Annotated in this window: 36 protein-coding genes; 9 read left to right on the top strand and 27 right to left on the bottom strand. The window is 70.2% G+C overall.

Features of this window, described 5'->3' with window-relative positions:
* Positions 1–428: 428 nt before the first annotated feature.
* Positions 429–1,349, bottom strand: coding sequence for an SdrD B-like domain-containing protein (locus IEZ31_RS49865; protein WP_190257184.1), 921 nt, complete (start codon positions 1,347–1,349; stop codon positions 429–431).
* 298 nt (positions 1,350–1,647) lie between these two features.
* Positions 1,648–2,517 (bottom strand): AraC family transcriptional regulator, encoded by an 870-nt coding sequence (locus IEZ31_RS49860; protein ID WP_190257183.1) that lies wholly within the window; start codon positions 2,515–2,517, stop codon positions 1,648–1,650.
* 198 nt (positions 2,518–2,715) lie between these two features.
* Here IEZ31_RS49860 and IEZ31_RS49855 point away from each other — a divergent pair, with 198 nt between their 5' ends.
* On the top strand, positions 2,716–3,528 hold the full coding sequence (locus tag IEZ31_RS49855; RefSeq protein ID WP_190257182.1) for a phytanoyl-CoA dioxygenase family protein: 813 nt from the start codon (positions 2,716–2,718) through the stop codon (positions 3,526–3,528).
* Positions 3,529–3,611: 83 nt separating this feature from the next.
* Here IEZ31_RS49855 and IEZ31_RS49850 read toward each other — a convergent pair whose 3' ends face one another.
* Positions 3,612–4,070: a MarR family winged helix-turn-helix transcriptional regulator gene (locus IEZ31_RS49850; RefSeq protein WP_190257181.1), complete on the bottom strand. Its 459-nt coding sequence runs from the start codon at positions 4,068–4,070 to the stop codon at positions 3,612–3,614.
* 63 nt (positions 4,071–4,133) lie between these two features.
* On the opposite strand from IEZ31_RS49850, the gene IEZ31_RS49845 reads away from it, so the two are divergent.
* Together IEZ31_RS49845 and IEZ31_RS49840 are read left to right on the top strand one after the other, a co-directional pair.
* A complete protein-coding gene (locus tag IEZ31_RS49845; protein WP_190257180.1) occupies positions 4,134–4,502 on the top strand; it encodes a VOC family protein in 369 nt (122 codons plus the stop codon).
* 207 nt (positions 4,503–4,709) lie between these two features.
* Positions 4,710–7,325, top strand: coding sequence for a family 78 glycoside hydrolase catalytic domain (locus IEZ31_RS49840; protein WP_444542481.1), 2,616 nt, complete (start codon positions 4,710–4,712; stop codon positions 7,323–7,325).
* A gap of 48 nt (positions 7,326–7,373) precedes the next feature.
* Here IEZ31_RS49840 and IEZ31_RS49835 read toward each other — a convergent pair whose 3' ends face one another.
* Both IEZ31_RS49835 and IEZ31_RS49830 read right to left on the bottom strand, forming a co-directional pair.
* The gene (locus IEZ31_RS49835) at positions 7,374–8,288 is read right to left on the bottom strand and encodes a glycoside hydrolase family 3 C-terminal domain-containing protein (RefSeq protein ID WP_190257179.1); all 915 of its coding nucleotides are present in this window, start codon (positions 8,286–8,288) and stop codon (positions 7,374–7,376) included.
* The gene (locus tag IEZ31_RS49830; RefSeq protein WP_190257178.1) at positions 8,188–9,090 is read right to left on the bottom strand and encodes a glycoside hydrolase family 3 N-terminal domain-containing protein; all 903 of its coding nucleotides are present in this window, start codon (positions 9,088–9,090) and stop codon (positions 8,188–8,190) included. Before IEZ31_RS49830 ends, IEZ31_RS49835 begins: the two co-directional genes overlap by 101 nt.
* A gap of 159 nt (positions 9,091–9,249) precedes the next feature.
* Here IEZ31_RS49830 and IEZ31_RS49825 point away from each other — a divergent pair, with 159 nt between their 5' ends.
* Complete coding sequence (locus IEZ31_RS49825) at positions 9,250–11,883, top strand: family 78 glycoside hydrolase catalytic domain (protein WP_190257177.1); 2,634 nt, start codon at positions 9,250–9,252, stop codon at positions 11,881–11,883.
* Between the two features lie 81 nt (positions 11,884–11,964).
* Here the strand turns inward: IEZ31_RS49825 and IEZ31_RS49820 are convergent, their stop codons facing one another.
* From IEZ31_RS49820 to IEZ31_RS49745, 16 genes are all read right to left on the bottom strand, one after another.
* A complete protein-coding gene (locus tag IEZ31_RS49820) occupies positions 11,965–13,266 on the bottom strand; it encodes an MFS transporter (RefSeq protein WP_190257176.1) in 1,302 nt (433 codons plus the stop codon).
* A 174-nt stretch (positions 13,267–13,440) separates the two neighbouring features.
* Entirely contained in the window at positions 13,441–14,223 is a 783-nt protein-coding gene (locus IEZ31_RS49815) for an SDR family NAD(P)-dependent oxidoreductase (RefSeq protein ID WP_190257175.1), read from the bottom strand.
* 3 nt (positions 14,224–14,226) lie between these two features.
* A complete protein-coding gene (locus IEZ31_RS49810) occupies positions 14,227–15,366 on the bottom strand; it encodes an acyl-CoA dehydrogenase family protein (protein WP_190257174.1) in 1,140 nt (379 codons plus the stop codon).
* Positions 15,366–16,514 carry an acetyl-CoA C-acyltransferase gene (locus tag IEZ31_RS49805; RefSeq protein ID WP_190257173.1) on the bottom strand — a complete coding sequence of 383 codons (1,149 nt, stop codon included), beginning with the start codon at positions 16,512–16,514 and terminating at the stop codon, positions 15,366–15,368. The genes IEZ31_RS49810 and IEZ31_RS49805 overlap by 1 nt, the downstream gene beginning before the upstream one ends.
* Positions 16,507–17,439 carry an SDR family oxidoreductase gene (locus tag IEZ31_RS49800; RefSeq protein ID WP_190257172.1) on the bottom strand — a complete coding sequence of 311 codons (933 nt, stop codon included), beginning with the start codon at positions 17,437–17,439 and terminating at the stop codon, positions 16,507–16,509. Before IEZ31_RS49800 ends, IEZ31_RS49805 begins: the two co-directional genes overlap by 8 nt.
* On the bottom strand, positions 17,436–18,614 hold the full coding sequence (locus tag IEZ31_RS49795) for an acyl-CoA dehydrogenase family protein (protein WP_190257171.1): 1,179 nt from the start codon (positions 18,612–18,614) through the stop codon (positions 17,436–17,438). The genes IEZ31_RS49800 and IEZ31_RS49795 overlap by 4 nt, the downstream gene beginning before the upstream one ends.
* 17 nt (positions 18,615–18,631) lie before the next feature.
* Entirely contained in the window at positions 18,632–19,414 is a 783-nt protein-coding gene (locus IEZ31_RS49790) for an SDR family NAD(P)-dependent oxidoreductase (RefSeq protein ID WP_229837062.1), read from the bottom strand.
* A 66-nt stretch (positions 19,415–19,480) separates the two neighbouring features.
* Positions 19,481–20,512 carry an alcohol dehydrogenase catalytic domain-containing protein gene (locus IEZ31_RS49785; protein WP_190257170.1) on the bottom strand — a complete coding sequence of 344 codons (1,032 nt, stop codon included), beginning with the start codon at positions 20,510–20,512 and terminating at the stop codon, positions 19,481–19,483.
* Positions 20,513–20,701: 189 nt separating this feature from the next.
* Positions 20,702–21,331: a TetR/AcrR family transcriptional regulator gene (locus tag IEZ31_RS49780; protein ID WP_190257169.1), complete on the bottom strand. Its 630-nt coding sequence runs from the start codon at positions 21,329–21,331 to the stop codon at positions 20,702–20,704.
* A 45-nt stretch (positions 21,332–21,376) separates the two neighbouring features.
* Positions 21,377–22,132, bottom strand: coding sequence for an enoyl-CoA hydratase-related protein (locus IEZ31_RS49775; protein WP_190257168.1), 756 nt, complete (start codon positions 22,130–22,132; stop codon positions 21,377–21,379).
* Positions 22,129–23,892 carry an acyclic terpene utilization AtuA family protein gene (locus IEZ31_RS49770; protein WP_190257167.1) on the bottom strand — a complete coding sequence of 588 codons (1,764 nt, stop codon included), beginning with the start codon at positions 23,890–23,892 and terminating at the stop codon, positions 22,129–22,131. The genes IEZ31_RS49775 and IEZ31_RS49770 overlap by 4 nt, the downstream gene beginning before the upstream one ends.
* Positions 23,889–25,847, bottom strand: coding sequence for an acetyl/propionyl/methylcrotonyl-CoA carboxylase subunit alpha (locus IEZ31_RS49765; RefSeq protein ID WP_190257166.1), 1,959 nt, complete (start codon positions 25,845–25,847; stop codon positions 23,889–23,891). Before IEZ31_RS49765 ends, IEZ31_RS49770 begins: the two co-directional genes overlap by 4 nt.
* Entirely contained in the window at positions 25,844–27,478 is a 1,635-nt protein-coding gene (locus IEZ31_RS49760) for an acyl-CoA carboxylase subunit beta (RefSeq protein ID WP_190257165.1), read from the bottom strand. The genes IEZ31_RS49765 and IEZ31_RS49760 overlap by 4 nt, the downstream gene beginning before the upstream one ends.
* Positions 27,478–28,272 (bottom strand): TIGR03084 family metal-binding protein, encoded by a 795-nt coding sequence (locus IEZ31_RS49755; RefSeq protein WP_190257164.1) that lies wholly within the window; start codon positions 28,270–28,272, stop codon positions 27,478–27,480. Before IEZ31_RS49755 ends, IEZ31_RS49760 begins: the two co-directional genes overlap by 1 nt.
* Positions 28,269–29,990 carry an AMP-binding protein gene (locus tag IEZ31_RS49750; RefSeq protein WP_229837066.1) on the bottom strand — a complete coding sequence of 574 codons (1,722 nt, stop codon included), beginning with the start codon at positions 29,988–29,990 and terminating at the stop codon, positions 28,269–28,271. Before IEZ31_RS49750 ends, IEZ31_RS49755 begins: the two co-directional genes overlap by 4 nt.
* 110 nt (positions 29,991–30,100) lie before the next feature.
* Complete coding sequence (locus tag IEZ31_RS49745; RefSeq protein WP_190257162.1) at positions 30,101–31,624, bottom strand: carboxylesterase family protein; 1,524 nt, start codon at positions 31,622–31,624, stop codon at positions 30,101–30,103.
* Positions 31,625–32,055: 431 nt separating this feature from the next.
* On the opposite strand from IEZ31_RS49745, the gene IEZ31_RS49740 reads away from it, so the two are divergent.
* Both IEZ31_RS49740 and IEZ31_RS49735 read left to right on the top strand, forming a co-directional pair.
* Positions 32,056–32,265, top strand: a complete 210-nt coding sequence (locus IEZ31_RS49740; protein ID WP_229837064.1) for a beta/alpha barrel domain-containing protein — start codon at positions 32,056–32,058, stop codon at positions 32,263–32,265.
* A complete protein-coding gene (locus tag IEZ31_RS49735; protein WP_190257160.1) occupies positions 32,262–32,801 on the top strand; it encodes an SIS domain-containing protein in 540 nt (179 codons plus the stop codon). The genes IEZ31_RS49740 and IEZ31_RS49735 overlap by 4 nt, the downstream gene beginning before the upstream one ends.
* A gap of 193 nt (positions 32,802–32,994) precedes the next feature.
* Here IEZ31_RS49735 and IEZ31_RS49730 read toward each other — a convergent pair whose 3' ends face one another.
* Positions 32,995–34,227 carry a DUF418 domain-containing protein gene (locus IEZ31_RS49730; RefSeq protein WP_190257159.1) on the bottom strand — a complete coding sequence of 411 codons (1,233 nt, stop codon included), beginning with the start codon at positions 34,225–34,227 and terminating at the stop codon, positions 32,995–32,997.
* Between the two features lie 143 nt (positions 34,228–34,370).
* On the opposite strand from IEZ31_RS49730, the gene IEZ31_RS49725 reads away from it, so the two are divergent.
* From IEZ31_RS49725 to IEZ31_RS49715, 3 genes are all read left to right on the top strand, one after another.
* Positions 34,371–35,546: a sensor histidine kinase gene (locus tag IEZ31_RS49725; protein ID WP_190257158.1), complete on the top strand. Its 1,176-nt coding sequence runs from the start codon at positions 34,371–34,373 to the stop codon at positions 35,544–35,546.
* The gene (locus IEZ31_RS49720; protein ID WP_190257157.1) at positions 35,543–36,202 is read left to right on the top strand and encodes a response regulator; all 660 of its coding nucleotides are present in this window, start codon (positions 35,543–35,545) and stop codon (positions 36,200–36,202) included. The genes IEZ31_RS49725 and IEZ31_RS49720 overlap by 4 nt, the downstream gene beginning before the upstream one ends.
* 103 nt (positions 36,203–36,305) lie before the next feature.
* The gene (locus IEZ31_RS49715; RefSeq protein ID WP_190257156.1) at positions 36,306–36,755 is read left to right on the top strand and encodes an HIT family protein; all 450 of its coding nucleotides are present in this window, start codon (positions 36,306–36,308) and stop codon (positions 36,753–36,755) included.
* Between the two features lie 481 nt (positions 36,756–37,236).
* Here IEZ31_RS49715 and IEZ31_RS49710 read toward each other — a convergent pair whose 3' ends face one another.
* The 5 genes from IEZ31_RS49710 to IEZ31_RS49695 form a co-directional block, all read right to left on the bottom strand.
* Positions 37,237–37,857, bottom strand: coding sequence for a ferredoxin (locus tag IEZ31_RS49710; protein WP_190257155.1), 621 nt, complete (start codon positions 37,855–37,857; stop codon positions 37,237–37,239).
* Positions 37,858–38,260: 403 nt separating this feature from the next.
* Positions 38,261–38,737, bottom strand: a complete 477-nt coding sequence (locus IEZ31_RS49705; RefSeq protein WP_190257154.1) for a hypothetical protein — start codon at positions 38,735–38,737, stop codon at positions 38,261–38,263.
* Positions 38,738–38,774: 37 nt separating this feature from the next.
* Positions 38,775–38,909 (bottom strand): hypothetical protein, encoded by a 135-nt coding sequence (locus IEZ31_RS58745; protein ID WP_268241763.1) that lies wholly within the window; start codon positions 38,907–38,909, stop codon positions 38,775–38,777.
* A 425-nt stretch (positions 38,910–39,334) separates the two neighbouring features.
* On the bottom strand, positions 39,335–40,720 hold the full coding sequence (gene xylB, locus IEZ31_RS49700) for a xylulokinase (RefSeq protein ID WP_190257153.1): 1,386 nt from the start codon (positions 40,718–40,720) through the stop codon (positions 39,335–39,337).
* A gap of 192 nt (positions 40,721–40,912) precedes the next feature.
* The coding region (locus tag IEZ31_RS49695) for an RICIN domain-containing protein (RefSeq protein WP_190257152.1) at positions 40,913–41,440 on the bottom strand (528 nt) is incomplete at its 5' end.

The raw sequence follows: 41,440 nt of genomic DNA, 5'->3' as shown, positions 1-41,440 counted from the left end.
TCATGGCTGGAGGGATCGGGCACAGGCAGCCCGAAATGATGCCTCTCAAGACGCCACCCATCCCGCCGACCGTTGCCGTCCTCCGCGAGGGTTTTCGCCCCCGTCGCGTACCTGACACCGGTGGCTGGGAAATCGGCTAACTACGCACTCGGCGGTCGCGCACCGGGCGCTCAGCCAGTGGGACTTCTACCTCCCGGTCGCACCGGTCCGCTTCGCCGGTACGTCGGCCAGCCCGATCACCACATTCCCGGCGGCGGTCCACGAGGGGGTGCACCAGACGGAGCACGTCGAGGGCGTTGTCGCGGCCGGAGTACGCGGCGCCGAGGCTCCAGCGGGGTGCTGGGGCCTCGGCGCTCTTCGGCTCGCTCGACATGGCGGGGGATGCAACAGCCGGCGGGGTGCTCGGCGGCTGGGGCGATCCCCGTCGATCAGGCCTGCAGGCGTACGCGGCGGCGCCGCGCGACGAGCACCAGCGCGACGCCGATCGCGACCGCGGCCGCACCCGCGCCGACGAGGAGCATGGTGTTGTCGCCGGTGACCGGCAGGCCCGGGCCGGCGCTCGGCGAGACCGACGCCGACGGCGAGACGCTCGGCGAGCTCACGGCGACCTTCTTCGCCGGCACGTAGATGCGCGGCTCGTCGCTGTCGTCGGCGCTGACCTGCACCAGGGTGTGGTCGTCCTCGCCGTTCTCGCCGGCCAGGATCTTCCAGCCCGACGGGGCGGTGAAGGTCAGCAGGACGTCGCCGGCCGGGAGGTGGGCGAGACGGAACAGGCCCTTGGCGTCCGTGGCGGCCTCGGCGTACTTCGTTCTGCCGTCGGCGCTGGTGGCGACGACCTTGACACCCGGGACGCCGGGGGTCTGGGGCGTCCATGGGGCGTCATAGGACTCACCCTGGAAGACGTAGCCGCCGAGATCGTCGAAGGCGCCCGCCACCAGCAGCCGCACGCTGGTGATGTTGTCGGCATCGTTGGCCTCGCCGTTGTCGGCGGTGAGCTCGAAGGCGACGTATCCGCGGCCGTACCGCCACGCCTGGTGGTTGGTCTTGCCGGTGAGCTGGACGGTCTTGGTGGCGCCAGCGGCGAGGTCGAAGCCGGTCGACAGCACGCCGTAGACAACATCGTCGACGCCCTCGCTGTCGCCGCCGGTGTAGTGCACGTGCTTGGCGTCGACAGAGCTCTTGTTCTTCACCGTGACCGTGATGGTGAAGGTCTCACCCTCGGCGTAGTTGGCCTTGTCGGCGGCGGAGGTCACCGCGATGTCCGGCTTGGGGTCGGCGGCCAGGGCGGCCGTCACCGGGAGGACGGCCACGACCACGCCCGCGAGGGCGGCGGCGGCAAGTGCGCGCATGGGGGTCTCCGTAATGGGGGACGGGAGTCAGCGCGACGGTAGCGGCTGGGCGGGTCGCTCCGCTGTCCCGCGATCAAGAACCGAGATCGGAACGATATCCGACCACCTTCGCTTGATCTTCTCGTCGCTCGTCGTTCTAGTCACTTGCCCGCTCGCCGAGATGGTGACCGTCGGTGTCCGGCCTCAGGCACGTAGTCACGGCTCACGACTTGCGCGTTAGGCGGCCCCACCTCGACGGCTGGGGTTTGACAAGCCTTGAAGCGATCAAGCGCAACTGGATCGGCTACCTACCGGGTCGTCATGCCGGTTCGACGGGCAGCCAGAGCTCACAGGTCACGGTGCTGAAGTCGTCCGTATGCTCGAGCACCGCGACGATCTCCGGACCTGGCCGCAGACGCCACGGGTTGGAGGGGAACCACTCGGTTGCGGTCGTGGCCCAGGTCTTCTGCAGGGTCTGTGGATGCGGCCCCGCGGTTCGGATGACCACCCACCTGCCGGCCGGGACCTCGATGACGTCGAGGCCGCCGGGGACCGGCGTATCCGGGGACACGGCGACCCCGTGAAGGTAGGTCAGCTCGCTGCCCTCGGCGCGGTCGGGGTCGAGGTCGTCACTGACCGCGAGCAGGCCCGCCGGCTCGGAGTCGCCGAGGGTCTTCAAACGCAGGTGCTCCTCCGCCGGCAGGGCGGTGATGTGCTGCAGGATGTGCGGGTTGATGCCTTCATGGACCAGCGAAACGCGGGCAACGTGCCCCACGAGCCGGAACTCGGGGTGGTCGACGATCCGGGTGTCCATGCGTTCGCTCCCTTCCACGGTCAGGCGGAACCTGAGCTGTGGTTGGGTGCGAAGGGGGCCTCCGGCGCGGCGCACCTCACCGGGACCGACGCCGTGGACCGCCCGGAACGCCCGCCCGAACGCCTCGGTCGAACCGTACCCGTGCCGGACGGCGACGCTCAGCAAATCCTCCTCACCGCGGACGACATCGGCGGCGGCGACGGTCATGCGGCGGCGGCGCACGTACTCCGACAGCGGCATGCCGGCCAACGACGAGAACATCCGGCGGAGGTGATACTCGGTCGTGCCCAGCGTCCTGGCCACGTCCTTGACGTCGAAATCCCCGGTCAGGCTCTCCTCGACGAGGTCGACGAGCCGGTTGAGTGCCGAGATCATGAAGCCTCCTTCCGATATCCAACCTTGGCCGAAGACGCACCGGTCGCGCCTGATTGCTGTGGCCCGATCCGATCATGGCTGGCACTGTCACGGCTCCGACGCACGCTTGGCGGAGCAAGGAGGCGCTCGGTGACCACCCGACAAAGGCGGTGCAGCAAATGTCGGGCGATCGGGACAGTGTCGCCGCACGATCGTGGCATGGACGACACAACCCTGGTATCCCGCTTTCTTCGCGACGGCTTCGTGAAGTTGGCGGGCGCCGTCGCGCCGCGCGTGGCCGCGGACTGCGCGCGGCTGCTATGGCGCGAGACGGGCTGCGAACCGGACGATCCAGCGACGTGGACGCAGCCCGTGCACTGGGTGTCCAGCATGGCGCAGGGGCCGTTCGCCGCCGCACCCAACTCCCCGTTCCTCCAGCACGCGTACGACCTGCTCGTCGGCGCCGGACGCTGGGAGCCGCGCTACTCACTGGGCACGTTCCCGCTGCGCTTCCCGCACGAACAGGAGCCGGACGACGCGGGCTGGCACATCGAGGGAAGCTATCTGCCGGAGGGCGAGAGCTGGTACTTCACAAATCTGCGCTCCCGGGGCCGGGCGCTGCTGATGCTGTTCCTGTTCAGCGAGGTCGGTGAGCAGGACGCCCCGACCCGCATCCGCGTCGGCTCACACCTCGACGTGCCGAAGGTGCTGGAGAAATACGGGGAGGACGGGGCGAGCGGGCTGGCCCTGGCGCCCGATCTGGTGGCGGCGTCCGACCACCGGCCACTCGCCCTCGCCACCGGGTCCCCGGGCGACGTCTTCCTGTGCCATCCATTCCTGGTGCACGCGGCGCAACCGCACCATGGGGTGCGGCCGCGCTTCATGGCCCAACCGCCGCTGATGCCCGCCGCGCCGTACGAACTGGAGCGGGCCGACGGCGCGTACTCACCCGTAGAGATCGCGATCCGTCGGGGCCTCGGACAGGACACCGCCGGTCCGGACGGGGACGGCATTGACTATCGCGTCGGGTAGACATGCATAGGCCCAGCGACCCGCGCCAGATTGCGGTGGCACCCCGCCCGACCGCGGTCAGCGCGTAGGCCGGGGGGAACGAGCTATGTACCGTCGTTGCCATCGCGCAGGGAATGGATCATCCTCTTCAGGGCCCGGAACGCGTCTGACTGCTCGGTCTCGGTCAGGCCGGCCAGCATTCTCACCTCGACGGACCGGACCGCTACGGACGCCTTCTCGAGGCTCCGTCGGCCGCGAGGCGTGAGCCGCGTGGGAAGCACCTTCCCGATGGGCGCCTCCGCAGGCCTGGTCACGTAGCCGTCCCGCTCCAGGGCCTGGAGCAGCACGTTCATCGACTGCCGTGTCACGAACGCGCCCCGCGCGAGCTCGGAGTTCGACAAGCCCGGCCGTTGAGCCAGCAGCTCGAGGCAGGAATAGTGCGTCACGCTCATCCCGAGCGGCCGCAGCACCTCCTCCATGGCTACACGGAGGGCGCTCGACGCCTCTTTCAGCAGGTAGCCCAGTGACGTCTCCAGGTCGACGCCAACACCGTCTTGACTCATGTCAGCATTCTGACATAGGTTGAGTCGTGTCAGCAAACTGACACGAACAGAAGGAGCATCATCATGCCCGCCACCGGCCCCGACTTCATCTCGCTGCAAGTGCGCGACCGCAACACTTCGCAGGCGTTCTACGAGCAGTACCTCGGCCTCGTCCGCTCGCAGGCCGGACCTCCGCACGCCGTCGTCTTCGAGACGAAGCCGATCGCGTTCGCACTCCGCGACGTCGTTCCCGGCACCGACCTCGCATCCGTTGCTCAGCCCGGCATCGGTGCCGCGATCTGGCTCCACGCCACAGACGTCCAGGCCATTCACGATGCTCTCGTCGCCGACGGCCACACCATCGTCTCCGCACCGATCGACGGCCCTTTCGGTCGGACATTCACCTTCGCCGACCCCGACGGCTACCAGATCACCCTCCACGACCGCGCCTGACAGGCCAGACGCCACCGGACGATCATCAACCACGATGGGCAAGGAGGACGCACCGAGATTCGTCGCCCCCTACCGGCCTCGATGAAGCCCCGCGCCCGGGATAGAACCTTCGGAAACCAGTTCCGACCGCGCTCCCCGCCGGACCCGGATGGCCACCGGCCGTCCGTGTTATCGTTTTGCTAAATTCCGGGCTTTCGAGGAGGGCACGTGTCAGAACTGGTTGCGGGACGGCCATCCCGGCTGCGGGTGGAGGGGCTGCGCTGCCCGCATGGCCTGACGCTCCGCTCGCCACGGTTCTCATGGTGGTTGCCGGCCGGCACGACCAACCAGGTGGCCTACCGACTCCAGGTGGGCGAATGGGATTCCGGTCGCGTCGAGTCCGCGAGCAGCGTCCTGGTCGAGGCCACGGGTCTTCACCTGCAGAGCCTGCAGGACCTGAGCTGGCGTGTACGCGTCTGGACAGACCTGGGCCCGAGCGACTGGTCGGCGCCGGAACGCTTCTCCACGGGACTCCTCACCCTCACCGAGTGGGTCTCCACGTGGATCGGCCCCCGCGAAGCCACGCCCCTGCCGCCCGGCGGCCATCGACCCGCCTACTGGCTGAAGGGCGAGTTCGACCTCGGCGTCGCCGTGCGGCGGGCAACCCTGCTCGCCACCGCACACGGCCTGTACGAGGCGTTCGTCAACGGCGCCCGCGTGGGCGACCAGGAGCTGACCCCGGGCTCCACCGCATACGCGCACCGCACGCAGGTGCAGTCCTTCGACGTGACGTCGATGCTGCACGCGGGTCGCAATGACCTGTCGGCACTGCTCAGCGACGGCTGGTACCGGTCGGTGAGCCCGCACATGAAGATCGCTGACGGCTACGGCGCCCGAACCGCCTTCCTGGCGCAGCTGCACATCGAGCTCGAGGACGGTACCGGCACGGTCTTCGGCACGGGCCCGGGATGGGTGTTCACCCCGAGCTCGATCACCGCGGTCGAGCTGACGCGCGGGCAGCACCAGGACCAGCGCATCACATCGTCGGACTGGCAGCCGGCGCTCTGCGCGGACCTCGGCCACGGCACGCTCGTCGGTCCGGTCGCACCACCCGTCCGGCAGGTCGAGGAACTGCCCGCCGTCGCGGTGCGCAGGCTCCCAAACGGCGCCCAGGTCGTCGACGTCGGGCAGAACGTCAACGGCTGGGTGCGGCTGCGCGACGCGGGACCCGCCGGCTCCAGGGTCTCGCTGGTGCACGGGGAGGCGCTGGACGCCGACGGCGACGTCACGATCGAGCATCTGCACTTCGCGCACCTGGACGGCGTGGCGCAGACCGACTCGATCGTCTCCGCCGGGAACGACGAGCCGTACGAGCCGCGGCACACCACCAAGGGATTCCGGTACGTCTCGATCACCGGCCACCCGCGCGACCTGGCTCCGGCGGACCTGACGGCCAAGGTCGTGCACAGCGACCTCGAACGGACCGGGGACTTCGCGTGCAGCAACGCCGACCTGAACCGGTTGCACGAGATCAGCGACTGGAGCTTCCGGGGCAACGCCTGCGACGTGCCCACGGACTGCCCGACGCGGGAACGGGCCGGTTGGACCGGCGACTGGCAGCTCTTCATGCCGACCGCCGCCTTCCTCTACGACGTCGCCGGCTTCAACGCCAAGTGGCTGTACGACCTCGCCGCGCAACAGCTCCCGTCCGGGGGCATCCCCACGATCGTCCCGGACCGGCACGAATCACTGCGCGGCGAGTACCCGTTCGAAGCGGAGTTCTTCGCGACCGCGGCGGGATGGGCGGACGCCGCTGCGCACGTCCCGTGGCAGCACTGGCTCCACTACGAGGATCACCGGCTGCTCGATCAGCTCTACCCCACGATGCTTCGCTGGGTGGAGCTCCAGGAGCGCATCGCCCGCGAGGAGCGGCACTCCAGCCGAACCGGGGACCGGCAGCCACACGAGGCCTTCCTGCTCGATACCCGTTTCCAGTTCGGCGAGTGGCTCGAACCAGACGAGACGGACGACACGATCCATTCGCTGATGCGCCTGGAGGCCGACATGGGGGTCGTGGCCACCGGGTACTTCTTCCGCTCGGCGCAGCAGGTCGCGGCGGCCGCGGCCGTGCTCGGTCACGACGCCGACGCGCGGCGGTTGGCAGGCCTCGCCGAGCAGGTCCGGCGGGCCTGGCAGATCGAGTACCTGGCGCCCGACGGGACGATCGCGCCGGGAACGCAGGCGAACTACGCGCGGGCGTTGTCCTTCGACCTGGTGCCGGGCGCATTGCGAGCGGAGGTCGCGGCGAATCTCGTAGCCATCATCCGCAAGGCCGGCACGCACGTGGGAACAGGGTTCCTGACGACGCCGATGCTGCTGCCGGTGCTTGCCGACAACGGACACGTCGAGGTCGCGTACGAGCTGCTGCTCCAGCGGACCGAACCGTCCTGGATGACCATGCTCGATCGGGGAGCGACGACGGTCTGGGAGCGGTGGGACGGGCTCGACGAGCAGGGCGTACCGAGCGACTCGCTCAACCACTACAGCAAAGGCGCCGTCATCTCCTTCCTGCACACGCACGTGGCCGGCATTCGACTTCTCCCGGGTTTCCCGGCCTACCGGCGATTCCTGGTGCAGCCCCAGCCGGGCGGTGGCCTCACCTGGGCCAGGGCCCGGCTCGACACTCCCTACGGCCCGATCGAGTCGGCCTGGCGGCAGCAGGACGGGCGGCTTCACCTCAGCGTGACCGTGGCGCCCGGTACCACCGCCGAGGTGCGGCTGCCCGACGGAGCGCAGGCCGAGCTCCCGCCCGGCACGCACTCCCTCGTCAGCGACCTGCCGTAGGCAGCGGGCAGGACCAGGTCCATCGGTCGCTCAGCCGCTGACCGGCCGCTACGAGGCGCGACCGACCGAGTAGAAGGCGCGACGCCGGTCCAGGGAGAGCTCTGGGCCGGTCAGTGCCAGCCGGTGGCGCCAGACGACGTCGTCCGCGCTGCGCGCCAGCATCAGCTCCACCGGGCCGGGCTCGACGACCCACCGTCGAGGGGAGTCCCACCACGCGAACAGCGACGTGTCCACGTCGAAGGTGACGCGGACCGCTCCTCCCGCCGGCACCTCAACGCGCGAGAAGCCGAGCAACTGCCGGACCGGGCGCGTGACGCCCGCACAGTGATCGAAGCCGTACAGCTGCACGACCTCGGCACCGTCCCGTCGGCTCGTGTTCGTCACCCTGAGGCTGACGCTCACCGTTGCACCGCACTCCGCGGAGGCCGTGCTCGCCTCGAACTCGGACCACTCGAAGCTTGCGAAGGAAAGGCCGTGACCGAACGGGTAGCGGGGCGTGCTGTCCGAGTCGATGTACGGGTGCAGCGCCGGCCCCTCCGCGCAGCGGTAGCCGCTGCCGGAACTGTGGCCGGAGTACATCGGGACCTGGCCGACACCGCGCGGGAAGGTGATGGGGAGCCGGCCGCCCGGTTCGCCGACACCCCAGAGGGCCTCCCCCAGGGCCACGCCGCCGAACGGCCCCGGATGCCAGGCGACGATGACGGCCGCCGCCCGCTCCGATGCGGCCCCGAGCACCAGGGGACGTCCGGAGAACAGCACCACCACCATCGCGGTGCCGGTGTCCGCGACCGCGTTCAACAGCTCGGTCTGCCTGCCGAGAAGGCGAAGATCCGCCCGCGAGCGACCCTCCCCGCCCGTGGCATCACCGATCCAGCCCGACCGCTCCCCCACGGCAACCACGGCCACGTCGGCGTTGCGCGCCGCCTCGACCGCCGCCGGGATGTCGTCGACGGCCTCGTCCACGTAGTCGCACCCCCGGACCACCTCCACCTCGACCGGCGCCGGCGCCGCCGCGCAGCAGGGCCGTGAGGATCTCGCGGCTCGATGCGACGGGCTTGCCGTCGATCGCGCTGTAGGAGTTCATGACGGTGGCGAGATCCGCCCAGCGGATCGCGGCCTCGAACGGGAGCGCGTGGACTTCCCGGAGCTCGCGCGGGCCGGCGTGGACCTCCGCCATGTTCAGCGCGCCCTCGGAAGCCATGTAGGCAAGGAAGTGCTTCCCCGTGGCCAGGACGTCCCCGGACGCCTGCAGTCCCCGCACGAACGCGACCCCGCAGGCCGCCGCCAGCGTGGGGTCCTCGCCGTAGGTCTCGTGAACCCGCCCGAAGCGCGGGTCGCGACACACGTCCAGGACAGGGGACAGGCCGTGCTGTACTCCCAGGGCGGCGGCCTGCTCGGCCGCCACGGCCGCCATGCGTTCGATGGCGCCGAGGTCGAAGCTGGCGGCCAGGCCGATCGCCGTCGGCCAGCTGCTCGCGCCGTTCCACACGAGGCCGTTGAGGGCCTCGGCGTGCACCAGGGCGGGGATACCGCCCGGGGACTCGCGCACCAGGTAGTCCTGCACCGCGTCGATGCCGCGTCGCATCTCGCCGATGTCGCGGTTGGACATGTGCTGCACGAGCGAGAGCGAGCCGACGCCGTGCGGCACCATCTCCCGCAGCTCCGCCCGGTCCTTCTCCGGGTCGTGCCCCAACCCCGAGGGCAGCGTCAGGCCGGTGAGCTGAGCGCACCGCACCTCGAGCGGCAACGACCGTACGAAAGACATCAGCTCTTTGCTGTTCGCTCGCGACATGGGGCGATTTTATCATCTCGCTAACTACGGGAAGTCAAGGCCAGCGCCCGCGATCGACCCATGGGCCGTGCCCACCGAAGGGTCGGGTTCGGGGACTGGTCAACGTCATTAGCGTAAAGCTAAAGTGCTCGGATGTATGAGAGCCCGTCGCACCTGCGCTTCGAGCACCTGACCGCTCCGCTGGGCACCACCGAGTCGCAGCCTCGTCTGTCGTGGCGGCTGCCGGAGGGTGCCAGCGCCCAGCACGGCTACGAGCTCGAGGTGGGGGGCTGGAGCTCGGGCCGGCGGCTCTCGCCCGCTCACCTGCTCGTCCCCTACGACGGCCCGCGGATCCCGGCCCGCACCCGGGTCGACTGGCGGGTGCGGGTCCGCACCGACCTCGGCGAAAGCCCGTGGTCGGCGAGCTCGTGGTGGGAGACCGGGATGATCGGCCCGGCCGACTGGACCGCTTCCTGGGTCGCGCCGGCCGAGGACGAGCTTGCCCCGCCCGGCGCGCGGCGCGTGCACGTCGTCGGCAACAGCTTCCTCCTCCCGCGGGCGCCACGAGTCGCGCGCGCGTACGCGACCGCGCACGGGCTCTACGAGCTGTTCCTCAACGGGCGGCGCGTCGGCGACCAGGAGCTCACGCCGGGGTTCACCGCCTACCGCAAGAACCTGCAGGTGCAGACCTTCGACGTCACCGGCTACCTCAACGCCGGCCGCAACCACGTCACCGCCCGTCTCGCCGACGGCTGGTTCAGGGGCCAGCTCGGCTACACCCGGGACTTCGACTGCTTCGGTCAGCAGCTCGCCTTCCTGGCGGAGATCCATGCCGACGGCCAGGTGCTCGCACACACCGACGAAACGTGGCTGTCCCGGCCGACGAGCATCACGGCCGATCTCATCGAGGGACAGTTCGTCGACTTCCGCGACGACAACGGTGACGGATCCGAGCCCGCCGGGGCGTGCTGGCGACCCGTTCGACCGGCGCTGCACGACTACGGCCGGCTACGCAGCTCCGCCGCCCCCGACGTGCGGCGCATCGAGGCGCTCACGCCCACCGCCGTCACCCGGATCGGGCCGGCACGCCACGTCGTCGACCTGGGCCAGAACATCAACGGCTGGGTGCGGCTGCGGCAGCTCGGCGAGGCGGGAACGCGAATCACGCTGACCCACGGCGAGCGTCTCGGCCCGTCGGGCGACGTCGACCTCGAGCACCTCAGGCCGGTCATCCCCGGCCGGGGCCGCGTGTTCCGCGCCCTGGGGCAGGTGGACGAGGTCGTCTCGGCCGGCAGGGACGGCGACGTGTTCGAGCCGCGGCTGACGACGCACGGGTTCCGGTACGTCCGGGTGGACGGACTCGCGGGCGACCTGGCGGCCGAGGACGTCGACGGGATCGTCGTGCACTCGGACCTGCGACGCACCGGCTGGTTCTCGTGCAGCGACGATCGCCTCAACCGTCTGCACGAGGCCGCGGTCTGGAGCCTGCGCGGCAACATGTGCGACATCCCGACCGACTGCCCTCAGCGGGAGCGGTCCGGGTGGACCGGGGATTGGCAGCTGTACCTGCCGACCGCGGCCTTCCTGTTCGACGTCGCCGGGTTCACCGCCAAGTGGCTTCGGGACCTGCGGGCGGACCAGTGGCCCGACGGTCGCGTGCCCAACGTGGTGCCGAACGGGCACGGGTCCGACGGCGCGCACGACACGTCGCAGGCGTACCTCACCGGATCGGCCGGCTGGGGCGACGCCTCCGTCATCGTGCCCTGGCACATGTGGCGCATCTACGAGGATGTCCGCCTCCTCGAGGAGTCCTTCCCCTCGATGGTCGCCTGGGTCGGCTGGGCGGCGGCACAGGCACGCAACGCGCGGCACCCGCGCCGCACCGGACCCGCCGAGCCGCACGAGCGGTACCTGTGGGACACGGGATTCCAGTTCGGCGAGTGGACCGAGCCCGGCGAGGACCGGGTCGCCGTCTTCATGAAGCGCAACGACGCCTCCGCCGCGGCCACGGCGTACCTGCACCGCTCCGCGGCGCTCCTGTCGCAGATCGCCGATCGCCTCGGGCACGCCGCGGAGGCCGATCGCTGTCGCCAGATCGCCGACGGCGCGCTCGACGCCTGGCGCCGCGAGTTCATCGGCGACGACGGCCGCCTCCTTCCCGACACGCAGGCCAACCACGCACGTGCCCTCGCCTTCGGCCTCGTCCCGGAGGCGCTGCGCGACCAGACGGCCGGCAGGCTGGCGGCGCTGGTACGGGACGCGGGCAATCACGTCGGCACCGGGTTCCTGGCCACGCCGCTGCTGCTGGCGGTACTGGCCGACTCGGGTCACCTCGATGTCGCCTACGACCTGCTGCTGCAGGACGAAGCGCCGTCGTGGCTGTACATGCTGGCGCAGGGGGCGACGACGATCTGGGAGAACTGGGCGCCCGTGCGGGACGGCGACCCCGGCCAGGTGGGCGAGCCCATGTCGCTCAACCACTACAGCAAGGGCGCGGTCATCTCGTTCCTTCACGAGCACGTGGCAGGGATCCGCCGCCTGCCCGACTCCCCCGGCTACCGGCGCTTCCGGGTCCGTCCGCGACCCGGCGGAGGGCTGACCCGGGCGCGGGCGGAACACGACAGCCCGTACGGGCGCATCGTGAGCGCGTGGGAGATCCGGGACGGCCGGCTCCTGCTGGACGTCACCGTGCCACCGGGCACTACGGCCCAGGTTCAGCTGCCCGACGGGTCGGTACATGACCAGTTTCCGGGCTCACGCGGCTACGAGTGCCCCTGGGACCGCTGAGGCCGCCCCGGCGGCCTCGACGGCCGTCGCCGGGCAGGGCTCGTGCGGCGCGCGACCTGGAGCGCGCGCCGCACGACGCGGTCAGGAAGCGGGCTCCTGCTGCTGCTCGACCATGCGCTGCCCGGATCGCTCGAGCGTGGCCTGCTGCATCGCGGCCATGTCGGCCAGCACCGTCTTGGACCCTCGGTGGAAGATCACCGCACCGATCGCAAGCGGCACGATCATCGAAGCGAACGCGACCGCGAACCCCGCGGCGTCGGCGAGGGCTCCGATGCCGACGATGATGAAGAAGGCCGGCAGCTCGTAGAAGGTCGCAATGGCGAACCCGCTCGCTCGCAGCGCCGGCGGAGTCACCAGGGCGACCACGAGGACCGGGCCGATGAGCAGCGGCGCGACAAAGACCATGATGATGAGAACACCGACCAGGTTGATGCCGACGTTCGGCGCGAAACCCATCACGAGGTAGCCCAGCGCCAGCGGCGGAATCGCGAGCCGGAACGAGGTGTACACCCGGCGGGGGTCCTGCCCCACCCACTTGCCGATCAGCGCCAGCCCGAACACGTTGGCGACGCTCGCACCCGAGATCAGGAACCCCAGCTGCGCCTCGTTGAACCCGTACCTCTCGTTGTACTGGATCGACAGCAGCGTCAGCAGCCCGGCGAAGGACACCGTGACGAAGGGCACGCAGTGCAGGAGCGTCCGCAGCGTGGGGATCCGGCGCATCGTTCGCCACGCCTCGCGCAACGGAACCGGGCGTTCCTCGACATCGAGCACCTCGCCGCTGCCACCGGCGGCGATCCGCTCGAACCTTCCCCGGATCGGCTCGCGCAGCAGGCGGGCGGCGAGCACGACGCAGACGACGAGGGGGATCGCCATGATGACGAAGACGTTCCGCCAGCCAAACACGTAGCCCAGACCGCCCGCGAGCAGCGGCACGAGGATTCCGGCGACCGTCGCGGCGCTGAGGTACAGGCTCAGCACCTTCCCGCGGTCGTCCGGGGCGTAGTAGTCCGACAGCAGGGACCGGTGCGTGGGGTCGTTGACGGTCTTGCCGAGTCCCGCCCCGAGCCGCGCGACGGCAAGCAGGGCGATGCTGCTCGCGAGCCCGGTGAGGAGGGTGAATCCCGCGCAGAGCGCAGCGCCGGTCAGGGCTATCGCCAACCGCGACCTGCGGTCCGCCAGCCATCCGATCCAGAGCCCACCGAAGAAGCCGACCGCCGCGCCGGCACTGAACAACGAGGTGACGCCCGTGATCGACAAGCCGAAGTCGCTCTTGATCGCCGGGGTGAGCACGGAGAAGGCCGTGCCGTTCATCTCGTCCAGGATCTTCAACGAGAAGAGCACCACGACCGGTGTCAGCCCTACGCCGCCGAACCTCTTCACGGTGTTCCTCCCACCCGAGCCGGACTTAGCAATACGCTAACATGCGCGCAACATCGTTGTCACAGACCAATCGGGCCCGGCCGGGTAGCCGGTGCCGCCGGGTGCACCGTCAGCCCGGTACGCCAGGAGCGCGGTCGAGAGCGACGCGATGGTGTTCTTCCACGGCCCCTCCGGCTACTTGGCGCGCAGCCGGGTGCCGGCATCGATGCGGATGATCTCGCCGTTGAGGTAGTCGTTCGTGAGGATCTCCACGACCAGTTGCGCGAGCTCGGGGCCGCGCCCGAGCCGGCGCGGAAACAGCGTGTCCCGCGTCAACGCCGCCTTGAACGCCTCCGGATCCGGGTGCCCCTCGTAGATGGGCGTGTCGAAGAGGCCGGGGGCCACGCAGTTGACGCGAACGCCGACGGCGGCCAGGTCACGCGCAAGCGGCAGCGTCAGGCCGCAGACTCCCGCCTTCGACGAGCCGTAGGCGGTCTGCCCGGTCTGCCCGTCCATGGCCGCGATGGAGGCGATCGTCACGATCGCGCCGCGCTGACCGTCATCGTCGACGGGCGCGAACCGCGACATGGCGGTCGCGGCCAGCCTCGCGCAGTTGAACGTGCCGACCAGGTTGACCTCGACGATCCGCCGGAACTCCGCCAGGGGCAGCGCGGAGTCGTACTCCCCGTCCCGGCCGATGGCGCGCCGGCTCGCGCCGATGCCGGCCGCGCACACCAGGGTCCGCAGGGGCGCGAGTCCGGATGCCAGCTCGACGGCCGCGCTCACGGCGTCCTCGTCGGTCACGTCGGCGTGCGCGTACCGCCCGCCGATATCGCCGGCCACCTTCGCGCCGCGCTCACGCTGCAGGTCGACGATCACAACGGTTGCGCCCAGCCCGGCCAGCCGGCGCGCGGTGGCCTCGCCGAGCCCGGACGCCCCGCCCGTGACGACGGAAGCGGTACCTGTCAGGTCGAGCATCCGTCACACACCCAGTCGCTGCAGAAGCCGCTCGCGCCACAGCGCGGGCGCCCCGAAGAGCAGCTGCGCGCTCTTCGCACGCTTGTAGTACAGATGCGCCGGGTGCTCCCACGTGAAGCCGATCGCGCCATGCAGCTGGATCGCGTCGCCGGCGACCTTGAAGTACGCGTCGGTGCAGTACGCCTTCGTCAGGGCGGCGATCACCGGCAGTTCCTCGTCGAGGCCGGCCGCGACGAACGCACCGTAGTATGCGGCCGTCTTCGCCGACTCGACCGCCAGCAGCATCTCCGCGCAGCGGTGCTTGACCGCCTGGAACGCCCCGATCGGCCGCCCGAACTGATACCTCTCCCCCGTGTAGCGCACGGTCCGTTCGAGCAGGAACTGCGCCCCGCCGACGGCGTCGGCGGCGAGCCCGACCAGGGCCAGGTCCAGCACCCGCTCCAGGGTCGTTCCCGCGGCGCCCTCATCGCCGACGAGTTCGGCGACGACGCCGTCCAGGGTGATCCGCGCAAGCTTCCTGGTCTCGTCCAGCGCGGCGAGCGCCTCGCGGTGCACGCCGGCCGCGGAGGCCGCTACGGCGAACAGCGAGGGCCCCGACGGGGTGCGGCCGATCGCCAGGATCAGGTCCGCGGCGAGCCCGTCGATCACGAAGCTTGTCACGCCGTCGAGGACCCACTTGCCGTCGCGCGCCGTGGCGGTGGTCGCGAGCGCCTCGAGGTTCCAGTTGCCGTTCGCGTCGCTGAACGCCAGCGTCCCGATGGTCTCTCCCGAGGCGAGGCGCGGGAGCCAAACCTTCATCGCCCGCTCGTCGCCGCTGTGCAGCAGCGTCTGCGTGGCCAGGACCGCGGACGCGAAGTAGGGAACGGGCGCCAGCGCCCGGCCGAGCTCCTCGAGGACGATGGCGGTCTCGACGAAGCCGAATCCGCTGCCGCCGTACTCCTCCGGGACGGCCAGGCCCGTCAGCCCGAGTTGCCCGGCCAGCTGCGACCAGGTCGCCCGGTCGAAACCCTCGCCGGACGCCATGAGCCGGCGGACGTCCGCCTCCGAGCACTTGTCGTTCAGGAAGGCCCGGACGATGTCGCGCAGCGTCTCCTGCTCCGGTGTGAACACGAACCCGAGCGTGTCCGTGGCGAGCGGGGCCATCAGCAGCGCTCCAGCAGCGTGCCGGTGCCCATTCCACCGCCGCAGCACATCGTGATGAGCCCGTAGCGCGAGCCGCTGCGCTGCAACTCGTGAACGGTCTTGGTGATCAGGAAGCAACCGGTGGCCCCGAGGGGGTGGCCCAACGCGATCGCACCGCCGTTCGGGTTGACGGTGTCCGGATCGGCATCGAGCTCCCGCTGCCATGCCAGCACGACGGAAGCGAACGCCTCATTGATCTCCACGACGCCGACCTCAGACATCGACAGGTCGTTGCGCTTGAGCAGGTGCTGCGTCGCCGGGATCGGGCCGGTGAGCATCGACACCGGGTCGGAACCCACGAGGCAGGTGTCGACGATGCGAGCCAGGGGCCGCACGCCCATCTCCTGGGCCCGCTGCGCCGTCATCAGCAGGACGGCGGCGGCCCCGTCGGAGATCTGCGAGGCCGTCCCGGCGGTGTGCAGTCCCCCGGCCGGACCCACGACCGGGTCGTCGGTGCCCATGACGGTGCGCAGGCCCGCCAGGCCTTCCATCGACGTCTCGCGCATCCCCTCGTCACGGGTGCATCCCGACACCTCGATGATCTGCGAGTCGAAGCGTCCGTCCTGCCAGGCAGCCGCGGCCTGCTGCTGCGACTGGACGGCGAAGGCGTCGAGGTCCTCGCGGTTGAGCGCCCAGCGCTGCGCGATCAGCTCGGCCCCCTGGAACTGCGACGTCCACTGGTAGCCGTACAACTCCGACTCCATCGGCGTTCCGAGGCCGGGCGCGTAGGAGGAGCCCATCGGGACCTGGCTCATGGCCTCGACGCCGCAGGCGACCGCCACATCGACGATCCCCGAGGCCACGAGACCGTGAGCGAGGCTGGTGGCGTGCTGCGACGAGCCGCACTGGGCATCGACGGTGGTGCCGGCCACCTCGAGCGGGAGGCCCGCGGCCAGCCAGGCGTTGCGCGTGACGTTCGCGGCCTGCCGCCCGACCTGGGTGACGCAACCACCCACCACCTGCCCGACGACGGCCGGGTCGATGCCGGACCGGTCGAACAGGCCGCGCTGCACGTTCGCGAGCAGGTCGACCGGGTGCAGGTGGGAGAGGCTGCCGTTGCGCTTGCCGATGGCGGAGCGGGCGGCCTCGACGATGACGACTTCACGCATTGGCGTGCGCTCCTTCGACAGGATTGGCGGGCAGAGACTTGGCGAGCAGGGCAACTTCCTCGTCCGCGGCGCGCAGGACGAGATGTTCGCTGAGGTCACGGATCTCGGGGAGCCGCGCGGCAAGATCCTCGACCGTCGGGGTCGACTCACCGACGTGGATGCCTGGCGTGACCGCGACGAAGAAGCGGGCGTAGCGGCCACCACCGACGGAGAAGATCTCCCGGGTCTCCTGGCACTGCTCGCTGACCAGGTACACCGCCAACGGGGTGACGTAGTCGGCGCGAAGGACGTCGCGGGAGTCCGCCGGCATCAGCGCCTCGGTCATTCTCGTCAGGGCGACGGGCGCGATGCAGTTCGCCAGGATGCCCGAACGTTCACCTTCGATGGACAGGGTGCTGGCCAGGCCGACCAGTCCCATCTTGGCCGCGCTGTAGTTCGCCTGGCCGAAGTTGCCGAGCAGCCCGGCCACGGAGGTCGTGAACAGCAGCCGGCCGTACCGCTGCTCCTTCATCACGCGGAAGGCCGGCAACGACACGTTGAAGGCGCCGCGGAGGTGAACGTCGAGCACCCCGTCGACGTCCTCGCTGCTCAGCTTGCCGGCGCTGCGGTCCCGCAGGATGCCCGCGTTGTTGATCACTACGTCGAGCCTGCCGAACTCCCGCAGGGCCGCGTCCACGATCGCCGCTCCTCCCTGCGGGGTCGCGACCGAGCTGTGCTCCGCGATGGCCCTGCCGCCGGCGACCCGGATCTCCTCGACGACCTTGTCGGCCGCGGAGGCGCTCGATCCCGCCCCGTCGAGCGACCCGCCGAGGTCATTGACGACGACCGCCGCTCCGCGCCTGGCGAGCTCCAGCGCGTAGGTGCGGCCGAGTCCTCCGCCCGCGCCGGTGACGACGGCCACGCGCCCGTCGAAGGTGATGCTCATCGCTGTGCCGCCAGGACCGCGCTTCTGGCCTCCGACCACGTCATGCCCTTCTCGACATCGAGCTCTCGTGGCATCCCGAGCACCTGCTCGGCGATGATGTTGCGCTGGACCTGAGCGGTGCCGCCCCCGATGGTCAGGGCGGGCGCGAAGCAGAAGCCGTGGTCCCACGTCTTCGCGTCGTCCGAACCGAACGGGTCGTGCCCTTTCACCAGGCCATGACTGCCGGCGAGGTCACGCACGAGGTTCATGATGTGCTGGCCGTGTTCGTCCGAGAGCGCCTTGCGGATGCTCGCCTCCGGGCCGGGCGGGCGTCCCTGGACGGCGGCCGTGACCGTGCGCAGCCGGATCAGGCGCAGCACCTCGCCTTCGATCCAGACCTTGGCGAGCTCCTGCCGAAGCAGCGGGTCGAGGTCCAGGTTCGCCGCTCGCACCTTGGCGAGGAGGTCGGCCGCCGAGGGTCCGTGCCCCCACAGCGCGCCTTCGCCCGACAGGGACACGCGTTCGTTGCCGAGCGTGACCTTGGCCAGGCGCCATCCCTTGTTCTCCTCCCCGACGAGGTTCTCGGCAGGGATCCGCACGTCGTCGAAGAAGACCTCGTTGAGGTAGAAGGTTCCGGTCATGTCGTACACCGGGCGGATCGTGATACCCGGCGTGTCCATCGGGCAGATCAGGTACGAGATGCCCCTGTGCTTGGGCGCATCAGGATCCGTGCGGACGATGAGGATGCCGAGGTGCGCGACGTGCGCGTCCGACGTCCACAGCTTCTGGCCGTTGACCACGTAGTGCTCGCCGTCCCGGACGGCACGGGTGGACAGGTTGGCCAGATCGCTGCCGTGGCCGGGCTCGCTGAACAGCTGGCACCAGATCTCCTCCGCCGCCAGCAGCGGGCGCAGGTAGCGCTCCCGCTGGGCCTCGGTACCTCCGGCGAGAATCGTCGGCCCCGCCCAGCCGATCGCGATCGGGTTCTCCGGCATGGCCACCTGCGCCGCGCGCAACTCGGCGTCGATGGCCAGCTGGCTCATCGGGTCCGCGTCGAGGCCGTACGGCGCCGGCCAGTGCGGCGCCACGTAGCCGGACTCGGCGAGCTGCCTCGGCGTGGGATGCGGGTGCTCCCGCAGCCATGCCCGCACCCGGTCGCGGGCCGGGTGGTCGGCCGGTGGCGTCAGAAACTCCATCGTGATCTTCTCCGCTCTCAGGGGGTTCCGCCGTCGACGCGGAGCAGTGCGCCGGTCGTGAACGTCGATGCCGAGGAGGCGAGGTACAGGGCCGCTCCGACGACCTCCTCCGGTTGTCCGGCTCGTTTCAGCGCGAGCGGCTCGGCCATGACCTGCTGGAAGACCTCGGGATCCCACGCGTTGAAGACGTCCGTCGCGAAGGGCCCCGCGACGATGCAGTTCACCCGCACCTTCGGCGCGAGGGCGCGGGCCATGCCCTCGGTCAATGCGTTGAGCCCGGCTTTGGCGGCCGCGTAGGTGACCAGCATCGGCTGCGGTCGCATGCTCGACACCGAACCGATATTGATGATCGACCCGCCCCTGGCCGAGGCCATCCGGGTGCCGATGTTGGCCATGAGCCGGAACGGGCCCTTGAGGTTGAGGGCAAAGACCTTGTCGTAGAGCTCCTCGGTGATGGCGTCGACGCTGGGGAAGACCGGGGAGCTGCCGGCGTTGTTGATCAACACGTCCACCCGGCCGTACCGGGCATAGACCTCGTCCGCGAGCCGGTCGCACTCCTGCCACCGGTTCACGTTCACCGCAATCGGCAAGGCGTCCACGCCCCACGCGGCGCCGACCTCGTCCGCGAGCTCCCGGCAGGCGTCCAGCTTCCGGCTGGCGATGACCGGGACGGCCCCTCTCTCGGCGAAGGCACGTACCATTGCCCGCCCCAGCCCGCGGCTGCCGCCGGTGACGACGACGACCTTCCCGGTCACGTCGAACAGCGGGTCCGTGGCCACCCGCTCGTCGAGCGATGTCACGTGTGCATTCCTTTCGATGTTCGCCACACGAGGCGACCTCGGCGGCGCGGTCGGACCGGTGTCGCGTCAGGCGGTTGCGTCCAGCAGCACCTTGCAGACGCCGTCGGCACGCTGATCGAACAGCTCGTAGGCGGTCACGCCGGCGGACAGCGGGAGACGGTGGCTGAAGACGACCGCCGGGTTGAAACGTCCCGCGCGCATCAGGTTCAGCAGTCCGGGGGTGTCCTCGCCGGTGGCGAGCCCGATGTGGAAGTCGAGGGAGAGCATCTGGGCGCGCATCATCGGGAAGGCCATGCGCTTGGACGGCGACAGGCCGACCACCGAAACCGCTCCCCGGTTCCGCACGACGCGCAGGGCCGTGTCGATGCTCTCGTCGGTGCCGACCGCGTCGACGACGTGGCCCACACCGCCGCGCGTGGCTTCCATGATGAGTTCCTTTGCCCCTTCGGGCGCGAGGCTCGACGCCCCGAGCTCTTCGGCCCGGCGACGGCGGTCGGCCACGGGGTCGACGGCGAACACGCGAGCGGCTCCTTGCAGGAACGCCGACATGACGGCGACGAGGCCGATCGGGCCGAGGCCGATCACCGCGACCTCGGCGCCGGGGACGATCTTCGCCTTCTTCGCGCCGTACCAGGCGGTGTTGGCGCAGTCGGCCAGCAGAAGGGCGTTCTCCTCGCTGACATCCGCGGGCAGTCGCATCAGGTTGGCGTCGGCGTACGGCACTTCCAGCAGTTCGGCCTGACTGCCCGGCAGGTCGGGCCCGAGGCCGTAGCAGAAGTTGTCCCCCTGGACCGTGCAGTGGGGACCGGAGGCGCAGCCCTCGCAGCGGCCGCAGCGCACCCCCGCCGAGACCAGCACCCGGTCTCCCGCCTTGAAGCGGTGTACCTCCGCACCCGCCTCGACGATCTGCCCGATGGCCTCGTGCCCGATGGTGAAGCCCGTGCCGCGAGCGTTCTCGCCGTGGAAGATGTGCAGGTCGCTGCCGCAGATGCTCGCCTTGCCGACCCGCACGATCGCGCCGGCCGGGTTGGAGAGGGCCGGATCCGCCACGACGTCATACCGAACGTCCCGAGGGCCGTGATAGACCAGTCCGCGCATGCCGCCGATATTAGCATTATGCTAAGTCTCGGGGGAAGCGCGGTTTCACGCACCGGCGGACCGGCGGTCGTCCATGGCGTTGTGATGGCGTTGTGATGGCGTCGTGATGCCGGCGGCGCGGATCGAGCTGTCCGCGACGACCAGGCATCGGCGATGCCCACCGCAGCCGCGGTGGGCGAGGTCAGGTCCTCAGTGCTCCGCGGTGCCGTCCTCGTGCCACAGCGGTCCCCACATGCGGCCGATGGTGCTCATCACCCGGGCGTCCAGTGTCTTGACCGCCAGCCCGAGCTGCCGGGCCAGCGCCGGACGCAGGACGAGGTACCCACTGAGGAAGGCGTACCAGAGCGCCAGCAGGGCTCGCAGGTCGAGGTCCTCGTCCCATACGCCTCGGCCCTGCTCGTCCTTCAGGAGCTCCAATGAGCTCTCGTAGAAGGGGATGGGCGCGAACTCCTCGTCCCCGTCGAGCGCCAGGAGCATGACGACGCGCGCGAGCTGCATCTCGTTGGCCTGGGCCCGGAAGCTGCGGGCGCCACGCCGGGCCGGGTTGAGGTAGGTCTCCATACCGACGCGGTCGGCGAGGGTGCGCATCTCCTTGTCGAGGGCGTTGCGCAGCAGCGTCTTGCGACTGCCGAAGTAGTGGTGGATCAGGCCGCGATTCACGCCGGCCTCGTCCGCCACATCCTTCAGGTTCAGGCCCGCCAGGACGCCCTCTCGCGCGAGGAGCTCCAGGGCGGCCCGCATGAGAGCAGCCTCGGCGCCCTGCCGACCCCGCTGCCGACCGTGCGAATCGTCCTTGTCGTGCGCCCCTGCTTCAGACATGCGACAATGTTAGCGTAGCGCCAAAACTCGGCGACGGAAACCCGGCTACGACGGGATCCACGCGGGAGGCCGCCGCTCACGGAAGGCCGCGATCCCTTCGCCGGCCTCCGAGCTTCGGAAGAGCTCCGTGGAGAGCGTCTGCGTGAACTCGAACGCCTCCGACCGGCTCATGGTTGGCACGGTCGACAGGAGCCTCTTGGAGGCCGCCAGCGCCCGAGGGCCGCCCGCGACGATCTCGTCGAGGAGCCCACTGACCTCCTGGTCCAGCTCAGCCGGCTCGACCGCGCGATTGATCAGGCCCACCTCGGCGGCCTGGGCGGCGGGAATCCTGCGCCCGGTCAGGAAGAGCTCCGCCGCATCGGCCCGGGAGAGCTTGGGCAGGCAGACGACCGAGATCATCGCGGGCGCGACGCCGATGCGCACCTCGGTGAACCCGAACGTCACGTCGGTGGAGGCCACCGACAGGTCGGCTGCGGCCGCGAGCCCGACGCCGCCGCCCATGCAGTGCCCGCGGAGCACGGCGACGACCGGCTTGGGCGAGTCCTGGATGCCGGCGAGCACGTCTGGGAAGGAGTACCTCGGTGTCTGCGCCGGCCCGCCTCCCTTGAGGTCGGCACCTGCGCAGAACGTGGTGCCCTCGTGGGTGAGGACGATGACACGCACCGCCTCGTCGGCGGCCGCCGCTGAAAGTCCGTCGCCGAGGCCGTTGATGATGCGTGCGTTGAGTGCGTTCTTGTTCTCGGGTTCGGCCAGGGTCAGGGTGGCGACGCCGTGGCGCGCCTCGTAGCGGACCGCGGTCACGGCTTCCTCTCCAGCAGCTCGACGGGCACTTCGACGTGCTTGGCACGCAGGTACTCACCCAGGCTCTTGGCCTGCGGGTCCATCCGGCCGCTCGACGCGACGCCCTCGCCCAGCAGCCCGTGGATGACGAAGTTCAGCGACCGGATGCGGGGCAGGTCGAACCGCTCGACATCGAGCTCACCGGTCTCCGGCATCAGCGCCTTGAGCCGGTCGACGGTCAGGTAGTCGCTCAGCCACGCGAACTCCTCGTCGGTGCGGGTCCACACCCCGACGTTGGCGTTCCCGCCCTTGTCGCCGGACCGGGCCCCGGCAACCCGGCCCAGGGGTACCCGGCGCGTCGGCCCGCCGACCGGCACCGGGATCGCGGGTCGCTCGGCCTCGACCACCGGCTCCGTCCCGGTGGGCAGCGTCGGGGCGACCCGCGTCACCTCGTCGCCCACCACGACCTCGTGCGAGAGCAGGTTCGAGGGCACCGAGGCCGGCCAGTACACGCCGTACGCCTGAACAGCGCTCGGGCCGCCGAAGAAGCCGGGGTACGAGGCGAGCCCGAGCTCGGTGATCGCCGAGGTGAGCGGCTTGCCGAACTTCGTCTCGTCCGGATCCTTGAGCGTGATGCGCAGGTTGGCGATCGCCGCCTCGTTGCGTTGCGGGTCCTCGTGGTCCGAGCGCACCAGGTCGACCTCGACCGACTGGAAGCTCTCGCGCCCGCCGGGGATCGCCGCGAACAGGGATCGCACCAGGAGGTCGGCCTTCTCCTGCACGTCGAGGCCGACCAGCGGAAACGTGAGTGACGCCTTCACCGCGCCGGCGACGTTGACGCAGACCTTCGAGGTCGCGGGCGGGGCCTCGCCGCGGACCCCGCTGATCTGCACCCGGTGCTGCGCCACCTGGGCGAGGGCGATGGTGTCGAAGCGCGCCGTGACGTCCGGGTTGAGGTAGCGGGGGCCGGTGATCTCGTACAGCAGCTGCGCCGTCACGGTGCCGACGGAGACCAGGCCGCCGTGGCTCTCGTGCTTGGTGATGACCGAGGAGCCGTCCGCGGCGATTTCGGCGATCGGGAAGCCTGGGTGCTCCAGCCCGGGTACCTCCTGGAAGAACGCGTAGTTGCCGCCGGTCGCCTGGCAGCCGCACTCGATGACGTGGCCGGCCACGAGCGCGCCCGCGAGGGCGTCATAGTCGATGCGGTCCCAGCCGTGCCACCACGCCGCCGGGCCCATCACGACGGCGGCGTCGGTGGTCCGGCCGGTGACCACGATGTCGGCCTCCCGGCTCAGTGCCTCGACGATCCCCCAGCCGCCGAGGTAGGCGTTGGCGGTGAGCACGGCGCGGTCCCCGATGGCCTCGCCGGTGTCGAGGTTGCGCAGCTCGTGGCCGGCGCATGTGAGCTCGTCGAGCCGCGGAAGCAGGTCGTCGCCGGCCACGTATCCGATCGTCGGGGCGAGCCCGAGGGTCACGGCGAGCTGCTCGAGCGCGCCGGCCAGGCCCTTCGGGTTGAGGCCCCCGGCGTTCGCGACGACCTTGATGCCGCGATCGAGGCAGGTGCCCATGATCTGCTCCATCTGCTTCAGGAACGTCCTGGCGTAGCCGCCGTCCGGGTTCTTGAAGCGGTCCTTGGCGAGGATGAGCATCGTGAGCTCGGCGAGCCAGTCGCCGGTGAGGACGTCGACAGGACCGCCCTCGACCATCTCGCGTGCGGCGGCCAGCCGGTCTCCGTAGAAGCCGCTGCAGTTCGCGATCCGGACGGGACGCCGGGCGGTCACGCCTCCTCCAGCACGACGAGCAGGTCGCCGGCGGCCACCTGGTCGCCGGCCGCGACCCGCAGCTCGGCGACCGTCCCCGCGTGCGGCGCGGTGATGCGATGCTCCATCTTCATCGCCTCCACGATGACCAGCAGCTGGCCCTCCTCGACCCGGCCCCCGGCGGTCACCTGGACCGCGATGACCGCACCGGGCAGGGGTGCCACGAGGCCGCCGGCGACGCCCTCGGCCTCGGGTTCCGGGAATCGGGGCACGAGCGCGAGCTCCACGTCGCCGCGCGGTCCGTGCACCCACCAGCGCGGTCCGTGGTTGCGCACGGTCGAGCGGTGCCTGATCCCGTCGAGCTCGACCTCGATCTCACGATCGGAGCATTCGAGCACCCGCGCGGTCGTGGTGCGCCCGGCCACCGTCACCGCGAAGCTGCCGTCGCGCAGCGCGCGGTAGGCAACCGGCACGGAGCGGTCCGCGTGCAGGTAGGTGAAGGTCTCGGACGGCAGGATGCTGTTGCGCCATCCGCTTGGGAAGCGCCCCAGAGCCGACGTCGCACGGCGCCACGACTGTGCCGCGAGCGCGGCCTGTACGGCCGCTACCTCCAGCTCGGCCGGAGCGACCGCGCGCGAGCGCGGCGGGTCGATCTTCGTGATGAAGTCCGTGCTGGTGTCGCCGGCCAGGAACGCCGGATGCCGCAGCGTGGCCACGAGGAAGTCGCGGTTGGTCGTCGTGCCCTGGATCGCGGTCCGCTCCAGGGCCAGGGCCAGCCTCAGTGCGGCCTCCGCGCGAGTCGGTGCGTGCGCGATGACCTTGGCCAGCATCGGGTCGAACTCGACGCCGACGCGACTGCCGGACTCGATGCCGCTGTCGTACCTGGCTTCCGGCGAGGCCGCGGGCTCCCACACCCGCACGGTGCCGGTGACCGGGAGGAAGTCGTTGTCGGGGTCCTCGGCATAGAGGCGCGCCTCGACGGCGTGCCCGGTGAGCGTCAGGTCGCTCTGCGTGAACGACAGCGCCGCGCCCTGCGCCACCAACAGCTGCTCCCGCACCAGGTCAAGCCCGGTGACCATCTCGGTGACGGGGTGCTCGACCTGGAGCCGTGTGTTCACCTCGAGGAAGTAGAACGCGCCGTCCGGCGCGAGCAGGAACTCCACCGTCCCGGCGCTCTCGTAGCCGATCGCCTTCGCGGCGAGCAGCCCGGCCTGACCCATCCGCTCGCGAAGCGCCGGGCTCACCGCCGAAGAAGGCGACTCCTCGATCACCTTCTGGTGCCGGCGCTGGATCGAGCACTCACGCTCGAACAGGTGCACCAGATTGCCGTGCTTGTCGCCGAGGATCTGCACCTCGACGTGGCGGGCCCCGGTGAGATAGCGCTCGAGGAAGACCGTACCGTCGCCGAACGCGGCCAGCGCCTCGCGTCGCGCGCCCGCGATCGCCGCCTGGAGCTCCTCCTCCCGCTCGACGACGCGCATGCCCTTGCCCCCGCCGCCCGCCGCGGCCTTCACGAGTGCGGGGAAGCCGACCTCGGTGGCCGCGGCACCGAGGTCCGCACCCTCCTCGAGCCGGAGAGAGGGAAGCGTCCTGACGCCGGCCTCCTCCATCAGCGTCTTGGCGGCGAGCTTGTCGCCCATGGCCGCGATCGCGGCCGGCGTCGGGCCGACCCAGATCATCCCCGCCTCGACGACGGCCCGGGCGAAGTCCGCGTTCTCCGACAGGAAACCGTAGCCGGGGTGCACGCCGTCGGCCCCCGCGAGACGCGCCGCGTCGAGCACCTTCGCCACGTCGAGGTAGGTCTCCGCCGCAGTCTGCCCGTGCAGGGGCACAGCCAGGTCCGCGTCGCGCACGAACGGCGAGTGCGCGTCGCCGTCGCTGTAGACCGCGACGGTACGGATGCCCATGGCGGCGGCGGTGCGCATGACCCGACGGGCGATCTCGCCCCGGTTCGCAACGAGAAGTGTCGTGATCACGGCCGGAACGCCCCGAAGGTGGTGGCGCCCTCGACCGGCGCGCTGTGGCAGGCGGACAGGCACAGCCCCACGACCGTCCTGGTGTCGCGCGGGTCGATGACGCCGTCGTCCACGCCGCGACCGGTCGCGTAGAGGCCGAGCGACATCCGCTCGGTGATGTCGGCGACCGCGTCCGTGAGCATCTTCTCTGCCGCCTCGTCGATCTCGATGCCCTTGCGTGCGGCCTGCCCCCGCCGCACCAGGGACATGACGCCCGCCATCTGCTGCGGCCCCATGACCGCGAGCTTGGCCGTCGGCCACAGGAACAGGAAGCGGGTGTCGAAGCCACGGCCGCCCATGCCGTAGTTGCCGGCGCCGTACGACGAACCGAGGACGACCGTGATGTGCGGGACCTTCGAGTTCGACAGCGCATTGATCATCTGGCTGCCGTGCTTGACCATGCCGGCCCGCTCGTACTCCTTGCCGACCATGTAGCCGGTGATGTTCTGCAGGAACAGCAACGGCGTACTGATCTTGTTGCAGAGCTGGATAAACTGCGAAGCCTTGACCGCCGACTCCGGAAACAGCGGGCCGTTGTTGCCCAGGATGCCCACCGGGTAGCCGTGGACCTCGGCCCAGCCGCAGACGAGCGTCGCGCCGTACCGCGCCTTGAACTCCTCGAACCGGCTGCCGTCGGTGATGCGACCGACGACCTCGCGCACGTCGAGCGGCTGCTTGAGGTCGCGCGACACCATGCCCAGCAGGTCCTCCGCATCCAGCACCGGCTCGTCACCGGGACCCGTCGGGCCGTAGCCGGCCTTGCGCCAGTGCAGGTGGCCGACCACATCGCGGCACTGCCGCAACGCGTCGTGCTCATCCTCCGCGACGTAGTCCGCGAGGCCGCTCACCGTGGCGTGCATGTCGGCGCCGCCGAGCTCCTCGTCCGTGCTCTCCTCGCCGGTCGCCATCTTCACCAGCGGCGGGCCGCCGAGGAAGACCTTGGCCCGGTTGCGCACGAGAATCGTGTACTCCGACAAGCCGGGCAGGTACGCACCGCCGGCCGTGGAACTGCCGAACACCACGGCAACGGTGGGGATGCCGAGCCCGGACAGCTCGGTCGTCTCGTAGAAGAACCGGCCCGAACCGGCCCAGTGCCCGAGCGTCTTGCGCAGCACCCGGTCGACCTCCTCGCCGCCGCCGTCGGAGCGCAGGTCGCCCCCGGCGCTTTCGATCAGCTGGATGTACGGCATCCGGTTCTGCCGGGCGATGAGCAGCGCCCGGTCGATCTTCGGGGCGCTGGTCGCCGTCATGGCACCGCCGAGCACCGTCGGATCGTTGCCGAAGATCACGCACTCGGTTCCGTTCACCGTCCCGATGCCGAGCAGCGCACCGCCGCCGACCGGGTAGTCGGTGTAGTAGCCGGCGAGGGCCCCGATCTCCAGGAAGGGCGTGTCGGGGTCGATGAGCAGGGCGACACGCTCGCGAACGGTGAGCTTGCCGTTGGCGTGGTGCCGCGCGACCGCCTTCTCGCCACCGCCCATGCCCGCCAGCTGAAGCTGTTCCTCGATGTGCTCGAGCTGCTCCAGCATGTCGGCCCGGTTCCTGGTGAACTGCTCGGACCGGGTGTCGAGCTGAGAGGTCAGGACAGCCATCACGCCACCTTCGCCGACAGGGGCTGCCGGCCGCCGCCGCTGGGACCGGCGAACGCCTGGGCGATCGCGAGCCACGCCTCTGCCGTCCTGCCCGTGACGGTGAGCGAGGTGTCCGAGCGGTGGCGCCGATGGGTCACGAGCAGGGCGAGGTCGAGTGCCGTCCCGGCGACCCGGTCGGTGGCATGCTCCGGCCCCCAGGTCCAGAGCTGTCCGGACGGGCCCGTGACCTCCACACGGATGGGGTCCCCGGGGTCCGTCGCGCCGTTCTGCCAGAACGAATAGGCGCGTGCCCCTATCCCGATGTGGCAGACGCTGCGCAGCCGGTCGGTGACCACCGGGGGCAGGCCGAGCGCATCGGCGACGTCCTGACCGTGGGCCCACGTCTCCATCAGACGAGCCGTCACGAAGCTGCTCAGCGACATGTCCGGCCCGTACCACAGCGCCCGGCGGCCGGGGTCGAAGGCGGCGAGGCCGGCAAGCAGCTCGGCTCTGGTCCCGCGCCAGGCCAGCAGGAGGCCGCGGCCACCGAGTTCCCTGCCGGGGGCGAGATCGATGCCCGGGTCCAGGCCACGTGCATGGACCTCGGCGCGATGTTTCGCAAACCCGTCCGGGTCCGCGATTGCGAACAGCGCGCGAGCGTCGAAGTAGTAGAGGTGGCTGACGGAGTCGCGGATCGTCCAGGCAGCCGCGGGCGTCGGCGCCTGCCACTGGCGCTCGTCCAGGTCGCACACGCGCTCGTCGAGGGCGGCATGTTCGTCCGCGAGGTCGGCGATGATCGCCGCTGAGTCAGTCACAGGTTCTCCTCGTCCGCACAGGCGGCTAGTGTCGTCATGGGCCGCGGAGCGGCCCGACCCCGGGCGCGCTCGTGGGCTTCGGCTTCGAGCAGCAGGGTGCGGACGGCGCGCAGGTCGGCCTTGCCGTTGGCCGCCCGCGGGACGCTGGGCAGGATGAGCACGACCCGCGGGGCCTTGTAGCCCGCGAGCCGCGCCTTGGCCCAGGCCTGAACCTCTTCCGGGTCCAGATCGGCACCGGGAGCGGCGGCTACCGCGGCGGCGACGCGCTCGCCGAAGCGCTCATCAGGAAGGCCGACGACGATGCAGTCCTCGACGCTCGGATGCTGCTTGAGGGCTTCCTCCACTTCCTCGGGGAACACCTTCTCCCCGGCGGTGTTGATGCAGCCCGATCCTCGCCCGAGGAGCACGATCGTGCCGTCCGCGTCGACGGTCGCCCAGTCACCGGGGATCGAGTACCGCACCCCGTCGACGGTCCGGATGAGCCGCGCGCTGCGCTCCGGGTCCTTGTAGTAGCCAATGGGCACATTCCCCGGCCCCGTGATGGCGAGCAGACCCGGGACGCCGGAGCCGGCCCGGACGTCGACTCCGTGCTCGGTGAGCACCCGGGCGCCCGGCGCCGGCACGAACCGAGCGGTGTCCGTCGCGTCGTTCTTCGTCGTGACGGCAGATCCACCCGGGCCCTCGGTCGACCCCATCATGTCCCCGATGACCACGGAGTCGCCCAGCACGTCGATGAGCGCGGCCTTGACGGGCGCGCTGAGCATGGCGCCGGAACTCATGACGAACGCCAGGCTGGACACGTCGCGCTCCGGCCCGGCCGCGCCGGCGGTCTCGCGCGCCCGGATCAGCGGAAGCGCGAACGCGTCCCCGACGATGACGAGCGCGGTCACCGCATGCGCGCTCACGGTGGCCCAGATCTCATCGGGATCGAACGACCCGCTGGGCGCCAGGACGACGTGAGCCCCGATGGAGTGGGTCATGAACACCCCGAGCCACATCCCCGTGCCGTGCATCAGCGGGCAGGCGGGGAGCACCACCGGGGCGGACCTGACGGCCGCCAGCTGCCTTGCCGTCTCGACGCACCAGCCGAGGTCCGGCGGTGGTGGCTGCTCGAGAAGCTCGGCAATGGAGTTGACCCAGCGCCGGGTGAACTCCCCGACCGGGAACATCACCCCTTTGGGCATCCCGGTGGTACCGCCGGTGTACAGCATGTAGACGTCGCGCTCGTCCCTGACCTGCCGCGGAGCGGGTGCCGCCGCGCCGATCGCCTGCTCGTACGGCATCGCACCCGGGATCGGCGCGGCCTCGACGTCGTCGACCTGCAGCCAGAGCCGCACGGCGGGGTGCCGGTGCATCACGCCGGCGACCTGCTCGGCGAGCGAGGCGTGGAACACGACCGCCTCCGCGTCGCTGTTGTCCAGCAGGTAGCTGAGCTCGGCGTCGAGATACCGGTAGTTGACGTTGACGGGCACCGCGCGGATCTTCAGCGCGGCGAATTGCGCCTCGAGGTACTCCGGGGCGTTGTGGAGGTAGAGCGCGACCTTGCTTCCGACCCCGATGCCGCCGTCGCGCAGGACTGCGGCGAGCCGGGCTGCCCGCCGCTCGTAGTCGGACCAGGTGACGGTCCGGGTGCCCTGCGTGACCGCCGGCTCATCGCCGACCGCGTCGGCGAAGGCCTCCCAGAGAGTCGCGAAGTGGCACTCGGCGAGCACTACCACCAATTTGCACTCCTGACTCGCAGCCGCTGTTTAGCGTTACGCTAAACTTCTGGTCGAGGCGGCGTCAAGACACCCCGCCGCCCCGGGTCTTCGACATCGCGACGGGGGTCCTACCCGGCCCGTTCGGGCCAGACGCGCTGCCGGTACTCCGGGTCGGGATCGCGCAGGATCCGGCTTTCCCGCGGCGCCACACGCAGCACCGGGCGCTCGGCCACGTCGTAGGCCGGCCAGGATCCCAGGGGGCCGTCCGCCGAGCCCGTCCGGCAGAACTGGGCGATCATCGCCACCCATCGGTCGGCGAGCGCCGGGGCGTCCTGGTCGTCCGTGAGCGGTTCGTCCATCGCGCCCGGATCGCGCCAGCAGTTGAACGTCAGGCTGATGTCCACTCCGTGGGTGGATCGCATGCGCTGCCCGGCGATGACGGTCGGGACGTCGAGCTCGTACACGTGCGCACGGGCGCCCGCCCGCGCGGCGCCTTCCGCCGCCTCGACCGCGCCGCGCCGGAACAGGTCGGTCCACACGAGATCGTTGAATCGCGCGCCGTACCGCACACCGTGCTCGCGCCGCAGCCGCCGCAGGTACTCGCGCCGCTGGTCCCGTCCACCCGCCACGTGCGGAACGACCTGCAGCATCAGCAGATGCAGCATCGGCCCGGCGAGCGGACCGAGCCGCCGCAGACCCTGCCGGGTGAGGAACTCCATCGAGTCGCCCTCGTGGCACGCGTACCCGATCACCAGGTCCGGGGCCCGCTCCGCCTTGGCGGCGATGAGATCGGCCACCTTGCCGTGCAGGTAGGTCTTCGCCACTTCGCGCCGTCCTCGCGCCTTTGCCGCCAGGTCGAGCAGCTCCGGCCAGGAGCACTCGACAAGCCGGCGCTGCAACCGGTCCGGCGGCAGCCTGAGCTTCTTGGCGAGCTCCTCGAGGTGCCCACCCGGCCGCCGGTCGGACAGGGCCGGCGCGGAGGACGCGATGGCACCGCGGAACAGTCCGGCGGACACGGGGGATGCGCACAACTCCACGACCGAGCCGGCACCCGCGGACTCGCCGGCGATGGTGACGAACTCCGGGTCCCCGTCGAAGGCGCCGATGTGATCGCGCACCCATTCCAGGGCGGCCACCTGGTCGTAGAAGGCGAGATCTCCCGAGCCCTGGTATTCGGGCCCCCATGCCGAGACGTCGAGCTGGGCGAGCCCTCCGAGCCTATAGTTGATCGTCACGACGACGAGGTTGCCATGGCGGGCGAGCGCGGTTCCGTCATACTGGTTCGCGGCCCCGGAGCCGCCGGCGCCCCCGTGGATCCAGACGAGGACGGGTCGCGGAGTCGGGGAAGGCTCATCCGGCACATGGATGTTCAGATAGAGACAGTCCTCGGAGAAGCCTCCCGGCGGGGTCCGGAAGATGCCGCCGAACGGGGCCTGCGGGGCCATCGCCTTCGGCGTCGTCGCGTCGAAGACGCCGTTCCAGCCGGGTCCCGGTCGCGCACGCCGGAAGCGCACCGCCGGACCGGCGTAGCGCAGGCCCCAGAAGGTGCGAACACCACCACGGACGACCCCGCGCACCGTGCCCTGACGCGTGCGCACCTCGCACGTCGGCAGCGTCGCGGTTGCCTCCGGCATCTCGTGAACCCCCGTCATGGCACTCCCCCTCCGATGTTAGCGATGCACCAGCGGACTGGGGCCACACCCCAGCCAGTTAGCAATACGCTAATCGTCTTGCACGTTACGCGGCAGCCCGGGTCGGCGGCAAGCGAGCCCTCGGCGCGCGCTCGTTCGTTCGGTCCGCAGGCCGCGCATCGGTCTGAGCCGGTGCTTGAGTTGACTGCGGTCCGCCTCGACGCGGTTGTTGGCGTACTGCTCCAGGTGCAGCCACGCCGACAGCCGTAGCGGTGACGAGGCGGCACGATCTCACCGACGCGCGGTTTGCGCCGTGAGGCACTGTTGGTTCGAGCGGAGGTGGAGACCTTCGCCGCTGAACCTGTCGCAGCGCGACGCTGGAGCTGAGGGCAGCCTGATCCGGGTGGTGCCGGGGAGGGTGGGAGCAGCCCTGACAACGTCGGCTCCTCGTGATGCTGCTCGAGCCGGGCACCGGCGGCCGATCCGACCCGGCCATGCTGCACAAGGTCAGCCACGCCGGCCTCGACCGGCCAGTCGGAGTCGACGGCGGTGTCGGCGAGGACAACCTCGGCTCGGTCCTCGCCGCCGGCGCCACCTACATCGTCATCGGCCGGCGCCTGTTCGCCGACACCACGGCACACACCCTGAAGGAACCACGATGAGCACCAGCGTCGACAGCCCCTGGCTGGCAGTGCGCGACGAGATCACCGGCGTCCTCTCCGCCGTCTCGCCCGCGCAGATGGCCGCAGCCAAGGCCATGCTCGCCGACCGGCACCGCCGATGGTTCTGCTCCGGGCAAGGACGCTCCGGGCTCGTCGCGCAGATGGCGGCCATGCGGCTGATGCACGTCGGGTTCGACGCCCACGCCGTCGGCGAAGCAACCGCACCCTCGATCAGCCGCGGCGACGGCCTGGTCATGATCTCCAACTCCGGGGAGACCCCCGTCACGCTGCATTTCGCCCGGCTGGCCGCCGGCTTCGGCGCCCAGGTCCTCGCCCTCACCTCCCGCCCCACCAGCACCCTCGCCGGTCTCGCCAACACGGTGATCCACGTCCAGACCACCGAAACCGGCCAGTTCGGCGGCTCACTGTTCGAACTAAGCGCGCTGCTGCTGCTCGACGCGCTCATCCTCGAACTGACCGGCAACGACACCGACGCGCACGCGACGATGCGGGCCCGACACGCCAACCTGCAATAGGCGTCAGGGTTCCCGATACGAAACAACGAGCGGGCGCGGATCCTCCCTTTCTCGGCCGCGGCGAGTTCCGCCGCTCTCGCCGCGAACCGGCCGGTGAAGCTGACCGGGCGCACGCGCGGGTGGGTGACCGGCGACGGCCGTACTCGCTCGTCGCCGGACACCATGGTGCTGAAACCCTCGAGGAGTCGCCCACTCAGGAGTGCGGCGACTCCGGCCCGTTACCGTTGGCCGGCGCATCCCGCCACGGCTGCCGGCGGCGGTAGGTCACCGAGCGGAGGAGCCATTCCATCGGGCCGAACCGGAAACGGCGTAGCCACCACCGGCTCAGCACAACCTGGACGGCGAAGACACCGACCGCGATACCGATGGTGGCGAGGCTTCCCGTGGTGCCGATCAGGCCGAGGCCATAGCCGGTGAACAGAAAGGCGCACAGGACCGACTGTCCGATGTAGTTGGACAGAGCCATCCGTCCGGCCGGTGCGAGCAGGTCCGCCAAGCGGTGTCCGGGTCGGGTCCGCGCGGCGAGCAGCAGGCCGGCCGCGTAGGCGGCGGTGAGGGCCGGCGCGGTCAGCACGCTGGCACCACGTGCCGCGACGGACAGCGGATTCGCCTCGGCAATCGGGAACGCGGTGGACAGTGCGGCACCGGGCAGTCCGATCGCCAACCCGATGACAACCACCCGCCAGAGGCGGCGGGCCGGGATGTCAGCTCGGTCCAGCAGCCCGTACGCGCCAGCGGCCATGCCGCCGAGGAACAGCACCACGTAGTTCGGCAGGAGCAGCCCTACCGTCAACGGGACGAATCCGGCGAAGTCGCTCAGCCGTTGGCTGACGATGTCGGTGAACGAGCCCTGGTACGCGGCGATCGCCGCCGCAGACGCCCCTCGGTCGTCGCCGGCCGCCGAGTCGCCGGCACCTCCGGCCAACGCCCAGCCGAGCGCGAGAATCAGGTGCAGGGCGGCGAGGCCGACCAGCGACCAGGTGGCGGCGCGGGCCGCCGTACGGGCGGAGAGCCGGCGTAGGGCGAGCAGCACCACTCCGGCGATGGCGTAGCTGGCGAGGACGTCGCCGTAGAACAGGAACACCGCGTGGGTCAGCCCGAGGATGAACAGGAACGCCAACCTGCGCCGCATCCGGGCGACGTGCTGGGTACCCGCCCGCCGTATCTGGATGGCCAGGCCGTATCCGAACAACAACGCGAACAGCGCGTAGAACTTGTCCGAGAAGGCAAACGTGAGGACGTCCTTGACGACGCCCGCCGAGTGGTCGTCCGGCGGCGGCTCGCCTTGGAAGACCGTGATGTTCACGATCAGAATGCCCAGCAGGGCGAAGCCACGGAGAACGTCCAGGGCAACGATGCGTTCCGATCCGGATGCCGGTCCGGCCGTGGGCGGCCGTCGGATCGCCGTCGATTGGGAATTGTCCATGCCGGCAGCATCGGCGGGACGACCCAGCCGAGACATCCGGCAACCTACGCCCTCGGTGTCGGCGGATCGGAGCCGGCTTCCGGCGTTCACGTACAACTTTCTGCTGATGCAGGCCATCCGGGCCGCGACTACCATGGCGAGCCATGAGTCGGTGGTTCCGGTTCCGCGCGGACCACGGCCGTCCCGTGGACGCGGTGCTGGCGCTCGCCATCGGCGGATCGACGGCACTCGGCGACGGCGGGGCCGGTCGTGCATTCGGCCCGCACGAGATCGCCTACTTCGGCTGGCACCCGCCGATGTGGTTCGCGATCCCGCTCGGCGTGCTGGTCGGGACGACCGTCTGGTGGCGGCGCCGCCGGCCGGCGCTCGTTGTACTGCTCGGTGTGGTCGCCTGGGTGAGCACGGCGGCGTTCATCGCCGTGCTGTTCGCGCAGTACAACCTCGCGGAACAAACCCGGTCGTGGCGGCAGGTCGCGGTGAGCACCGTGCTCACCGCGACCGTGGTGGGAGTACCCATCTGGAGCGTGGGCGGAGCCGACGCGGCCGCGCCGCTGAGCGCGGCAATCTGCGCCGGCCCTGCCCTCCTGGGCCTGTACATCGGCACCCGGCGTGAGCTGATCGCCCGGGTGCGGGAGCGCGCCGAGCGGGTGGAGCGCGAGCAATACCAGCGGATCCTCCAGGCCCATAGTGAGGAACGTGCCCAGATCGCCCGGGACATGCACGATGTCGTTACCCACCGGGTGTCGCTGATGGTCCTGCACGCCACCGCACTCGAAGCGACCCAGGGACAGGATGCCGTCACCATCGGCCGGCGGGTCCGCACGATCGGACGCGAAGCCCTGGAGGAGCTGCGGTCACTTGTAAATGTTCTCCGCGCGGACGAGGAACCGCCCCTGGCGCCGCACCCCGGGCTCGCCGACCTGGCCGACCTGGTCGCCGCGTCCCGCCGCATCGGCCTGCCGGTCACCTTCGACCTGACCGACGAGTCCGGGACCCGGCCGCCCGCGCTCATCGACCACGCGCTCTACCGCGTCGTACAGGAGGCGCTGACCAACGTGCACAAGCACGCCGCCGGTGCGCGGACCCACGTCCGCGTTACCCACACTCCACGAACGTTATGTCTGGTGGTGAGCAACGACCGTGGCCGAGGTCCGGCCGGGACCGGCCTGCCCGGCGGCGGACACGGCCTGCTCGGTATCGCGGAGCGGGTACGGCTCGTCGGTGGCCAGATGACCGCGGGGCACTCGCCGCACGGTGGCTTCGAGATCACCGTCGAGGTACCGCTGACGCCGAGGCCGGACTCCGAGAACCTTCAATGAGCGAACCGATCCGGGTGCTTGTCGTTGACGACGAATGGATGGTTCGGGCGATGTTGCGCACCATCGTGCAGACCGCGCCCGACATTGTCGTGGTCGGCGAGGCGGCCGACGGCGACGAGGCCGTCGAACAAGCGCGGCGCCACCGTCCGGACGTCGTACTGATGGACATCCGTATGCCCCGCGCCGACGGCCTCACCGCTACCGAGCGGCTCACCCACCTCACCCCGCCGCCACACGTCGTGATACTCACGACGTTCGACCTCGACGAGTACGTGCACACCGCGCTGCGGCACGGCGCTGTCGGCTTCCTCCTCAAGGACGCCTCGGCCGAGGAAATGCTCACCGCAATCCGCAGCGCGACGCGCGGCGACGCCATGCTCTCCCCCAGGGTGACCAGGAGACTGTTGCGCCGGTTCATCACCGTCGACGCAGGACGCTCCGAGGCCAGTCAGCGCCTCACCGTCTTGACAAGGAAAGAGCAGGAGGTGCTCATCGCCGTGGGGAGAGGGTTGTCGAACACCGACATCGCGGCGAGCCTCCACATGAGTGAGGCGACCGCCAAGACCCACGTCAGCCGCATCCTGACCAAGCTCGGCCTCGCCAACCGGGTCCAGGCCGCCATCCTCGCCCACCAGGCTCGACTGCTCGACTGCTGACGGCGGCGGCGCGGGCGACCTTGAGCCCGCGAGCGGCACCTGGCTTCCGCCGCCTGGTCGAAGTAAGTAGCACCTGTCTGGGCACACTGGGACTATTGCGCGCATGACACAGGACGCGACATCGGCGGCGCAGGGGTGCATCTTCTGCGCCATTGTGGCCCGGCAGGCCGAGGCCAGTGTGGTGTACGAGGACGAGACCGTCGTGGTCTTCATGGACCTGAACCCCGTCACACCCGGCCATCTACTCGTCGTGCCACGCAAGCACGCGGTGGGCCTCGAAGACCTCGACGGAGCCACGAGCGCTCACGTTTGGTCGGTCGGTCATAACATGGCGCGAGCCTTGCGACGCTCAAGCATGCGCTGCGAGGGAATCAACGTCCTCCTCTGTGACGGCGAAGTCGCCTTCCAGACGGTCTTCCACTTCCACCTTCACGTCATCCCTCGCTACGCAGGAGACGGCTGGACCCTCAAGGCCGACTCGCCGGAACGCAAGAGGTCGCTCCTCGACAGCGACGCGCAAGCGATCAAAGACGCCATCGCGTCGACGGACTGACTGGTCACTTCCGCTCATGCCGCCGCCCGTGCGCGCCGGCTGCCAGAGCTTCGTCACAATACGCACTTGCCGTAGGAACGTGGTCATCGAACGCTCGATGTCCTGGCTGATGCGCACCGACGCCTGGTCCGCCGCTACGACCGCTACACCACCCACTTCGCCGCGTTCGCCACGATCGCCTGCACCCTCATCTGCTACCGCAAATTCATCAAACACCCCAAATGAGACACGGGTCTAGGCCCTCGCCAGGCGTTCGGACAGACGCGCGTTCGCCGCCGGCCATTCGGTTCGGAGCATCGTGTAGACCACCAGCGTCCGCTCATGCCGCCGTCCGAGCGCAACCGGCTCCTGAGAGCGGTCCCTCGCTGTGCGGCGCGAGCCGCGGCGTCCGTACCTCTGGCGCACGACTCTGGCCGATGAGCGCGCGGCCATGCTCATCAGCGGATACACACGCTTCGGGCACGACAAGGGGCGCCGTAGATCAGAAACGGCGGTCTTCGTCGAACCACTCGCTTGCGCGGGCTTCGGGGATGTGTAGGCGTCCGGCGAGGTCTTGGAAGGCGTCCCAGGCCTGCTCGCGATAGATGGTGTCGATCAGCCCGTACTCGCTGTCGATGGTGTTGAGATCGGCCACGAGGTCACGAAGCGCACGCTCGCCGACGGTGATCCAGTCGCGCGAGCGATCGCGGTCGCGCCACCAGTCGCGGACGAGGCTCGGGGTCCGGTGGGTGTCGCCGTCGCAGCCCCAGCCGACGTACGGGTCCGCTTGCGCCGAGACGATGACATCGCGCAGCTCGTGGACGTTGCGGGGCTGGCGGTACAGAAACTCCTGCTCGTCGTGGACGTCGTCGCCGTAGAGGACGTGTCGCGGCGCGTAGAGCCGGCCGAACCAGCAGCCGTCGGTCATCGCACCGTAGATGGGGCCTGGCACGTTGCGCCAGTTCCGGTCCTCCCACTTGCCCGGAAATGTCAGGTCGGGTCCGGGCCACAAACCATCCCACGGCCGCGCAGCGAACATGGCGGGGAGATGCTGCATCGGATCCCAGTACAGCGGCTCGTGCTGTAAAGGTGAGGTTGATCGACGCCGGTGCGGCAGCGCCATCCTGACCTCGATCCTACAGTATCGGCAGTGGGCGGGACCGACGTCACATCTACTTGCTAACTGGATGGGCCACACGGCGAGGCGCCTGGGTCCAGGCCCTTTTCCGGGTGGCCCACCAAGTCAGTGGAATTGATCGTTGACACCATTCTCGCACTTGTATCCGGCCGAACAGTTGTTGCCGCATGTTGTCGTGTATGTCGGGCCACGACCGTTGCATCTCGGGCAGCGAACCCACTTGGTTTTCTTGCCGCATTTCCTATTACGGCACTGCTGGTACTTGTCGCCGGTATACATCGAAATCACCGTCCAGGTCGTAATCGCAGATGAAGGCAATGAAACTTCGTGCGCGCTGCCGAAGGAGTCCTGCTGGGTGTCGAAACAGATCCTCAACGCAGCGGCGCTGTCAGTTGAAGAAGCTTTTCCAGTCGACCATTTCGTCTTCGAAGCGGTTACCCTGCCGGCGGATAGCCAATGCGCCGTCGGTCAGGGCGCCGCGCATCTCGGTCAATTGGTTGGCAACCAGGGGCCGGAACAGCGGTTCGCTGACGAGCCACCACCATGCGACCAGATGTTCGGGGCCAAATCGTGTTGCATCGAGCGTCAGCTGCACCCACTCGCCCCGTAGCTGCTGGCCTTCCGGTATGCGGTCGAGGACTTGGAACCAGGACGCCCATCCGACCACCATGAACATGCGGAGACGGTCGCGCAGCCAGGCCCGCCCCGCATTGTCGGCAGAAACCCCGGCTTCTGCCGCGATCCCCTGTAGGTACCGTTCCACATACGCCGCCGCCTCTGGAATCTTGGCTTGACCACGTTGCTGCACGGAAAGCCGGAGTTCGGCAAGTTCATCATTCGGCTCTGTCTTGCGGAAGAATGCCACCCTACTCCTTAGTAGTGGTATAAGCCGGCGGGCCAAGTTACGGTTGGGGCATCCGGGCGGCGATGTTGCCGCGGCTCTCCGGCACGAGGATGAGAGCCCGGATCCGGGCGGGCAGGTCCTGGATGTACGGGAGCAGGTCCGTGTACCGGGTGCCCAGATCTCGCAGGATCATCTGCGCATCGGTCGACCGGCGGTGGCTGTCGGCGAACTGGATCGCGGGTTGGTTGGCGGCTCTTGGTGCTGATGTATTCCTGCGCTTTGATGAGGATCAACTCGACAACCAGGTCAGGCATCGCTGCGATGTTGGCCGGGGTGACCGCGAATCCTGCGGTTCCGTTACGGACGGCGTTACGTGGCTACGCTCGTCCGCCACATCAAAGAACCCTCGCAGCACCTCCCTAGCCGGGCGGGGGGTCCGTCTGCCAAGACTGAACCGCCGACAATGGCCACAGCCACTATCCGCTCCGGAGTCGCGTTGGCCGGAGTGCCAGTCTCAGCGGCAGATGGTCACGGAATCAATAGCCGAATCAGCCAGCGCAGGCGCAACGTTCGTACCCGATGTCCGTTACCGGCATGCCTCTTACCCGTCCGTCCCGTTTACGTCAGCAGCCGTAGCGCCCGTTGACGGACGTCGACGTAGCGCTCGTGCACCTCCGGGGTACCGGCGGCAGCGACCTCCTCGGCCGCGACAGGCCACTGCGGCGGCTCGGCACCGCCGGACAGCGCCCAGGCCGCCTGGCGCGCCGCGCCGCGCGCGACGTACTCGCCGGGGCTCGGCACGCTCACCGGCGCGTCGAACAGCGCCGGCGCGATCGCCCGTACCGCGCGGGACTTGGCCGCGCCGCCGATCAGCAACACCCGGTTGACCGGGGTGCCCTGGGCGCGGAGCGCGTCGAGGGCGTCGGCGAGGCCGCCGAGCATGCCCTCCACCGCGGCCCGCGCCAGGTTCGCCGCCGACGCGTTCGCCCGGGTCAGCCCGGCGAGCAGACCGCGCGCGTCGGGCAGGTTGGGGGTACGTTCCCCGTCCAGGTACGGCAGGAGCGTCAACCCTCCCGCGCCCGGCGGCGCCGAGAGCGCCAACTCGTCGAACTCGGCCAGCGACCGGCCCAGCAACTCGGCGACCGCACCCAGCACCCGGGCCGCGTTGAGCGTGCACACCAGCGGCAGGAACCGGCCGGTCGCGTCGGCGTAGCCGGCCACCAGCCCGCTCGCGTCGGCGATCGGAGCCTCGCTCACCCCGAACGCGCACCCCGAGGTGCCCAGCGACACCACCACGTCGCCGGGCCGCAGGCCGACGCCGAGCGCCGCGCCCATGGTGTCACCGGTGCCGGCGGCCAGCACCGCGCCGGACGCGGTCTCGCCGACCGTCTCGGCGGGCCCGGCGACCCGGGGCACCGCCAGGTCCCGGCCGAAGGCGAGCTTCACCAGGTCCCGGCGGTACTCCCCCGTCGCCGGCGACCAGTACCCGGTGCCGGAGGCCTCGCCGCGGTCGGTCGTCGGCTCGCCCCCGTCCGCGCGCAGCCGGTGAGTGAGCCAGTCGTGCGGCAGCAGCACCGTGGTCGTCCGGGCCGCGAGCTCCGGCTCGGCGCGGGCGAACCAGCGCAGCTTGGTGACCGTGAAGCTGGCCACCGGCACCAGGCCGACCGCGTCGGCCCACGCCTGCGGGCCGCCGAACTCGCCGGTGAGGTCGACCGCGGCACGCGCCGAGCGGGTGTCGTTCCACAGCACGGCGGGGCGTACCACCTCGCCGGCCTCGTCGAGGCAGACCATGCCCTGCTGCTGCCCGCCGACACCGATCGCGGCGACGCCGTCCAGCAGCCCGGCGCTGGCCTGCTCGTACGCGGCCCACCACAACCGCGGATCGACCTCGGTGCCGTCGGGATGTGGCGCGCGGCCCTCGCGGAGCACCTCGCCGGTGTCCGCGTCGCACACCACGACCTTGGTCGACTGGGTCGACGTGTCTACCCCGGCAACCAGTGTCATCGCGTCAAGCCTCCGTAGCTCGCGGTCGAGGCCGACTGTACGCACACCAACGGGTTAGTTCAATACCCTTCCAAACCCGTCCGCCGCCCTCCAACGGCGCTCGTCCGGCGACGCCTGACACCAACGGCCGCTGGCCCTTGGCTCCCGCTCGCGGCTGCGGCGGGGCCAAGGGCCGCGTTCAGAAGGGGCCGGTCAGCTCAGGCTGAACCGCTGGTTGGCCCCGCCCCAGCAGTCGTACAGCTGGATCTGCTGGCCGTTGCCGGTGCCCCAGACATCCAGGCACCGTCCGGACTGCACGCCGGTGATGGTGCCGTTGGAGTTGACGTTCCACTGCTGGTTGGCCTGCCCGTTGCAGCTGTAGATCTGCACCGCCGAGCCGTTGCCCGACCCTGCGGCGTCCAGGCACATGTTGCCGTACACCGTCAGCTGCCGGCTCGACGTGTAGGTCCACGCCTGGTTGGTCTGGCCGTTGCAGTCGTACAGCTGGACCCGGGTGCCGTTGTTGTGCGACGCGTTGGGCACGTCGACGCAGCGGCCCGACTGGGCGCCGACGATCCGGTTCCCGCCCGCCGGCGGCGGCGACGAGCTGGACGAGGCCGACGGGGAGGCCGAGCCGCCGGTCGGCGAGGTGGTCGGTCCGGCGGCGTTGAGGGCGTTGAGCACGGAGTTGTAGGCGGCCTTCTTGTTGCCGCCGCCGTCGAAGAGCAGCGGGCTCTCGGT

Origin of the sequence: Dactylosporangium sucinum (assembly GCF_014647515.1) — a bacterium.
Lineage (GTDB): Bacteria > Actinomycetota > Actinomycetes > Mycobacteriales > Micromonosporaceae > Dactylosporangium > Dactylosporangium sucinum.
The sequence above is the reverse complement of the archived record's forward strand: the minus strand, read 5'-3'. Positions and strand labels throughout refer to the sequence as shown.

What these genes read in the sequence shown, in the direction of transcription:
- IEZ31_RS49810 (WP_190257174.1), bottom strand. Translation starts at nt 15,366, where the DNA reads ATGGCCCCGCTCGCCACGGACACGCTCGGGTTCGTGTTCACACCGGAG.
- IEZ31_RS49715 (WP_190257156.1), top strand. Translation starts at nt 36,306, where the DNA reads ATGACACAGGACGCGACATCGGCGGCGCAGGGGTGCATCTTCTGCGCC.
- IEZ31_RS49730 (WP_190257159.1), bottom strand. Translation starts at nt 34,227, where the DNA reads ATGGACAATTCCCAATCGACGGCGATCCGACGGCCGCCCACGGCCGGA.
- IEZ31_RS49815 (WP_190257175.1), bottom strand. Translation starts at nt 14,223, where the DNA reads ATGCTCGACCTGACAGGTACCGCTTCCGTCGTCACGGGCGGGGCGTCC.
- IEZ31_RS49745 (WP_190257162.1), bottom strand. Translation starts at nt 31,624, where the DNA reads ATGACGGGGGTTCACGAGATGCCGGAGGCAACCGCGACGCTGCCGACG.
- IEZ31_RS49850 (WP_190257181.1), bottom strand. Translation starts at nt 4,070, where the DNA reads ATGAGTCAAGACGGTGTTGGCGTCGACCTGGAGACGTCACTGGGCTAC.
- IEZ31_RS49855 (WP_190257182.1), top strand. Translation starts at nt 2,716, where the DNA reads ATGGACGACACAACCCTGGTATCCCGCTTTCTTCGCGACGGCTTCGTG.
- IEZ31_RS49710 (WP_190257155.1), bottom strand. Translation starts at nt 37,857, where the DNA reads ATGGCGCTGCCGCACCGGCGTCGATCAACCTCACCTTTACAGCACGAG.
- IEZ31_RS49785 (WP_190257170.1), bottom strand. Translation starts at nt 20,512, where the DNA reads ATGCGCGGACTGGTCTATCACGGCCCTCGGGACGTTCGGTATGACGTC.
- IEZ31_RS49860 (WP_190257183.1), bottom strand. Translation starts at nt 2,517, where the DNA reads ATGATCTCGGCACTCAACCGGCTCGTCGACCTCGTCGAGGAGAGCCTG.
- IEZ31_RS49740 (WP_229837064.1), top strand. Translation starts at nt 32,056, where the DNA reads ATGCTGCTCGAGCCGGGCACCGGCGGCCGATCCGACCCGGCCATGCTG.
- IEZ31_RS49760 (WP_190257165.1), bottom strand. Translation starts at nt 27,478, where the DNA reads ATGGCTGTCCTGACCTCTCAGCTCGACACCCGGTCCGAGCAGTTCACC.
- IEZ31_RS49720 (WP_190257157.1), top strand. Translation starts at nt 35,543, where the DNA reads ATGAGCGAACCGATCCGGGTGCTTGTCGTTGACGACGAATGGATGGTT.
- IEZ31_RS49865 (WP_190257184.1), bottom strand. Translation starts at nt 1,349, where the DNA reads ATGCGCGCACTTGCCGCCGCCGCCCTCGCGGGCGTGGTCGTGGCCGTC.
- IEZ31_RS49795 (WP_190257171.1), bottom strand. Translation starts at nt 18,614, where the DNA reads ATGGAGTTTCTGACGCCACCGGCCGACCACCCGGCCCGCGACCGGGTG.
- IEZ31_RS49845 (WP_190257180.1), top strand. Translation starts at nt 4,134, where the DNA reads ATGCCCGCCACCGGCCCCGACTTCATCTCGCTGCAAGTGCGCGACCGC.
- xylB (WP_190257153.1), bottom strand. Translation starts at nt 40,720, where the DNA reads ATGACACTGGTTGCCGGGGTAGACACGTCGACCCAGTCGACCAAGGTC.
- IEZ31_RS49825 (WP_190257177.1), top strand. Translation starts at nt 9,250, where the DNA reads ATGTATGAGAGCCCGTCGCACCTGCGCTTCGAGCACCTGACCGCTCCG.
- IEZ31_RS49725 (WP_190257158.1), top strand. Translation starts at nt 34,371, where the DNA reads ATGAGTCGGTGGTTCCGGTTCCGCGCGGACCACGGCCGTCCCGTGGAC.
- IEZ31_RS49830 (WP_190257178.1), bottom strand. Translation starts at nt 9,090, where the DNA reads ATGTCTTTCGTACGGTCGTTGCCGCTCGAGGTGCGGTGCGCTCAGCTC.
- IEZ31_RS49735 (WP_190257160.1), top strand. Translation starts at nt 32,262, where the DNA reads ATGAGCACCAGCGTCGACAGCCCCTGGCTGGCAGTGCGCGACGAGATC.
- IEZ31_RS49780 (WP_190257169.1), bottom strand. Translation starts at nt 21,331, where the DNA reads ATGTCTGAAGCAGGGGCGCACGACAAGGACGATTCGCACGGTCGGCAG.
- IEZ31_RS49805 (WP_190257173.1), bottom strand. Translation starts at nt 16,514, where the DNA reads ATGCGTGAAGTCGTCATCGTCGAGGCCGCCCGCTCCGCCATCGGCAAG.
- IEZ31_RS49800 (WP_190257172.1), bottom strand. Translation starts at nt 17,439, where the DNA reads ATGAGCATCACCTTCGACGGGCGCGTGGCCGTCGTCACCGGCGCGGGC.
- IEZ31_RS58745 (WP_268241763.1), bottom strand. Translation starts at nt 38,909, where the DNA reads ATGATCCTGCGAGATCTGGGCACCCGGTACACGGACCTGCTCCCGTAC.